Origin of the sequence: Rhizobium sp. Leaf453 (assembly GCF_001425605.1) — a bacterium.
In the GTDB taxonomy this organism is placed as follows: Bacteria; Pseudomonadota; Alphaproteobacteria; order Rhizobiales; family Rhizobiaceae; genus Pararhizobium.
On record NZ_LMRG01000006.1, the window covers coordinates 280442 to 325224 of the forward strand.

General features: G+C 58.5%; 40 protein-coding genes and 2 pseudogenes (1 of these 42 cut by a window edge). 27 read left to right on the forward strand and 15 right to left on the reverse strand.

What is annotated here, in order from left to right:
• From ASG68_RS10120 to ASG68_RS10170, 11 genes are all read left to right on the forward strand, one after another.
• Positions 1 to 909 carry the 3' portion of an ABC transporter permease gene (locus ASG68_RS10120; protein ID WP_062580999.1) on the forward strand. 141 nt of this gene lie to the left of the window's left edge, so only the last 909 of its 1050 coding nucleotides appear in the window; the start codon falls outside the window, past its left edge; its stop codon occupies positions 907 to 909.
• Positions 906 to 1850, forward strand: a complete 945-nt coding sequence (locus ASG68_RS10125) for an ABC transporter permease (protein WP_062609629.1) — start codon at positions 906 to 908, stop codon at positions 1848 to 1850. Before ASG68_RS10120 ends, ASG68_RS10125 begins: the two co-directional genes overlap by 4 nt.
• Before the next feature lie 16 nt (positions 1851 to 1866).
• Positions 1867 to 3159 carry an amidohydrolase family protein gene (locus tag ASG68_RS10130; RefSeq protein WP_062609631.1) on the forward strand — a complete coding sequence of 431 codons (1293 nt, stop codon included), beginning with the start codon at positions 1867 to 1869 and terminating at the stop codon, positions 3157 to 3159.
• A 337-nt stretch (positions 3160 to 3496) separates the two neighbouring features.
• Positions 3497 to 4786 carry a calcium-binding protein gene (locus tag ASG68_RS10135; protein WP_062609633.1) on the forward strand — a complete coding sequence of 430 codons (1290 nt, stop codon included), beginning with the start codon at positions 3497 to 3499 and terminating at the stop codon, positions 4784 to 4786.
• Positions 4787 to 4998: 212 nt separating this feature from the next.
• Positions 4999 to 5208, forward strand: a complete 210-nt coding sequence (locus ASG68_RS33020) for a hypothetical protein (protein ID WP_062609635.1) — start codon at positions 4999 to 5001, stop codon at positions 5206 to 5208.
• Positions 5209 to 5632: 424 nt separating this feature from the next.
• A complete protein-coding gene (locus ASG68_RS10145) occupies positions 5633 to 9499 on the forward strand; it encodes a hypothetical protein (RefSeq protein ID WP_062609637.1) in 3867 nt (1288 codons plus the stop codon).
• A gap of 135 nt (positions 9500 to 9634) precedes the next feature.
• Entirely contained in the window at positions 9635 to 10336 is a 702-nt protein-coding gene (locus tag ASG68_RS10150; RefSeq protein ID WP_156384854.1) for a hypothetical protein, read from the forward strand.
• A 167-nt stretch (positions 10337 to 10503) separates the two neighbouring features.
• A complete protein-coding gene (locus ASG68_RS10155) occupies positions 10504 to 11325 on the forward strand; it encodes a DUF3800 domain-containing protein (protein WP_062609641.1) in 822 nt (273 codons plus the stop codon).
• 730 nt (positions 11326 to 12055) lie between these two features.
• On the forward strand, positions 12056 to 12583 hold the full coding sequence (locus ASG68_RS10160) for a hypothetical protein (protein ID WP_062609642.1): 528 nt from the start codon (positions 12056 to 12058) through the stop codon (positions 12581 to 12583).
• A gap of 837 nt (positions 12584 to 13420) precedes the next feature.
• Positions 13421 to 13576, forward strand: coding sequence for a hypothetical protein (locus tag ASG68_RS32335; protein WP_244484177.1), 156 nt, complete (start codon positions 13421 to 13423; stop codon positions 13574 to 13576).
• A 24-nt stretch (positions 13577 to 13600) separates the two neighbouring features.
• Complete coding sequence (locus ASG68_RS10170) at positions 13601 to 15565, forward strand: AI-2E family transporter (RefSeq protein WP_062609690.1); 1965 nt, start codon at positions 13601 to 13603, stop codon at positions 15563 to 15565.
• 69 nt (positions 15566 to 15634) lie between these two features.
• On the opposite strand, the gene ASG68_RS10175 is transcribed toward ASG68_RS10170, so the two are convergent.
• From ASG68_RS10175 to ASG68_RS10185, 3 genes are all read right to left on the reverse strand, one after another.
• The gene (locus ASG68_RS10175; RefSeq protein WP_062609644.1) at positions 15635 to 16780 is read right to left on the reverse strand and encodes a PAS domain-containing sensor histidine kinase; all 1146 of its coding nucleotides are present in this window, start codon (positions 16778 to 16780) and stop codon (positions 15635 to 15637) included.
• 7 nt (positions 16781 to 16787) lie between these two features.
• Complete coding sequence (locus ASG68_RS10180) at positions 16788 to 17576, reverse strand: alpha/beta fold hydrolase (RefSeq protein WP_062609646.1); 789 nt, start codon at positions 17574 to 17576, stop codon at positions 16788 to 16790.
• 90 nt (positions 17577 to 17666) lie between these two features.
• The gene (locus tag ASG68_RS10185; protein ID WP_062609692.1) at positions 17667 to 18059 is read right to left on the reverse strand and encodes a response regulator; all 393 of its coding nucleotides are present in this window, start codon (positions 18057 to 18059) and stop codon (positions 17667 to 17669) included.
• A gap of 644 nt (positions 18060 to 18703) precedes the next feature.
• Between ASG68_RS10185 and ASG68_RS10190 the strand changes: the two genes are divergently transcribed.
• Complete coding sequence (locus ASG68_RS10190; RefSeq protein ID WP_062609647.1) at positions 18704 to 19801, forward strand: alpha/beta hydrolase family esterase; 1098 nt, start codon at positions 18704 to 18706, stop codon at positions 19799 to 19801.
• Between the two features lie 285 nt (positions 19802 to 20086).
• Here ASG68_RS10190 and ASG68_RS10195 read toward each other — a convergent pair whose 3' ends face one another.
• Genes ASG68_RS10195 through ASG68_RS10205 form a run of 3 tightly spaced genes read right to left on the reverse strand, consistent with a single transcriptional unit; the run spans position 20087 to position 23564 of the window.
• Positions 20087 to 20389 (reverse strand): hypothetical protein, encoded by a 303-nt coding sequence (locus tag ASG68_RS10195; RefSeq protein WP_062602110.1) that lies wholly within the window; start codon positions 20387 to 20389, stop codon positions 20087 to 20089.
• Positions 20386 to 22902 (reverse strand): cbb3-type cytochrome c oxidase subunit I, encoded by a 2517-nt coding sequence (locus ASG68_RS10200; protein ID WP_062609649.1) that lies wholly within the window; start codon positions 22900 to 22902, stop codon positions 20386 to 20388. Before ASG68_RS10200 ends, ASG68_RS10195 begins: the two co-directional genes overlap by 4 nt.
• The gene (locus ASG68_RS10205; protein ID WP_244484178.1) at positions 22899 to 23564 is read right to left on the reverse strand and encodes a cytochrome c oxidase subunit II; all 666 of its coding nucleotides are present in this window, start codon (positions 23562 to 23564) and stop codon (positions 22899 to 22901) included. Before ASG68_RS10205 ends, ASG68_RS10200 begins: the two co-directional genes overlap by 4 nt.
• Before the next feature lie 27 nt (positions 23565 to 23591).
• Here ASG68_RS10205 and ASG68_RS10210 point away from each other — a divergent pair, with 27 nt between their 5' ends.
• Positions 23592 to 24113 (forward strand): DUF2231 domain-containing protein, encoded by a 522-nt coding sequence (locus tag ASG68_RS10210; protein WP_062602107.1) that lies wholly within the window; start codon positions 23592 to 23594, stop codon positions 24111 to 24113.
• Here ASG68_RS10210 and ASG68_RS10215 read toward each other — a convergent pair.
• From ASG68_RS10215 to ASG68_RS10240, 6 genes are all read right to left on the reverse strand, one after another.
• Complete coding sequence (locus tag ASG68_RS10215; RefSeq protein WP_062609651.1) at positions 24083 to 24592, reverse strand: CopD family protein; 510 nt, start codon at positions 24590 to 24592, stop codon at positions 24083 to 24085. The two genes, ASG68_RS10210 and ASG68_RS10215, sit on opposite strands and share 31 nt — an antisense overlap.
• Positions 24589 to 25287: a cytochrome c oxidase assembly protein gene (locus tag ASG68_RS10220; RefSeq protein WP_244484180.1), complete on the reverse strand. Its 699-nt coding sequence runs from the start codon at positions 25285 to 25287 to the stop codon at positions 24589 to 24591. The genes ASG68_RS10215 and ASG68_RS10220 overlap by 4 nt, the downstream gene beginning before the upstream one ends.
• A 484-nt stretch (positions 25288 to 25771) precedes the next feature.
• Positions 25772 to 26293: a GNAT family N-acetyltransferase gene (locus ASG68_RS10225; RefSeq protein WP_062609654.1), complete on the reverse strand. Its 522-nt coding sequence runs from the start codon at positions 26291 to 26293 to the stop codon at positions 25772 to 25774.
• Positions 26294 to 26350: 57 nt separating this feature from the next.
• Entirely contained in the window at positions 26351 to 27763 is a 1413-nt protein-coding gene (locus ASG68_RS10230; RefSeq protein ID WP_413814001.1) for a hypothetical protein, read from the reverse strand.
• A 45-nt stretch (positions 27764 to 27808) separates the two neighbouring features.
• Positions 27809 to 28846 (reverse strand): class I SAM-dependent methyltransferase, encoded by a 1038-nt coding sequence (locus ASG68_RS10235; protein ID WP_062609656.1) that lies wholly within the window; start codon positions 28844 to 28846, stop codon positions 27809 to 27811.
• Between the two features lie 196 nt (positions 28847 to 29042).
• Positions 29043 to 29765, reverse strand: coding sequence for a helix-turn-helix transcriptional regulator (locus tag ASG68_RS10240; RefSeq protein WP_062609661.1), 723 nt, complete (start codon positions 29763 to 29765; stop codon positions 29043 to 29045).
• A 599-nt stretch (positions 29766 to 30364) separates the two neighbouring features.
• Between ASG68_RS10240 and ASG68_RS10245 the strand changes: the two genes are divergently transcribed.
• Entirely contained in the window at positions 30365 to 30757 is a 393-nt protein-coding gene (locus ASG68_RS10245; RefSeq protein ID WP_274534212.1) for a MarR family winged helix-turn-helix transcriptional regulator, read from the forward strand.
• Between the two features lie 57 nt (positions 30758 to 30814).
• Here ASG68_RS10245 and ASG68_RS10250 read toward each other — a convergent pair whose 3' ends face one another.
• Positions 30815 to 32383: an FAD-dependent monooxygenase gene (locus ASG68_RS10250; RefSeq protein ID WP_062609663.1), complete on the reverse strand. Its 1569-nt coding sequence runs from the start codon at positions 32381 to 32383 to the stop codon at positions 30815 to 30817.
• Positions 32384 to 33020: 637 nt separating this feature from the next.
• Between ASG68_RS10250 and ASG68_RS10255 the strand changes: the two genes are divergently transcribed.
• The 7 genes and pseudogenes from ASG68_RS10255 to ASG68_RS10285 all read left to right on the forward strand — a co-directional run.
• The gene (locus tag ASG68_RS10255; protein WP_062609665.1) at positions 33021 to 34844 is read left to right on the forward strand and encodes a methyl-accepting chemotaxis protein; all 1824 of its coding nucleotides are present in this window, start codon (positions 33021 to 33023) and stop codon (positions 34842 to 34844) included.
• A 277-nt stretch (positions 34845 to 35121) separates the two neighbouring features.
• A complete protein-coding gene (locus ASG68_RS10260) occupies positions 35122 to 35460 on the forward strand; it encodes a hypothetical protein (RefSeq protein ID WP_156384855.1) in 339 nt (112 codons plus the stop codon).
• Positions 35461 to 35529: 69 nt separating this feature from the next.
• The gene (locus tag ASG68_RS10265; protein ID WP_062609669.1) at positions 35530 to 36483 is read left to right on the forward strand and encodes an HD-GYP domain-containing protein; all 954 of its coding nucleotides are present in this window, start codon (positions 35530 to 35532) and stop codon (positions 36481 to 36483) included.
• Between the two features lie 212 nt (positions 36484 to 36695).
• Complete coding sequence (locus ASG68_RS10270) at positions 36696 to 36896, forward strand: LuxR C-terminal-related transcriptional regulator (RefSeq protein ID WP_062609671.1); 201 nt, start codon at positions 36696 to 36698, stop codon at positions 36894 to 36896.
• Positions 36897 to 37200: 304 nt separating this feature from the next.
• Positions 37201 to 37377: a hypothetical protein gene (locus ASG68_RS31880; protein ID WP_062609672.1), complete on the forward strand. Its 177-nt coding sequence runs from the start codon at positions 37201 to 37203 to the stop codon at positions 37375 to 37377.
• Positions 37378 to 37568: 191 nt separating this feature from the next.
• Complete coding sequence (locus ASG68_RS10280) at positions 37569 to 38597, forward strand: DUF3991 and toprim domain-containing protein (protein WP_062609674.1); 1029 nt, start codon at positions 37569 to 37571, stop codon at positions 38595 to 38597.
• Positions 38598 to 38663: 66 nt separating this feature from the next.
• Positions 38664 to 39161 (forward strand): annotated as a pseudogene (locus ASG68_RS10285) (DUF1419 domain-containing protein); the annotation flags it as partial.
• On the opposite strand, the gene ASG68_RS31325 reads toward ASG68_RS10285, so the two are convergent.
• On the reverse strand, positions 39148 to 39315 hold the full coding sequence (locus tag ASG68_RS31325; RefSeq protein WP_156373648.1) for a hypothetical protein: 168 nt from the start codon (positions 39313 to 39315) through the stop codon (positions 39148 to 39150). The pseudogene ASG68_RS10285 and the gene ASG68_RS31325 overlap by 14 nt on opposite strands.
• A 77-nt stretch (positions 39316 to 39392) precedes the next feature.
• On the opposite strand from ASG68_RS31325, the gene ASG68_RS10290 reads away from it, so the two are divergent.
• From ASG68_RS10290 to ASG68_RS10315, 5 genes and pseudogenes are all read left to right on the forward strand, one after another.
• Positions 39393 to 39869 carry a hypothetical protein gene (locus tag ASG68_RS10290; RefSeq protein ID WP_062602085.1) on the forward strand — a complete coding sequence of 159 codons (477 nt, stop codon included), beginning with the start codon at positions 39393 to 39395 and terminating at the stop codon, positions 39867 to 39869.
• Positions 39866 to 40673 (forward strand): annotated as a pseudogene (locus ASG68_RS10295) (DUF7007 domain-containing protein). The gene ASG68_RS10290 and the pseudogene ASG68_RS10295 overlap by 4 nt, the downstream one beginning before the upstream one ends.
• Positions 40673 to 41017, forward strand: coding sequence for a hypothetical protein (locus ASG68_RS10300; protein ID WP_062582635.1), 345 nt, complete (start codon positions 40673 to 40675; stop codon positions 41015 to 41017). The pseudogene ASG68_RS10295 and the gene ASG68_RS10300 overlap by 1 nt, the downstream one beginning before the upstream one ends.
• Positions 41018 to 41808: 791 nt before the next feature.
• Positions 41809 to 42396, forward strand: coding sequence for a hypothetical protein (locus tag ASG68_RS10310; RefSeq protein ID WP_062609676.1), 588 nt, complete (start codon positions 41809 to 41811; stop codon positions 42394 to 42396).
• 254 nt (positions 42397 to 42650) lie between these two features.
• On the forward strand, positions 42651 to 43580 hold the full coding sequence (locus ASG68_RS10315; protein WP_062609678.1) for an ArdC family protein: 930 nt from the start codon (positions 42651 to 42653) through the stop codon (positions 43578 to 43580).
• Between the two features lie 12 nt (positions 43581 to 43592).
• On the opposite strand, the gene ASG68_RS10320 is transcribed toward ASG68_RS10315, so the two are convergent.
• The gene (locus ASG68_RS10320; RefSeq protein ID WP_062609679.1) at positions 43593 to 43820 is read right to left on the reverse strand and encodes a hypothetical protein; all 228 of its coding nucleotides are present in this window, start codon (positions 43818 to 43820) and stop codon (positions 43593 to 43595) included.
• 622 nt (positions 43821 to 44442) lie between these two features.
• Here ASG68_RS10320 and ASG68_RS10325 point away from each other — a divergent pair.
• Positions 44443 to 44751 (forward strand): DUF736 domain-containing protein, encoded by a 309-nt coding sequence (locus ASG68_RS10325; RefSeq protein WP_062609681.1) that lies wholly within the window; start codon positions 44443 to 44445, stop codon positions 44749 to 44751.
• Positions 44752 to 44783: the final 32 nt, after the last annotated feature.

A 44783-nucleotide genomic window follows, 5' to 3' on the forward strand; every position in this document is an offset into this window, starting at 1 on the left:
CTCTTGGGCGCTTTCGGCTCTCGTCTGTCGGCAACCGAGACTCTTACCCGCGCAACCCCCTTGATCCTTACCGGACTTGCGGCCGCCGTCGCCTTCCGCGCCCGACTTTGGAACATTGGTGGAGAGGGGCAGCTTTATCTCGGCGCTATCTCCGCCGCATGGGCCGGTTCGCATCTCTTCGGCACATGGCCTTCCATTGTGCAGATCCCGTTGCTGCTTGCCTTCGGTGCCGTCGCCGGCATGATCCTGCTTCTTGTGCCACTGTGGCTGAGATTACGCTTCTCCGTGGACGAGGTCGTGACGACCCTTCTCCTCAACTTCGTCGCCGTGCTCTTCGTATCGATGTTGATCGACACCGTTCTGAAGGACCCGATGGCCTTCGGTTGGCCCCAGTCGCAATCGATATCCGAAGCCGCGATGCTACCGAAGCTTCTCGCTCGATCGAGGCTCCATTTTGGCCTGGTTATCGCAATTCTGCTGGCACTCGTTCTCGCCTTCGTCCAGTCACGAACGGTATTCGGCATGCAGTCGCGCGCAGCCGGCCTAAACCCGCAGGGAGCCGCCTTTGCCGGAGTGCCGCTGTGCAAAACCCTGGTTAAGGTCGCCTGCATCTCCGGAGGACTTGCCGGTCTTGCCGGTGCGATAGAAGTCATGGGTGTCCAAGGCTACGTCACGACCGATCTCTCGCCAGGCTACGGCTACTCAGGCATCGTCGTTGCCATGCTGGCCAATCTTAACCCACTCGGGGTGGTGCTAGCAGGGCTCTTTACCGCCACCATGTTTGTCGGCGCCGATGGCATGAGCAGAAGCCTTGGAATTCCGAGCTATATCGCCGATGTCATCGTGGCCCTTTCTCTTCTGTCCATGCTGGTCGCCGTATTCTTCACTCAATACAGGATCCGTCGATGAGCGCCGTTTTCGATATCATCGCATCTGCCGGGCTTTGGGCCGCGGTGCTTAGGATAGCAACGCCGCTGATCTTCGGCACACTCGGCGCCCTGTTGTGTGAACGGGCAGGCGTGCTGAACCTCGGCATCGAAGGCATCATGACCTTCGGCGCGATGATCGGCTGGCTTGCAGTCTATAACGGGGCGGACCTTTGGGCGGGTTTGCTACTCGCAGCCTTGGCCGGCGGCGTCTTTGGACTGCTGCATGCCGGGCTGACCGTCACACTCGGACTGTCGCAACATGTCGCCGGTCTTGGCTTAACATTGTTTGCAGGGAGCTTCAGCTATTTTGTCTTCCGTCTGGCCGTGCCGGTCGCAGGAACACCGCCGACCATCACGCCATTCCAGCCGATTGCAATCCCAGGCCTGAGCGACCTTCCCTTTGTCGGCCCCGCCTTCTTCACGCAAACGCCGCCGACCTATCTGGCAATTCTGCTTGCGCTGGTGCTTGCCTACATCGTTTTCCGGACGCCGCTTGGCCTTGCAATCCGCATGACCGGCGAAAACCCGCATGCGGCCGAGGCGCAAGGCATCAATCCGATGGCTGTTCGATATGGCGCTGTCATCATTGGCAGCGCCTTGATGGGAATGGCTGGCGCCTTCCTCACCCTATCGGCATTCAACAGCTTCTTCCCGACCATGGTGCAGGGCCGCGGCTGGATTTGTATCGCACTTGTTGTGTTCGCCTCCTGGCGACCGGAGCGTGCGCTTTTCGGGGCGTTGCTCTTCGCCTTTTTCGACGGATTCCAGCTACGCCTCCAGACTGTGCTCGGTGGGGCTGTCCCTTACCAGCTGTTCTTGATGATCCCCTACATCCTTTCGATCGCGGCGCTCGCGGTCATGGCGCGACGTGCTCGCGTGCCACAGGCATTGATGCAACCTTATCGGCGCGGCGAGCGCTGAGCGGAGGAAACCAAACATGTTCGACCTGATTATCCGAAATGCCAATCTGCCTGATGGGCGCCAAGGCATAGACATTGGACTTTCCGGCGGCAAGATCGCTGCGATTGAGAAAGGCCTTGCGGCATCGGCAGGAGAGGAGATCGATGCAACCGGAAGGCTGGTCAGCCCACCCTTCTGCGATCCGCATTTCCATATGGACGCAACGCTTTCGCTCGGCCTACCGCGTATGAATGTCTCCGGCACCCTGCTGGAGGGCATCGCGCTATGGGGCGAATTGCGTCCGATGCTTACCAAGGAAGCTCTCGTGGATCGCGCGTTGCGCTACTGCGATCTCGCCGTCAGTCAGGGCCTCTTGTTCATCCGCAGCCATATCGATACCTCCGATCCGAGGCTTGTTACGGCGGAGGCGCTAATCGAGGTTCGCGAGCGGGTGGCCCCCTATATCACGCTCCAGCTCGTTGCCTTCCCGCAGGATGGATATTACCGCACCGCCGAAGGCGAGAAATCCCTGGAACGCGCGCTCGACATGGGCCTCGACATCGTCGGCGGTATCCCGCACTTCGAGCGGACGATGGATGACGGACGCCGCTCGCTGGAGGCGCTCTGCCGCATCGCTGCCGAACGGGGGCTTCCTGTCGACATCCATTGCGACGAGACTGATGATCCAATGTCTCGCCATATTGAGACACTGGCTGCCGAGACGGTGCGCCACGGTCTTCAAGGAAGGGTAGCGGGATCACATCTGACGTCCATGCACTCAATGGACAACTATTATGTCTCGAAGCTCATTCCACTGATGGCCGAGGCCAAAATCAATGTGATCCCCAATCCGCTGATCAACATAATGCTGCAGGGGCGCCACGATACCTATCCGAAGCGTCGTGGCATGACCCGCGTGCGCGAGTTGATGGATGCCAGGCTCAACGTCTCGTTCGGTCAAGACTGCACGATGGATCCGTGGTATTCGATGGGCTCGGCCGATATGCTGGAAGTCGGGCACATGGCAATCCATGTGGCGCAGATGGGCGGCATCGAGGACAAGAAGAAGATTTTTGAAGCGCTGACAGTGAACTCGGCGAAAACCATGGGGCTCGAGGGCTACGGCCTCGAGGTCGGATGCAATGCCGATCTGATCGTGCTCCAGGCTGCCGATGTGGTCGAGGCTCTCCGGCTCAAGCCTACCCGGCTTCTGGTCCTGAAGGGTGGCAAAGTGATCTCCCGAAGTGCACCGCGTATCGGCGAACTCTTTCTCGAGGGTAGGCCAAAGAACATCGATCCCGGCTTGGACTATGTGCCGGCAGCGCGCTGACTGTTCGGTCAGATATAGGATGACTCCGGTGTTGCCTTAGCCGATACGGAGAGAACTGCAGCATCCTTCGACCATGTTGGTGACATGGAACAATTGCGATACCACTTAGGAATGTGACTAGTCATAATGGGCACATTACTCCTCACACTTAACAAGTAGGAGATCGTGTCCGGGGATTTAGGGGGCCACTACACGCAGCCGCGCGGCGTGGTCAAAATCGTGAATACGCAAATTTGATGTTGAGGTAACAAGCCCTCCGGTTGCATTTACCTTGGCGGACATTTACACGACAAATGCAACGCAAGATGGTGGCCGCTGGCCGCCGACCGGAGGACTTATGCCGACAATCAAGGGTACTGCGAAAGACAACAAGTTGATCGGAGACAGCGATGTCTTCGGCGTCACGAACTACATCTACGGTTACGGCGGCAACGACACCCTTGAAGGCGGCTTTTCTGCATCGAATTACATTTGGGGTGGGATCGGAAACGACACCATCGAGGGCGGCTCCGGGCTAAATCGTCTCTACGGCGAGGATGGCGACGATAAGATCAGCGTGTTCTGGGCTGCTCCGGACAGCCAACTATTCGGCGGCGCTGGTAGCGACACGTTGGTCTCTGGAAGTTGGACTGATGGGTTTCATATGATGGGCAGCGCTGGCATCTACATGGATGGCGGCACCGGTGCTGATTTGATGATTGGCGGCAAGGGTGGTGACGTTTTCATCATCGATAATGCGAAAGATCAAACCGTCGAAACCTTCGTGCCGCAGTTCGACAATCAAGTTGATCCAGTCGATACGGTTCGAGCCAGCGTTTCTTACACATTGGCGACCGATGCGCTCGTTGAAGTCCTTGAAACGGTGAACGCCACGAAGGTCAAAGCGATCAACCTTGTCGGGAACGCTATCGCCCAGACCATCAAAGGAAATGCCGGGAATAACATCCTCGATGGCAAGGGCGGCAATGATGTCTTAATCGGCGGTGCCGGTGCGGATGCTCTTATCGGCGGCACCGGAAGTGATACGGCGAGCTATGCTGCCGCGACATCTGGCGTAACCGTAAGCCTAGCGAAGGCCTCTATCAACACCGGGGAAGCCTCGGGGGATACTTTCGACTCCGTCGAAAACATCACCGGCTCCCGGTTTGCCGACAAGATTTATGGGGACAAGGCTGCCAATAAGCTCGTTGGCGGCGCGGGAGATGATTTTCTCTCTGGCAGTGCCGGGAAAGATGCGCTGAAGGGTGACGCGGGGAACGACAAGCTCAACGGCGGTCTGGATAGCGACACTTTGACGGGAGGCAGTGGCTCAGACACGTTTGTCTTCACAACGGCGCTTGGAGCCGCAAACGTGGATCGGATCACGGACTTCAACGTCACGAACGACACCATCCAGTTGGACAACGCGATATTCACGACGTTTACGAAACTCGGGGCAATCAGCGCCACGCAGTTCGTCGCCAACAAGACGGGGCTAGCGACAGACAAGTTGGACCGGATCATCTATGAAACGGACACTGGCAACATTCTTTACGATGCGGATGGCACCGGCGCGGGAAAGGCCATTCACTTCGCTACTGTTGCCGCGGGGCTCTCATTTTCGGTAGCGGACTTCATTATCGCGTAGTTGTTTGCAATCGCCTCCTCGCGAAGGCGAATTTGCTCGAGTGCAACCACATCTCTTGAAATGGTGGGATCCGCCTTCTGAAGTTGCAGGGCGCGATACTCAACCGCTAGATCGAAGAAATCCTTCCGATGGATGCGCCCCAGCAAATCCAGTGCTGCCTTCCAGTCTCTCGAAATCAATGCCATGCGAGCCTGTAGCTGCCATGCGTCGTATTGCCTTCCGGCTGCTATTGCCATTTCTACGGTCTGCGGCAATGCCGTTGCATCACCGTTCTCAACAAGAATTGCGCAGCGGCCATCGTCGAAGAAAACATGCTGCCGGGCGGGAGTCGCTTCTTCCCCAAGCCCTGTGACGACCTGACCATTACCGAAGCGATGGCGGGGCTGCTTTCGGGCGGCCAGCCGAAGACCAGCACGATCTGATGCAGAAACAATTGCGATCCATATTTCGCCCGCCCGACGGACGTGATCTGCTTACTTTAACGGATGCCCGCTTCCGGTTGGGTGTAACCATAAGGTGCACCCGCCTTTATGAGGGCGCGAAGCGGGCATGATTTCCGCTCTCGCCTGCTGACAAGTACGGGGCCGGTAGTGGACAGGCAACTCCTGGCGGCGGAGCTTCCGGAGCGGACATTCAAGGTTGACGCGGGCATCGACGTGATCTGCCCCACTGGACACTCCCGCCGTCACGTTCGCGAACGGCAGGTTGTGGACGGGGAGCCGAAAACTCATGTTCTGCTCAAGACGGCATTTGCCTCGTTAGTCAGTCAGTCCTAAAAGGCTATGGAGGATTCGTTCCATTAAGCAGAATTCGTAGTCTTCCTGGAGTTCCTTTCTGGACGGATAGATGGTCTTCGAAGTATCCCCCGACTTCATCAAGACGCTCGACAGCGTTATGCTGGTGAGGCTGATGAAACGCCTCATGCTGGCGGAGTGCCGGCTGACGGATATTCCGCTTCGCGCCGCATCGGTGCCGTTGCAGGTCACTGTTCCGGACGGCGGCGAGGATGGCCGCGTTGAATGGACGGGCGGCGTCGGCTCGACTGCCTATTTCCCCCACCGGCTAACGTTGTTCCAGTCGAAGGCGCAAGATCTGACCGAGGGGCGAATCCGCGGCGAGATTTTGAAGAAAGCTAAGGGTGGCAAGACCACAACCAACGACGCAGTTCTGCAAGTTCTCTCAGGCGGCGGTGCCTATGTCGTCTTCTGTTCCCATCCGATGATCCAGAAGAAAAGGGATAAGCTGGTTGCGGCGATCCGAAAAGCCATCACGGACGGCGGAGACGATCCGAATAAAGCGGCTGCCATCGAGATTTACGACGCTAACCGGATAGCAGATTGGGTTTTCACCCACCCCGCGGTGGCATTGTGGCTGGCCTCCTATCAGCGTGGCCGTTCGGTGGGCGGATTTCAATCGCATGAGGGCTGGGGCAAATCGGCGGGCATTCACGATGTGCCATGGGTGCCGTCCGATACACCGCGCTATGTCCCGGTAAACCGGAACATCGAAGAGGCTGAGCGCAAGGACGGTCGGATCAACGCCTGGAGTTTCAATCAGTGCGTTCAAGCTTGTCTTGGTGGATTGGAGGACAAGGACCGCATCATCCGGGTTGTTGGCCCGTCAGGCTTCGGAAAATCCCGTCTTGTCTATCAGATGCTTACGGATGGAGCGGCAGTTGATACTCAGGTGGCAACTCGCTCCGTCATCTATGCCGATTATTCCCTCGTTGAGGAAGAAGTCCTCAGGCTGGCGCTTGAAATCGCCGATTCAGGATCGAACGTCATACTGGTCGTCGACGATTGTCCCGATGACGTTCACCGCAAGCTCGCGGATTCCGCAGGCCGAGCGGGTTCGCAACTCAGACTGATCACGATCAACGTCGAGACGAAATTCACAAACGCGAAGGGGACAATCACGCTTCGCCTGGAGCGCGCTGACGACGCCAATATTGAAGCGATCGCAAAGAGCGCCGCTCCGGCGCTTCGAGATGCGGATTCCCGGTTTATTGCCGAACTGGCGAACGGCTTTCCACAAATGGCGGTTCTGGGTGCGCAGCAGGGCGATGGGCGCGACATTATCAACTCGGCCGAGCAGGTTCTCGACCGGGTAATCTGGGGCGGCAGGACGCCAAATGACGAAGCGCAAAAGGCGCTGGAGACATTGAGCCTGTTTGAATGGGTCGGTTTCAAAGGCCAGGCTTCCGCTGAAGCAGCGTTCGTGGCGGAGAAGCTTGCCAGCATGCCGCCCGCGCAATTCACCGATCTCATACTGGGCTTTCATGCGCGCGGGATCATCGACGTCCGCGGCAGCTTCTTCCAGGTGCTTCCCGTGCCGCTCGCGGCGCGGCTCGGCGAGAGCCGGTTGGGCCGCCTGTCGCCTGAAGCGCTTATCTCATTCTTTTCAGATGCACCCGAAGAACTGAAATCGAGCCTGTTGCGCCGCATGCGGTGGCTTGACAATTCGCCGACAGCAAAGGCCTTTGCGCGAGCGCTGCTGGCTCCTGAGTGTCTCGGAAACCTTGCTGCCCTCAACACCGAGTTTGGCGCCAAGTGCTTTGATCGGCTCATTCACGTCGATCCCGATCGGGCGGCGGAGACGATTCACCGTGTGCTGTCGCCGCTGACCAATGACGAACTCAAGGCGATCCGCGTTGGGCGCAGCTACCTCATTTGGGCATTGGAGAAACTGGCCTTCCGCGCGCAAAGCTTTACCCGCGCCGCCACGTTGCTGCGGCGTCTGGCGGCGAGTGAAACGGATGACGGCTATAACAACGGCGCTAGCGGCCACTTCAAGCAGTTGTATCAACTATACCTTTCCGGCACGGAAGCTGATCCCGCCACCCGCCTGCTGGTTCTTGAGGAGGGAATGCGCTCGCCGGATGCGGCGGAGCACCGGCTTTGCGTCGGCGCGCTCGAAAGCATGCTGACGACATCCCACTTTTCCAGAAGTGGGAGTTCCGATGAGATCGGCAGTTCGCAGCGCCTGGAGGATTGGCTTCCGAAGACCTATAGCGAGCTGTGGGATTTTCATCGCGCCGGCCTTTCCCGGCTCACTGACTTTGTGGTGTCGGACGGACCATATTCCGGCCAGGCCAAGAAAGGGATTGCGCGTCATCTGCGTGGGCTGCTCAGTTCAATTCCATTCGAAGACGCGCGCGCGGCCGTCATGAGAATCGTTGCGCACGCAGGAGTCTGGGCGGATGCCATCGAGGCGGTCACAAGCTGGCTGTATTTTGACGCGCGGAAGAACGAATCGGATCAAGTCTCGAAGGTGCGCACGCTGTTCGATGAACTGGTGCCGGACGATCCGGTCGAGCGGGTTGTGGTTTACACACATGGCTGGCCTGCCGATCTGCATGATCCCGACTCCCGGTACGACCGCTCGCCGGGGGTGAAGCACGATTTCGAGTATTCGGCCCGCGAAGCTGCGAAGCTAGCTCCGGTTATCGCCCAGGACAGCAAAATGCTCGACCGGACGCTCGACGCGCTGTGCAGTGGCGATGGCAAGAATGTCTTTGGTTTTGCGCGCGAACTGGCCAGGTCGAGCAGCGATCCGGTGGCCGCGTTCAAGCGGGCAGTCGAATATCTGGACAACAAGCCGGCGCAAGCAAACCGGCAATTATTCGGCGGACTGATTGCCGGCACCGACGACCGGGACAGCGAAGCGGCGCGCGAATGCGTGCGCCTGGCCCTCCAGACGCCTAAGCTCAGTGATTACGCGATCTCCATGATTGGTTCCGGCAAGCTCCAGCCAGCAGATCTAGCCATGGTGATTTCCCTTCTGGAAAGTGGGGACGTTGAGCCGTGGCAATCCGTGACACTGTCCTATGGTCAACGTCTCAACCATCTCTCGGCTGACGATCTTCAGCCGCTGCTTGATGCTCTTACGCGTATGGGCGCGCCCGGCCTCTGGGCCGCGATCGAGATCGTGTTCATGTATCTGTACGATGGGCGGTCGCCCACACGCACACTCATTCGAACGGTGAAATCGATTCTTCTTTCTCGCGACCTGTTCGGTGGCGTTAATCGGGGGACGATGGACGGGCACTATTTCCATGAATCCGTATCGTGGCTCGCTAAACATAACGCCGCCGATGACAAGTTCGCATGCGCGATGACCAAACAACTTGTGCGCCTTGCAAGGTTCGCGGACAGCGACATCTTCTTCGCACTCGACGATCCGGCACGCGCGATCCTTCAAAATCTGATCAAAAGCCATCCGCGGGAAGTCTGGGGCGAACTGAGCAGGGAATTTGACGGTACGGACCCGATGCGTCGTCATCGGCTGGGCCGGCTCCTGCAACAAGATCGGGAAGACTGGCTCGGCGCCGGCATGCTATTTGAACTCCCACGTGAGCTTTACATCGACTGGATTCGCGCCGAACCTTCGGCGCGAGCAGCGCTAGCAGTGTCGTGGCTTCCGGTTGCCATAGAGCAGCGCGACGGATCGCTGGCATGGCATCCGGCAATGGCTGCCTTCGTTGAGGAATTCGGTGACCAGCCGAACGTTCTCCGCGCTCTGTCAGATCGCCTTCGTCCCAGCACATGGTCAGGGTCACTCGCGGGATACCTGGAGCCTCTTGTACCGCTTGTGTCCGGCTGGCTCGCGCATTCCTCGCCTGCCGTACGCGCGTGGGCCGCTGCTGCGCTCGATGGTCTGCGCCGCCGGATCGATTACGAGCGAGAGGACGACGAAGATCCGTACCGCCCATAAATCAGTGGGAAGAGTGAGTGACATAATGCAATGCGACCTGGCATCAGGAGATCAGCATAGCGTCTGAATGCAGGCTTTTCACCTTCGGGCGGGATGGCCGCTCACGGCAGACGGGCAAACGCGTGATAACCCGCAATGTCTGCTTCCAACCGGAAATCATTTCCGTTACTGGGCCGGTTGCGGACTGTTTTGCTACAACCAAAAGACAGTGCCAAAGCCGAGGCGATGGTGTGCGCCAGTGAAGCGGTTGTAGGATACGAGAGAGCGATGTCAGCAGACGAAATGAATAGGTTGATCCGACGAGGACTGGGCGCCATCGTCGCTATGGATGTGATCGACGGCAAGTTGGACGAGGAATTCGAGGTGTCTCGAGCAATTGAAATCACCGAGCGGGCCAAGTGGAGCAAGGGTCGCGTTGCGCCTCCGGCTGATCTAACGGCGCAGTGGGATCTGGATCCGGCACGTTTCTATCTAGCCTACGATGGCAACGACCCTGATTGGCATCCGGGAGTCCAGTTCGCATTGATCGAAGCCGACGTGGCCGATGTCCATGGAAAGCTGACGTACCACTCTAGCCGTGACAAGGATCCATGGCACAGACAGTATAGGCGTGGGAGTGAGGGAACCGCTTTTCGCTGGTTTAAGGGGCTGCCTGTGACTCCTCCGCTGATCAACCGCGTTGGCGATCAGATCGGTATCCAGGGCGGCAATCACAGGTACCACCTCGCGCACTACTACGAGACCGACAGGATGCCCTTCTTGGTGCTGAACGAAGATCTGGCTGCTGTGTTTGACCTTCTGCCGACCGCCGTCGTCAGGACTGAACCAGCCGCCTGACTGCCGCCAGCATCTAGCGACATTCCTTACCGACCGCCGCAAGCTTGACCAGGTACTGAGCGACATAAAGGTGGATGATGAAATGGTAGTGAGCAAAATTCATGTATTCGCGGGCATCAGTAGTCGAGTAGAACGTTTCCGATCGACTGCTGCCACGAGAGATTGCCTTGCCTGTCACCTTGAACCTCTACCTCGATGATTCCGGAACTAGACATCCCACCCACAAGGTCGGGAAGAAAGCGGCGCACGGGTACGACTGGTTCGCACTCGGTGGCATCCTGGTTCGAAGTGACGAAGAGGACAACGCCCGAGACCTTCACGCAAAGTTCTGTGAGAAATGGGAAATCACGGCGCCCTTGCACTCGTCGGAAATCAGATCGCAGAACGAGAACTTCGATTTCCTGCGGGGCTGGGAGACGGACAAGCTGGGAGCATTCTACGAGGAACTTTACATTTTGATGCGAGAGGCGCCCGTGGTCGGTATCGCGTGCACTGTCGACCGTCCCGGATACTGTGGACGATACCTCGAGCAGTACAAGCAGAATCCTTGGATGCTCTGCAAAACCGCATTCACTGTCGTCGTCGAACGCGCCGCGAAATACGCTATCGCCGAGGGCATGAAGCTGCGCGTGCATCCTGAGCGCTGCAACAAGGCTGAAGATGCGAACCTGGAGGGCTACTACAAGGCTCTAAAGGCGGAGGGAATGCCGTTCGCTAAGGACAATTCCGATAAGTACGGCCCCTTGACCTCCAAGCAGTTGGCCCAGACGCTCTACGAGTTCAAGACCAAGCAGAAGACTTCGCCGATGGCGCAACTGGCGGATCTGTATCTATGGCCGATCTGCATGGGCGGCTATCATGCCAGCAATCGTCCTTACCAGCGCCTGACCGACGACGGAAAGCTGATTGACTGCCGTATCAAGGAAGACGAGCGGCCGATGCTCGGATCCAAATATAGCTGCTTTGAGAATGTCGAACGGAAGGCCTAAAACTCAAAAAGCCTCCGACGTTTCCATCGAGGCTTTTGGGCGACCGCAAAGGCGATCTCGTGGGCCAGGCCCGACCAAATAACTATCGTACCCCATGATTTGTTGCAAGGAATTTTTCGTTAAACCGAATTAATCTGACGGCCGTACGAACGCAACATTCGTCGAAATCATGTACGAACTGGCATCGCTAGTTCTCTCGTAACCTATCACCAAGCCGCTGTTGTTGTCGACATCCCACCGCGCGATGACGTCCACCGGCACCGTCCGCGCGGCTGCCGCCTTCGTCGATGAGACGCTCGATCCCCACCGCCTTGCCCACAGCAGGCTGCGATGTTGATGGTTAGCGGGCATTCGCTCTCGTGTCTTATATTAGTATTCTGACGAGAAGTATAAGATATGATCACAAGCCAACTACGGATGACGCGCCAGCTAACATATAGCTGCATTCTTAGGCCGATTTCATGTCAGCTTCTAGGTACTTTCGGATACGGCGAGAACGGCAGAAATGAAGGCGCGAAGCGGAAATAATCTCCGCGTCGGGGCCGAAAGCAGTCCGACAGCTATAGGAGCCGGCTGGCGAAGAGCGGACATTTCGACGCGGATCGACACTCACGATCGGAGGAAGTCGTCGTGACCCTTACGTCTACGACATTCCCGAAGAACTGCGTGTCATGACACTTCCTGATTTCGACGCGCCCGTCTAGGAAGAGACCAGCAACGGGGGAGCGTCATGGAAGATTGGACAACGAAGGAAATTGTCGGCACCATCATTGCCACCGGCTTGGTGTCGGCAATCTTCACGACGGCAATGGGGTGGATCGGCAGTGCATTTTCGTCGTGGCTCAAGACAAGGCAGGAGCGTTCCTATCTAGCAAGCCGTGTCGCCGCCGCACTCGAGAACTACGCGGCACAATGCTCGTCGCTCTGGGGCGACGTGAGCAGTGAATACGATCGGTACCAAGAAGTCTCGTCATTGGCTCTGCCGCGTCCGCCACAGTTTCCCGCAGACGCGGACTGGCGGTGCATGGAGGTCGGATTGGCCTACAAGGTGCTCACGTTCCTGAATGACATCGATGCCGAGGACAGGTATGCGAACCACGCCCGGCACTTTGAAAACAACCCGTTTCAGGTGGCATCTGGAGCCCGCGACAGCGGCGAACGGGCACTGGCACTCGCCGCCGAAGTCCGGAGGTCCATCGGCCTGAAGATTGATCAGGACCATGAGGCGGCGCTGGCCAAACTTTTCCCGAAGAAGTGAGCGCCGCAGCTCATCTGCCAACAACTGACCCAAAGCGGGTGCCGGCCCGAGCCACGTCTGGGAGCCCCAAAAATTGCCCGATTACAGTCTGCTTTCGGGGAGGTCGCCAAAGGAGCTGAACGGCTGACTTGAGGGCGCGAAGCGGACATGATTTCCGCTCTCACCTGCTGACAAGTACGGGGCCGTAAGCGGACCGTCCCTTCTTGAAAGCAGGGAATAATATAGCTGACATAGAGTATCGGCGCCCTCCATGACCGCCTCCGTCCCTCATTCCCGTCGCTCACCGTGGCAGGCTGGCCGCGATCACGCCGCTGTCGATGAGGAGATCGCTGCTGGTGATAAGGTGGCCGTCCGGTCCCAACAGGATTCCCGCGGCGTTCGCGATCTTAGACGAAGAGCAGGCGACCGACCTCGCCCTGACATCGATCGCGACAAAAGTCGTGAACCAAACCGCCGAAAAGGCAGCGTAAAGAATCCGTCCGGCCCGCTTCGGCTGGCCGGATTTCTATCCTTTCGCTTACTGCGCGACCGGATCGAGGTCCAGTCCAGGTCGGCAAAGCGGTCATCACCTCTCTAAACCTTAACGGGCTTAGACCCAATGGTTGATTTCCAGGACATCAGAATAGTCGAACTCGACGATGCCGCATCGGACCTGCCGAAAGCGGTCCGTTGATGGACATGGTTCTGAAGCTTTCCGACAATGTTCCCGTCGACTGGGAGAAGTTCACGGAGACGTGGGGCCAAGGCGCGCTTGCGATGAGGCGACAAGCAGTTGTCCAAGGAGATACGCTGACCTCCACGTGCATGGTATATGAGCTTCAGGATCAGATTGACGAGTTGAACGACGTTATATCCGCGACCAACGATACCTATCGGCTACTCGTCACTGAGGCGACGGCACGGCAGGATGCCGAACTCAGAGACTTGAAGGCCAATCTACGGTATGACGAACTGTCGGTAAACGCATGGCGTGGCTCGTTGAGGAATGCATAGCTCTTCCTTGGTTAGGGGTTCTTGGTGAATGAAGCAGACCTTTCGACGGCCTCCAAAGGGTTGGCCGCCCCTTATCAAACAACGGATGGTGATTTTCGCAGCAAGATCACGGGTCGAACGATCCTGATCCTCATAGGGGTCGCGGTCGTTCTCCGCGTCGGACAGGAGATATTCGTCCCGCTCGCGCTATCCCTGCTCCTGGCATTCACGCTTGCGCCCATCGTCTCGTTTCTTCGCAAGCGTTCGGTTCCAAAAATCGCCGCGGTCCTTCTCGCAGTCGTGTCGGCTTTCTGCGCCATCGCCTTGTTTAGCATCGTCGTGGCGACGCAGGTGGCCAACCTCGCCGAAAACATCCCCACTTATCAACGAAACATAGTAGCGAAAGTCCACGCGCTGGCCCAAGCGGGCTCAGGCAACGGCGTCCTCGATCACCTGAGCAGAGCCGTGGAGCGCGTCGGGGCCGAGATACAGACACGGGCAGTCGAAAGCCAGAATCCGAGTGACACCGCGCCTAGTGTCAGGGAGCCGCTGCCTGTGGAGATCGTAACCCGTTCGGATCCACTTCAAACGCTCGGCAATCTGCTTCTGCCGCTTATCAGTCCGTTTGCAACGGCCGGCCTCGTCGTGGTTCTGGTAATCTTCATGCTTCTCGAACGAGAAGAGCTGCGAGATCGATTCATCCGGTTGGTCGGCTTGGGAGACCTTCACCGCACTACAGCCGCTCTGCAGGACGCCGGGAAGCGGGTTGGAAAATACCTGCTGATGCAATTGGTGGTGAATACGCTCTATGCCGTGCCGATCTCCATCGGCCTCTGGGCACTCGGCATTCCGAACGCCATCCTCTGGGGCTTGCTGACGCTGGTTCTGCGATTTGTGCCGTATATCGGCGCAGTGATCGGAATGATCCTTCCACTGTTCCTCGCGCTCGCCATCGCCCCTAGCTGGTCGCTGGTGATTTGGGTCGGCGTGCTCTACCTGGTGACCGAACTGGTCAGCAACAACGTGGTGGAGCCGTGGCTTTATGGCGCGCACACCGGGCTGTCTCCGCTGGCGATCATCATCTCGGCGATCTTCTGGTCGTGGCTTTGGGGACCGCTGGGATTGATGCTCTCGACGCCCCTGACCGTCTGCCTCGTGGTTCTCGGACGACATGTCCCTCAGTTTGGCTTCCTCGACGTCTTGCTTGGCAACGAGCCGGTCCTTGAACCCCATGAGAAGCTTTATCAGCGCCTTCTGTCCGGCGATCCCAATGAGGCATCTGACAATGCCGAAGAATACCTGGAGGAGGAATATCTCGTCGATTACTATGACAAGGTAGGCATGCCTGCGTTGCTGCTGGGGGAATCCGACCGTCAACGCGGCGTTATGACGGAGGCGCAAATCGCACTGGTCGCCGCGAGTTCTTTGACGCTGGTGGAGAACCTGTCGGATATTGCGGTCGAAGAAGAAAACGAGGAGGAGGAGCCCGCTGAAAACCCTTCCAAGTCGCCGACCGTCCCAGAAACGGACCTTCCAGACGGAGAAGGTCGATCCGTGCTTTGCATAGGCGGTCGGGGTGGATTGGACGATGCCGCAGCAGCGATGCTTTCACAGGTCTTGGAGGTGCAAGGTGCTGTGGCGAGGACGGCGTCCCATTCCGACCTGGTCGCCAGAGGCGCCTTGGCACTTCCTCTTGAGGGCGTCGACACTGTTATCGTAACGTTCCTGAATGGAAACTCCAAATCGCGCGCCCGCCAGATCGTCCGTCGTCTCAAACGCTTGAAGCCGTCCCTTCGCGTCGGTATCCTCATCCCCACCGCGAATGGACAGGACTTTCCCCGTATCGAGCCACTGGAAATCGACGCCGATTTCATATCCTCTTCGATCACGCAGGCCGCCGAGTTTGGCCTGACACCCTCCGCCCCGGTCAGCGTCAAGGTTGTGGCGCGAAAGATCGCCCGGAAACGGTCTCAGCCGAAAGTGCAATCCGAAGTATCGGCATCTGACTAGCGGATACCGGCATGTCGAAGTTTCGGTGATTTCGATATGCCGAATGCCTCGAACGCATCTGCAGTTACATCAGTCATGCGTCGGGTTTGCAAAAATGGTGTCCGTTGGCATTCTGAATTCGAATGTAGTTTTTTCCTCCGATGAAGATGCTGAGAGCTTCCCGCCATGGGCTTTTGCTATTTCAGATGAAATATGGAGTCCGAGCCCCAGTCCTTGCTCACGTTTGAACGTTGCGTCACCCCGAAAGAATGGCTGAAACAGGCGCGGCATCGTTTCCGGGGGGATCGGTTCGCCGCCATTCGAGACGGATATGACCAAATCGCCTTTTTCCTGCAAGGCTATCAGTTCGACGGCCTTGTCCTCCGCGCCGTGGGTCAAGGCGTTGCCGAGCAGATTGGACACGAGCTGCCCGATCCTGCCCCCATCCACGAAGAGTGGGGCAGGAAGGTCGATGTCGACGTCAATCATCCGACCACTGGCGCTCTTCAATTCCTCAACCACCTGTTCCAGGACCGCAGGCAGGTCAGACTCGTTCCTTCGCTCCACCAAAAGACCACCGCCGAGACGCCCGCGCGTGAAATCGAGCACATCGTTGATCAGCTTACCCATCCGGGCGACGCTACCCTCGATCAGCCCCACAACCTGCTGGCCTCGAGGACTGAGCACCTCCCTGGAGAGTATGCGCATGCCGCTGCCGATCGAAGCCAAGGGGTTGCGAAGATCGTGGCCCAGGATGGCGATGAACTCGTCCCTCAGTAGCCCGACTTCAGTCAATGACGCATTCAGGCTCTCTACCTGTCGGCGCGCGACGTCGCCTGCCTCGTTGGCATCGGAAAGCTCGCGTTCATACCTGCGACGGCTCGTCGCTTCAAATACGGCAATCCTGGTTTCAAGAGCGAGGCCGTCCACGTCCATCTTCTGTGTCGCGTTTGCGAGAACGGCGAGACGTGTTCCGTCAGCCCGCACGAGGTCAAGCGCGACTTCATGGAAATATCCCTGCATGCGCAACAGAGGTGCGAAGTGCGTCTCGTAAAAAACCCGACCGGCTACCGGTAACAGATCAAGAAGTCTTTTGCCAATGAACTCGTCCTCGCCGCGGTCGAGCCACGCTCGCAGGGTCACATTGACCCTTGAGATACGCCCTCTGCCATCCAGAACAAGGTAGCCGCACGGGGCATTGTCGAAAAGGTCGCGAAAATCGATATCGTTGTCCATGGCCGGCCTAGACGAAATCCCGGATGGCTGCGATGACTTCTGCGGGTGCCGATAGGTTCGGACAGTGTCCGGTCGCATCCAACATGACCAGTTTGCTGTCGGCAACTCGGACCCGGACGTATTCACCAACTGCTTCAGATGCGATGATGTCATCCCTGCATTGAAGGATGAGCGTCCGAGCCGTCACACGCGAAAGATCGTCTCGGTTGTCGGACGTGAATGTCACTCGAGCAAAAGCCTTTGCGATAGCTGGATCCGTTCGACAGAAATTGTCTGTGAGTTCTGAACCGAGTTCAGGTCGATCAGGATTGCCCATGATCGCGGGAGCCATAGCCATTGACCAACCCATGTGGTTGTCCGCCATCGACGCCAGCAGCTCCTCGATGTCGGTTCGACTGAAACCACCTTGGTAGCCCTCGTCGTCTATATATCTGGGAGAGGGCCCCACCAGGACTAGGGTGCCGAACATTTCCGGCGCTTTCAGCGAAGCCAAAACTCCGATCATCGCACTGACAGAATGGCCGACGAACGTCGCTTCCCGCAGTCCAAGCGCTATTCCGATTTCCACCAGATCGTCGGCATACCCGTGCAGGGTAGCGTATTTTTCCGGATCGTATGAGCGAAGATCGGACTTGCCCGCGCCGACATGGTCGAACAATACCGTGCGGAAATCCTTCAGGAAGTCCGGCGCAACAAGCCGCCACATGTTCTGATCGCAGCCAAACCCATGGGAAAAGACAATCGTCCTCTCACCCTCGCCTCCCGTGACCACGTTATTGCGCTTTATGACTGACATATGCACCCCAATTCTTCGGCTCAACCTAGCACGCTCGATCTGGAAAACCAGGTTACGACATGTCGAAGGCGGTAGGCTTGGCCCAATAATTCAACCGTGTTGGCTACCCTTCTCTTTAAGGACATCATGAATAAGTTCCGCCGTGAACGGTTTTGCGATGAAAGTGGCGTTTGGGGGGATATCGCCAGGCCCTGGCCTTGCGGCACCCGACGCAATGATGACGCAGATATGAGGCCACCGCTCCGCCACCTTTCGGGCCAGTTCGAAGCCATCCAAGCTTCCTGGGGTTTGAACATCGGTGAACAACAGTTGAAGGGAAGAGTGCTTGTCGAGGAAAGCCCATGCCTCATCGGCGGTGGAGGCTTCGACAATGGCATATCCCTCGTCGGCAAACATGTCGGCCGTGTCCATGAGGATCAGCGGTTCGTCATCGACAACGAGCGCAATAGGTTGTTTAAGTTTACGAAATTCAAGTGTTTCCATCGTCAACAAGTCGCTGACGTGGAGATCGTTCCAAAGTATTCTGTATGCCATCGAATTAGCAGCAAGTTCGCAAGGTCCGTTTCGTGAAACCGATACAGGGCTCTCGCACAACTTGGGTTTGCGCAGCGCAACGACGCAACGCGATATAATCACACACTTCAACGACCCCTGCGCGCTCCCGCCTCACAGGAGGGAAGTCATCAATGAGTTCACCTGGTGTTCAGTTAAACACCGGCGGCCGGCGGATGTCCCCGCGAAAAGCATTGTGTTTTTCGTCTGTGTAGTCGCGCCGCTCAAGCCTCCTAACGCGGAGGAATACCGGCAGCTCAACCTGCAATCGCCGCCAGCAGAAGAGCTTCAAAAAACTCTCCGTTTGTGCAGCGACTTCCGGGGGGGGGGAGGACGCCACCATGCTATGGCCCCTTAAGGATAACATCTTTTGTACGGTGAAACTGAAAAACAGGTACTTCGGTTATCTGCTTGCCCGGTTCGACAGAACGTAGTGGCCTAGTAGTGGGCGCAATCATGGACCGAGGTCAGTGAGCATCTGCTGAACCAAGATAAAATTGTGCAGTGCAGCAACCAATTGCGATACAGTGCGTTGAGGACTTGCGTGCTCCCGCCTCGGAGCTGGAGAACAGTATATGCGATCGCTTTCCGACACCCTTGCAAGGCTCGCCAAAATGCGGGGAGCCAATCCCCCGACTTCGCCGGTCGATGATCGATTGACTGATCTTGGTCAGTTCGGATCGAACCGCGGCGAACTGGAAGCCAAGATATACATCCCCAAAGGGCTCATGCCGCGGTCGGCGCTGGTCGTCGTGCTTCACGGCTGCACCCAGTCTGCTGCCGTGTACGACCAGGCGTCAGGCTGGTCGCATCTTGCCGAGGACTACGGCTTTGCGGTTCTCTTCCCCCAGCAAACCCGCGCCAATAATGCGAACACTTGCTTCAACTGGTTCGTTCCCGGCGACATCAGGAAAGATCAGGGCGAAGCGTTTTCGATACGTCAAATGATCGAGACGACCATCGCTCGATACGACATTGATCGGAGCCGCATTTTCATCACCGGCTTGTCCGCAGGCGGCGCAATGACAAATGTCATGCTGGCCACCAATCCAGAGCTGTTCGCGGGCGGAGCGATCATCGCAGGCCTCCCATACGGGACTGCAACGACCGTTCCGGAAGCATTCGACCGGATGCGTGGCCAGGGCCTGCCTAGCGTCGATAAGCTGCAATCGTTGCTCAGGAGCGCATCCAATCATAAAGGGCCATGGCCGACAATTGCGGTATGGCACGGGACAAGCGACGCCACAGTGCTCCCGGCGAATGCCAAAGCGATCATCGATCAGTGGCGCGGCGTGCATGGCTTAGCCATCCAACCCGATATCGGCGAAATGATCGACGGGCAATCGCGCAAGACCTGGACTGCGGCAGATGGTCGAGAGGTGATGGAGTTCTTCAACATCAAAAACGTGGGACACGGCACTCCGCTTGACACCTCGACGGGTTATGGTCGAGCGGCGCCGTATATGCTGGACGTCGGGATTTCTTCCACGCTCCACATCGCGCGCTCGTGGGGTTTGATCGCCTCATTCGAAAAACGTGTGAAAGCGGATATGGACGTTACCGTCGCAGAGCCTTCGGTCGGATTTCGTCCAGAACTCACTCATGGTCAGCCTGCGAGCGGCATCCAGAAGACCATAGAAGACGCTCTCCGCGCGGCTGGCCTGATGAAGTAGCAATCTACGACAGTCTGCCAGCCCTCCCGCCCGGTCAGCACACGAAGGACGGCTTTAGGCACGGTTTTACGGGAATGGCTGCCTGACAACTTTCAGACACTCAACCAGTTGGTTTAAACGACCGGATTGCGGGCGCATTTCTGTCGTGATCACGATCGACCAATCGCTGGGCCTATGGTTCTGCTCCCATCTCCCATCTCCCATCTCCCATATATTAAGTCGAAGGCACGAAGGATAAGAAAAAGGCTAACCTATGTCTCATTCGAAATTGGCCAAAACCAGCGATCAAAGGCAGACCGAGGTAGCGAGTACCGGCATTAAGGTCCAAACCGCAGCGCCAAGGGCGGTCGCGGCAAGCACTGTGGCGGTCGTCTGCACAAAACGGGCCTTTGACGGTGCGTAGAGGACTGCCAATAGCGCGATAAGCTGAAGGACAATCGCAACCGCATAGGCGGCAAGCAAAACCTGGCGGGCGTCGAGGTCAGCGGGCCAATGGCGCGAACAAGACAGCCCTTGCAGTGCGTAGACAGCGCTAAAACCGGCAAGCCAAACTGTAATCGGCAGCGACAGCCGGAGGATATCGATCATGCAAATGCTCCCGGCAGCCACGCCGCCGCCAGCGCTACAAGCCCGGTTGCGACGGTGAAATCCGCCCAGAGCTTCACAATCCCTGCCTCGCCAATGCGAGCGGGCGAGGCATACCCCGCAGCCACCCTCGCAGCCAGATAGCACAGCATGATTGCCGACAGGATTGTGTGAAGCCCGACATGCCCCGCCAGCAACCACAGAGTGGCGTCATAGGCATGGCGGGCAGGTCCGGGACGATCCAGCATCACGCTTGCCGCAGCGATGGCCAAAGCCAAAGAGCCGACAATTCCAAGGGTGATCGCGGGCCACGCAGTGCCGCCCTTAGCAATCGCACGCACCGCAAGGCGCGGCCCAGCGGTCAGCGCCAACGCACCCGTCAGTGCAACGATGACGGCCCAAAGCTGCGGCTGAAGATATGAGTGTGGCGGCCAGTTGGGAGCAACGGTCCACAGGAATGCATAGCCGAACAGCAGTGATCCGAAATGCACGCCGTCCGCAAGCAATAGGAACACCGATCCCCACCACCCCGGCGGGTCGCGACATTCGGATGCCAGCGGCAGCATCGCGCCATGTCCCGCGTCAACGTGCCCCTCGTCTACACGCCCGCCCAGACCCCATGCCCAGACTAGGGCAAGGGCAACCACTGCCACAAGAGCGAGACCCGCGACGATATAGGCGTCGAACAAGGGGGCCAGAAAGGATGTGCTGGTGACCACGGCCAGCAGGAAAGGCAGTACCGAATTGCCTGGCAGCACCACCACTTGCAATGGCTCACCGCGCGCAGTTGACACGATCAGCGTCTCGCGCCGGATCCGGGATGCGTCGCCAAGATAGCCCTCGCCCCGCGCGATGTGCAACGCAAGGTCCGGGTCGTCGTGCAGCGGGTAACGGCCTTGCACGATGGGGATTGACGCAAAGCCGTAAGCAGGCGAGGGGATTGCCCCCGCCCATTCCAGCGTTCCCGCCCCCCACGGGTTGCGCCGACCCCGCACAGCGACAAAGGCATTCACCGCCACATCGAGGATGGTCAGCGCAAAGCCAATGGCCATTACGAAGGACGCGATGGAGGCGACGAGATTCAATGCCGTCCATCCCTGATCCGCGTCATACGTCCAGGTGCGTCTACGTTGACCCAGCAACCCCGCCATGTGAACCGAAAGAAACGTGATGTGGAACGACGGTACCACTAACCAGAAAGCCACCTCGCCCAGTTTGAAAAACCGTGTCCGCCCGGTGAGAAGAGGCATGAAGTAATAGATCGCCGCGATCATCGGAAAGACATAGCCCCCAATCAGCACGTAATGCAGATGCGCCACCACGAAATGTGTGTCGTGGACCTGCCAGTTGAACGGCACCACAGCCAGCATCACTCCTGTCAGCCCGCCTATCACGAAAGTTGCAAAGAACCCCATGATCCACAGCATCGGCAATCCCATGCGGGCGCGGCCTTTCCACAAAGTTCCAATCCACGAGAAAATCATGACCGAAGTCGGTACTGCGACGAGTGTGGACGCCGCTGAAAAAAATGCGAGCCCCATATGCGGAATACCAGTCGTGAACATGTGGTGGACCCACAGCCCAAAGCTGAGCACGGCTAGCGACACAGCCGCCGCCACAACCCAGCCGTACCCCAGCAAATTGGTGCGCGCCATGACTGGCAGGATGGTGGCGATCATGCCCGCGGCGGGCAGGAAGATGATGTACACCTCAGGGTGACCGAACAGCCAGAACAGGTGCTGCCACAGCAGGGGGTCGCCGCCGTTTTCCACCTGAAAGAATGGCCAGTTCAGCGCGCGCTCCACCTCAAGCAGTAGCGAGCCAAGGATCATTGGCGGAAACGCCGTCAGGATCATGACCGACACGACCAGAATATACCACGCGAAGATCGGCATTCGCGACAAACTCATCCCGGCCGCGCGGTAGCGCAGCACAGTCACGATCACCTCGATCGCCGTCGCGATAGCCGAGACCTCGATCGAGGTGATACCCAGCAACCAGACGTCGGCGCCAATTCCCGGCGAAAACGCCGCTGAGGACAACGGCGGATACATGAACCAGCCACCATCGGGGGCAAGGCCCATCAGCATGGCGATAATTACCGCACTGCCGCCGAAGATATAAACCCAAAGTCCGTAGGCCCCGAGACGCGGGAAGGCCATGTCGCGCGTACCCAGCATGCCGGGCAGCAGCAGCATCGACATCGCCTCGAAAAACGGAATCGCGAACAGGAACATCATCACGGTGCCGTGCATCGTGAAGATCTGATTGTAGACCTGCGGCTCCATGAACGCCGAGTCCGGTGTCGCCAGCTGTGCGCGGATTAACATGGCAAGGATGCCGCCAATGACAAAGAACGAAGTGGCGACGATCAGGAACAAGCTACCAATGTCATTGTTGTTGCTGCTGGTAAACCAGCCACGAATTCGCTGATCGGATGCCCATATGCGCGCAAGGGCAAGGTGTAGGCGTAGCGCCTTTCCACGCGGCTGCGAGGCGGGTGAGGGAAGGGTCATTGTGTGCCTTCTGCCAGGAATGTGGCCCAGGACGCCGCATCATGCGCCTCAACGGTAAACACATGCTCGCGGTAACCCCGCCCGCTGAACTCCGCACTTTGACCGCCATATGTGCCTGGAAGAGCGGCCTCGATACGCAGCACGTTCACATGCCCGGGTATCGCATCAAGCTTGCCTGCCAGTCGTGGCACCCAGAACGAATGGATCACATCAGTGCTGGTAATCTCGACATTCACGGGGCGACCCGCCGGAATGTGCAGCACGCCATCGGTGGCAATTGCTCGGTCCTCGCCATAGCGGAACGTCCACGCCCATTGCCGCGCCTGTGCCTGAACGGTGACTAGATCAGGCGCCTCGCGTGGCAGCAATCGCTCACCGATGAAGAGACCATATGCTGTCAACGCGGCCAGCGTCACCAGTGGAAAGCCGACCCCAAGACCCCATATCCAGACACGTGTTCCGCTCTCGTTCCTGCCGCAAACTGAGGGATTGGGAGGGCGATATAGGGCGGCAAATATCAACGCCATGACGAAAAAGAAGATTGCCAACGCGCAAGTCAGCATCACCCACCACAAATCTGCTATTGTAAACGCTGCCGGTCCCGCAGGATGCAGCATTGAAAATCGTTCTTGGCAACCGGTTGCGATCGCAAGCGTTGTCACAATTGCAAAACCAGGAAGGAGTCTCGGGTGACACAAAAGATGACGCAGGGACCAGAGGACATTGCCCCGTTCGAAGATCCGATCTCCAACGATCCAGCCTTTCAACAAACCGAAAGCCGCGTCGCGATCTGGGGTCATCCGTTGCATGCCATGACCGTGGCCTTCCCCGTTGCGCTGACATTTTGTGCCTTTGGGGCCGACTTGCTCTACTGGTGGTCCGGGCAGGAACGTTGGGCTTGGGCGGCGCTTTGGGCCACGGGGACCGCGTTTCTTTTCGGCCTGCTGGCTGGGGCCAGCGGTACAATGGAATTGCTGATGGTTCCCGGCATCCGGATCCGCGCTGCAGCCTGGACGCACTTCGTCATCGCCGTCATGCTGCTGTCCTTGCTGGGGCTCAACTGGGGCTGGCGGTTGACCGGATACGAGTCCGCCGTACTGCCTTGGGGCATCCTCATGTCCGGCTTTGCGGTCATTGTCGTGGCGGCTACGGGGTGGCATGGCGGCAAACTCGTTTTCGACTACGGCTTGGGGGTATCAAAGGGCAATTGACGATTCAAAGGTTGCAAAAGCCATGACGGCATCGGAAGTTCGCCCAGTTCGGGCTTGGCCAGAACGAGAAACAGGACGCCGATCACCAGACTGAAAATGAGTAACGTCGGCACCAGAGGCTCGGGTGGCTCGTGCTCCCCCTCCGTTTCGGCCACGGCGATGATCGTATGCCCCACCCATGCGTGCGTCGCGACGAGAGCTGTGACGAGGACGAGTTTCCCAAAAATCCAAACCGTGAAAACCTCACGAATGAAGATCAGGGTTGATCCGGTGGAAATAGCCAGAACCGCCACTGGCGTGATAACCCAGACATATCCGAAATGCGTGGCGCGGCGGATTTGCGCGAATTCGGCCTGCATGATCGCGCGGTCATGACGGGCCAACATGCGGGGCAAGGCGATCAACCCGGCAACCCAGACCGCGACGAAACTCACGTGTAGCGCTTTGAGATGTGGGACCAGCCCTTCAATCCAGATCACTGGAGTTCTCCCATCTCGCGCCACGCCCGTCGTGCCAGCATTCCGCCCCAGACAGCAAACGGAAGGCCTGCTGGCATCCACATCACCAGTCCGCCAAGCTGCTGGTCAGAGAGCGCCGACAGCCCCCAAAGCAGCGGTGCCGTCGCGTGGGTGGCGTAGACCGCATTCGGCGCAAGGGTCAGGATCGCGCCCAACAGCCCCATCGCAAGATAGGCCAGAAACACCCATCCCGCGCCCGAACCGCCGGGTTGCGAAAACACTGCACGCCAGAAGAGAACTGCAGACCCGAACAGGGTCGCCTGCATGGCCCAGAATACCACCATATTACCAAGAGCGGCGTCATAAGCTACAGGCGCATGCCACAGCCACAGCGCGACCGTTGCTTGAAGAAACGGCAGACCTACGCCCGTTGTGACGCGTGCGGGGCGCGAAAGTGCAAAAAGCGGCGCCGCCACCGCCACGAGAAGAACATGATGCACCACCCGCGCTGAGAACAGCGCCGAGGACAGAGCGCAAAGAGGCGACAGGAATGCAAATGCCAACACGATTACGGCCGCAGCGCCAGGGCGGTTGCGCCCTGCGCAAAGTGCTAGCGCGCCCAAGATTACGAGTGCCCAAGGCTCAAAATTCCAGCGTGACAAAAGATCCGCTGGCATCGGCGCGGGACCACAATAGCTGCCCTGCCAATAGTTCACGTCAAAGCCGGAAAAGCGCGTGTTGCCACACCCATATTTTTACTCCTGTGCGGGGAGGGCGGTCATACTCCCCTAAATTTCACTTCCTAAGCAGATTCATCAACGAGGCCGCGAAAGCGCCCTTGCTCGTGACGCCCTCACCAAAAGCGTGCCACAGAACCGTGGTAAGGTCCAACCTTTAGTCTTCTCTCAGGAATGGCTCGTTGAAGGTTCCAAAAAGCCTGCGTCGAAATTCATCAATGGACTGTTCGCCAATCGTCTGCGAGAAGGGTTCACGTCACTGAACGCCCTATGGCTGACTTGACGGTGCGAAGCGGTCTTTCAATAATCAAACTTCTTTGTCTGCTTTCGGGCCCGATCGCATCGCGAAAGTGTCAGTTCGCGTTCATCACCCTGTGAAATCAACACGGGGGTGCGCCAGCCGCAAACCGCATACTGTCGCTCACGCCGTCGCCCTGTTGCCGCGGTTAAACTAACGTGTTCGCTATTCTTGCATTTTATCCAGGGGGAGCATCATGAGCACTTCGTCGCTGCTCACCCCATTGTCACGGAAACCACGAGGTATTCGACCAACCCGGCCGAAACCGTTTCGTTGATAGAAGCGTATCGCGACGGAGTTTTCGACACTCACTCCAAGCTCCAGCTGGACCATTCCAAGCCCTCGTGCGTGGTTTGCAACGGCACCCAGAAGGTCTGCGGCGATCCCCGTTCTCCGTTCGGCCTTGCGCACGTAGACACTCGTGAGTGTTGCGCGATGCATCATTTTCCTGGCCTGTTGAAACCTGAGCCGCATCATGCCGCAAGGTTGCCCGTTGAGGAATGCCACGAAAACTGGCTGTTCGAGCTGCTTGCACCAATCCTGCTCTGAGAGACTGACCCAGTCTTCGTGCAAACTCGCGAATGAACCAGGCTCGAGTGAAAGTGCTTCCAGGCGAATATCGCGGAACACGCCGACGTCATCGACTGACAGGCGCCTGATGACAGTATCGCTGATGGTCTCGGACATCCGCGTCACCTCCCGTGGGTTATGCAAGGTTCCAGGTTTGTTCGCGACGAACGCCGATCAGGCGAATTTCCATTCTGGCGAGCCCGCGTGCACGGTTCCGTCTGCAATCTGCTGGGCGAGCTTTTCCCAGAGCGGATCGCCGACAAAGTTTTCAAGGTCGCCGCACGCCTGCTGAAGCGATTGGCTGCCGTAGATATTGAGCAGATGGGGCAGGGGGCTGCTTTCCAGTTCCCGAAACGGTGACGGCGCAACTGGCTTCAAAACACGATGCCCCCAAACCCCGGGGCAAACATCAGCGCCGAGGGTTTCCAATAAATCTTGAGCGCCGATTTGCCTGAGCGCGCTTGAAAAAACATGGCGCATAAGCGGGTAGTAGACTGTCTGCCGGCAACCCCCGAGAACGCGGATACCCGGCAGAATTGAAGCCACCAGGAATGTAGTGAACAGGTTCGGGATAATCTCTCGCCGGCGCAGTGCTGCAGCGAGGGCCGCTGGTTCGAACCGCAGCTCTCGCGCTTTGCCGGCGCGAGCCGTGAGCATTAGGTTCCCCAATTGCAATGGGAAAAGCTTTCCATTCGCGAGACCCCAGAAAAAGTCCGTGGTGCTGCGGATCCATCCGGCCCAGGGACCAGCGTTGAGCCCGTCGATCGCCTCGATGATGGCGGCTGCTAGCATGCCGTTTCCGAACAACTGCCGCGACAGCCACGACCCAGGGCTATCGAGATGATCGGCGACGAGGTCGGCCATGTCGGTGTCGTCCAGCTGAAGGAGCCGAGGCTGCGCGGGGAAGGCCCACTTCCAGAGCGCCTGATTTCCAGTCTTGATTGCATCTGCCGCGGACGCGAACTCTCCTTGCGGCAACAGCGCATTCAAGCGGACAGCGGACGGGTTTGCCGGGGCGTCCCTGGTGGTTCCCGTCAATTTGAAACTGTAATGGGCATTTAATCCGCAGATGCTGTAGGAATCCATCAGCCGTCTTGGCAGTCCGAAGACGTTGACCGGTTCGCCGTCCAGCGACAGCCATCCCGGACCCTTCTTCGGTTTTTCAATGAACTTTACCGTCGAGGCGCTGTACCAGATATGCCATTGCAGCCGGTTCGCGTTTAATCCCAGCAGGCTGAAAAGGTGTGTGTAGAACGCATCCGGCTCGACGAGTAGATGGCAATGGGGACCGGTTTGAATAACAGGGGCCGCCACCAATTGTTGGGAACATTGCTTAGCCTCCTGCGAAGTGGCTCCCATACGCAGCGCAGCGCGTTCGATACAGTTCTGAAGAAGGGCCATGGCCTCGTCTCGAGCACAACAGCCCGTTCGATGACCGCCGATGCGATAGACCGCCGAGGCGTAGGCGTCGAGTGGCTTGGCCCAGTGTTGGTCCACCTGCGGAAAGAGATGCGACAACGTCTCCTTCAAGCTCGCCACGGTCACATCGGTTCGCTGGGAGTGAGCTGCGGGTGGACTGGTATCCATGTATCCGCTTTCTTGTGTTCGTGGTGGCACCAAGCTCATGGACGGTCATCTTAAAGCTGGGCGCGAAGGCCGCCACTCCCATCGCTCACCTGTCGGTGTTTCTTGGGCAAAACGAAGCGGGAGTTGTTCGTAGCAATACTCGGCTGGAATTGCTGGCTTCAGCATCGACCCCGTGAAGGCATTGAGCGCAGTCGTCGAATTGGATGAGAGAATGGTATAAAAGTTGCCACTGTTCCAGGTCACAATAGAGTGACGGAAAAAGAGGGCCAGCGCAGCAATGGTGCTTTTTAGATCAACCTGAAGCTGCCGCATCGTGTCGAGAACATCGCGTTGCTTGGCGACGATCTCGGCCTCGGAAAAGTAGCGCGTTTTGAATTGTGCGTCTTTCTGGTGCTCGCGCAGCAAATAGGTTTCGCTATCCGGGTGTGCAATCTTTTGCACTTGAATGAGCAAACCATCTTTCCGGATCCGCGGTGCGATGAATCCAAGCTGAGTTGCCCGATCTGGCCCGTACATTTGGAAGGTCGTGTCCTCAAGCAGGATATCAAAGCCGTCCCGGAAAACGTGCAGGCCTTGATCGGACGCGTAGCGTTGCGCATCCAGTTCGAAGAACGGACCGTGGAAAAAATGTGCGTGTTCGCTCGCCTGTTTTGCGAAGAAACAGGCGCGGTTGCCGTCGGTAGGGCTGCAGCACAGGGTCTCTAGCCGGCCATCGCCAAGTCTCGCAAGAGCCCTCGCGAGTGTTCCTGCACCGGCGCCAAGCGAATAGAATGTTGCGGTACGGCCGCTATGTCCCCACACATGCAGGCAATGCGCAAGTATGGCGGCGCCGAGGCGGCATTCCTCTTCAAGCCGATAAGGGATGCTCGCGAAATAGTGCTTGTCGAAATGTCCCCACAGCCGACGGTGCGTGTCCCAGAACGTCATGCATTGCAGATCATATTCCAGAAGACGCATATCAGGCACTGGGATGTCTCGATCTGGCATTGCGCCGAGGCCGCTTGCGGTTCGCTCGAAGAACGGAGCAAAAGCATTGAGCCGCGGTGCATTGCGCCAGGCATTGACGGTCTGCATATCCACCATTGTGCAATCCTTTCCTGGCTGAGGAAACAGCCGCTCCTACACGCATCACCCCAACGGATGTGATGCTTGCATCGACAGCGAGATGCCGCGCGGCGGATCTTCCTGGTGACCAGAGTTCCTCGAAGGCGAAATCGTCGCAATCTGGCGATTTCGGGAGATTGACGGGCACAGCGGGCGAGGCGCGGTTGGCTGCTGGTCAGATACAGATTTTCTCCAAGAAGCTTGCCCTGGCGATCGTTTGATAGAGAGTCTTCGCTCCAAGTTTAAGTCTCGCTGAGCGCAGATAGAGGCGCACCGCGCTCTCGGAGATGCCCAGATCGGACGCGACACGCTTGATAAGACTGCCTCGCGCGAGAAGTTCAAGGCATTGCTTTTCCCGCCTCGAAAGTATCCTGATCGCGCTCCCAGAGCGGGCATTGGAAAGGAAGATTGCCTTCTTATGCAGACAGTGGGCGACGATATGCAGATCGTAAATAGAGGAATTGCGTATCCGGGACCAAGCTGTTCCGTTCGCATTAGAGGTCACCGACAATATGCTGCGCTCGCCGTTTGGCCCTCTGACTGGCAAACTCAAACCGTGCCGGCCTACTCCAAACGATCTTGCTTTTCGAAAGAAGACCTGCGCTTCGGCAGACCTTCGCTTGAGTTCAGACCAATCAACCGCGAGAAACCCTGTCCGGCTGAGTTCGGTGACGGGGTCGACGGCAAAATAGTTTTTGCTCAGGTAAATGTCGGTCCATTCAGCGGGATATGTGGTGCAGTAAAACGGGAAGGAGCGGGGACTGATCCCGTCGTTCACGACGAGGAATGTCATATGGTCTAGCAGATATTGGCTGCGTATTTTGTCGAGAGCGACGGCGAAGTGTTCGCTGCTTCCTATGCTGCGAAGAGCTTTCAGTGACATAGATAGTTCGGGCATGTCTTGTCCGCTCCTGCCCAGCGTGTTCTCTCATCGATGTTTCGTTCGAAGCCCGATGCGAGCTGTCATTGCGGCGGTTGGTTGACGAGACAGAGAGGCAAGCCGCGTTGTCCTTGGCTGCAGTCGTGCAGATATCGACCGTGCTCGCCAGTTTAGCCCATTATCGAGCTATCAACTTGGGTAGACAAGTTGGTGGATTCCACAAGGAATTCGCTCATGCTGGCTGAACGCTCTAGCACATCCAGCGATGCGACTGTGCGTCGAGCATTCGAAACCGGGGGCCGGGCTTGACGGAGACGTGGGTCCACTTTCCACCGTCGCCATCGCCTTGTCATGGATTTGCGCCGATCCCCGACCAGCAAGGTGTCGGCGATCCAGAGGACGCGCAGCTCGTTTTTCGTTTCGAAACGAATGACTGAGATTGGTAGGGATTACTGTCCAATACATTGTTATCAGTCGGGTTCTCCCTTGCTTCTGGCTCGATTTGCGCTACCGACGCATGGAGCGCAAGAGTCAGGGAGATAAACCAAATGGAGTCCGGGCGGTCGAGATCGATAGGTCACCAGATTAACTGGACAGCGCGGCTTTTCGCCAGAGAAATGGATCGGCGGCTGAGGTCGATCGGACTGTCTTCAAGTCAGCTTCCGGTCTTGCTTGCCCTCGCCGATGCTGACATTCTTTCCCAGAAGGCTCTGGTCGCGCGTTCCGCCGTTGAGCAGCCTGCGATGGCACGGATGCTCGATCGGATGGAAAAGGAAGGCCTAGTGCGCAAGAAGCCTGACCCTTTTGACGGTCGGGGGTTCCTTTACAGCCTGACCGACAAGTCTCGCCTAAAACTCCCCCTGGTCTTTAACGAAATGGCGGCCGGCAACGAAAAGGCGCTTCGTGGAATAAGCGAGGCCGAGGTCGAGGTGGTATTGAAGGCGATGGTTCGTATGAACCTTAACCTCGCAGATCCGGATGTGACACCGCCCGTGCCCGAAATGGGCTAGTCGCCTTCCAGAGACGGTAGAGCCGCCTGGTGGCACCTCTACCGTTCAACGGCGGCCCTATATGAGTTTGGCTACCTTGCTCAGTACGGCGCTCAAATTTTCCGAGACTGCGGAGGGCGAGAGCCGCGTGCGCCAACAAACGAGCCCATCAGGACGAATGAGTGCCGCGCCCTCGAGACCAACGCCGAATGCATCCGCAAAAGAGATGGTATCGTTGATCAAGATGTCCTTTCCAATCCGAATGATCTCAAATGTGAAACGCGTTTCACCGCGGGCCTCCTGCGCCGCATTTTCCCAGCGCGCATCCTCTGTGACGAAGACAAAACTGCGGGTAAACAAGTCAATCGTTGACTGGCGGCGATGGGCATCGATCCAGAGATGAGGTGCGCGCGTCCCGGGCTGTCCCGCCCATTCATCGGGATGCGCCGCTGCAGGAAGGTTACCGCTGCTGTCTAAAATAATGTCCGACCGATGAAGCTGTCCCAGTTCCATCGCTTTGTCGTCGTAGACTGTTTCGTTCGACAGGGCGTTCCCAACGTAGCGTGCATAGTCCGGCCGTGCGAACGTCTGTTGATGGCGGAGCCATCCCACTGGCTGCCGTTCCGCAGAATAAGTATCGAGAAGCGTTGGCTTCGATGTGCCATCGAGGACGAGACCGAGCTTCCACGCGAGATTCCAGGCGTCGTCTATTCCCGTATTGGCACCATAGCCACCGCGGGTCGGCGGAAGCTGATGCGCGGCGTCCCCGGCCAGGAAAACGCGGCCCTTCGAATAGACGTCAGCAATCCGTCCCGCCATTTCCCAGGCGCCCGATGTGATGATCTCAAAGGGCAGGTCGGCACCGAGCGCTCGGCGGATATCCGATGCATATTCTCCGGAGCGCTTTACCTCGCCGCCATAGAACATCAATACCCACCGACTGTCACCATATGTGGTGAGGAACGCCTTGAAGCCCTCCTGTTCGATCTCGAACTGCTGGAAACCCCGCTCGAGAAACTTGTCGGCCGCCGGGCATTGGAATAGAACGGACCGTATGTTCATGATGTGGCCGACGCCATGCATCTCGATTCCCAGCGCTTCCCGAACCACGCTTCCAGCGCCGTCTGCCGCAATCATGTACTTGGCCGACAGAGATGAGATGCGGTGACTCTCCCGGTCTCGAGTCGTCGCGACGACACCCTCGCCCGTCTCCTCGAAAGACAGAAGCTCCATGCCGAGAAGAAGCTCAGCGCCCAATTCACTGGCGCGCTCCCGCAAGATCGGCTCCAGCTTGTCCTGGGCGAAACCTGCCATGCCGGCGGGAGATAATGCTCTTTCTTGTCGGACGGCATTTGGCCCGCTGGAGGGCGTCCATCGGGCTTCATTCTTGACCTCGCCGACAAGACTGGTGACAGTTGCCCGCCGCAGACGGAAGCTTGGGTCTGCGGTGGGAATCCGGTCCGCTATGCCAATCGCTCGGTAGAATTCGAGGGTGTGCTCGGTGAAGCCTTGCGCTCGGGGGTGAAGGGCGCTGCCGCGATGCTTTTCAATGACGATCGTCTTGACACCGCGCCAGGCAAGAAATGCCGCCGCGGAGAGACCGACAAGACTGCCTCCGATAATGATAACCTGGGTATCGTGGTGCATTTTTGTCTTCCTTTTGGAGTGGCCTTGGCCACGTTGCAAAGGACGGCTGCAATGCTTCGATGGAAGTCGATTTTGGACATGCCAACGGAGCGGACGCAGTACGTCCGGTTTCCGTCGTGGTCCGCGGCCCGAAGGCTGGATTTGGGCCACTGGCAATCTGCCAGCGACTGACCGGGGCTCACCAATAATCCGGTCTACCATTTTCGACTGCCTTCACCTAAGGCGTCCTGCAGACATCGTCAAGTGTCGCGACCATCCGAGAGTAAATCGCATCAGATTGAAACATGACGATGCCTACAGCGTCCCATCGAGCAGCCACACGTCCGAGGTTGGATGATTTGCTTGTTCATCCAACAGTGCTGTTGGACGCGAGCGGTACGGGCTTGCGTAACTCAACTCTGGTCCAGGCGGGGTGGTTAGTATTGCTGGCGTAAGAGCGGCTCCCATCGAGGGAAGGCAATCAATCGATGAGCGGGCTTACAATTCTCCGGGCTTCTCGACAAAAATTAAGAGAATCTCAAGTATATTACATATCATATAAATCATGACCGAGATGTTTGTCGGTGCCCCTCGCTGACACTGCTGACATGACGTCGCGGCTGTTTGCCTTCTTGCACGGCTATCCAGGAGGCCACAAATGTCCCGCCCTAAGATCAAAACGGCAATCACGGCGATATTGGCACTTGTTGCCAGCGTCTTCGTCATGTTCGCCTCTTTTGCGATAATCAGCATGAACACTGTGAACAACAACGTCGCGGAACTCGCGACCGGCTGGCTACCGGGAATCGCAATCTCAAATGAGATGAACATCGCTTTGTCTGCAATGCGTCGCGATTACCTCAACCACATTATGGCACTTGACGAAGCCAGCAGGAGAGACGCCGAATTTGCGATTGACAGCAGCTCGAAACGTTTTCTCGCGCAACTGGCCAAGAACGAGGAGCTATCCCATAACGACACCGAGCGCGCGGTATCACGCGACATCCGTACAAAGTTCAACGGTTTGCAGCAGCTTGCGGCGCCGATGCTGGCTTTGTCCCATTCCGGCAGGTTCAATGACGCAAAGATCTACCAACAAACGAAAGTGCGGCCCGCTGCATCTGAGCTGAGCGAAACGATTGATGAAATCGTCAGGATCAAATTCGCGGGAGCAACGAAGTCCTATGAAACAAGCAAGCACGTGTTTCAAAGGACGATGACCCTCACCCTCATTGCAGTCGCAACGGGCCTGACGATCATCGCAGGAGGGGTGTATTTCGGTCGACGGGGTATCGCGACACCAATAGAGGCCATCACGGCCTCCATGAAGGCGCTTGCAACCGGCAAAACAGAAACACTAATCCCCTGTGAGGGAAGGGCGGACGAAATTGGTGACATGGCCGAGGCCGTGGCGGTTTTCAAGAAGAATGCGATTGAGACCATGAGGCTAGAAGCGCAGGCTTCGGGTGAGCGCGCTCTAGCCGAGAAAGAGCGCAACCTGAATGTCGAGAACCAGCGTATCAAAGCGGAGCAAATGCGACTTGCAACAGACAGCCTGGCTCTGGGTTTGTCTCATCTCGCCAAGGGCAATCTATCCTTTCAGCTAACCAGCGTCTTCGCTCCTGATTTCGAAGCCCTGCGTCACAACTTCAACGCATCCGTACTCCAATTGGCCAAGACCCTTCAGTCGGTTGCGGCGGCCGCATCATCGATTGACAGCGGATCTCGAGAAATCAGCCGTAGCTCAGACGATCTTTCAGGAAGAACTGAGCAGCAAGCAGCCTCGCTGGAGGAGACAGCGGCAGCTCTAGATCAGATAACGACGAATGTCTCGAACTCGTCAAAGCGAGCTGAGGAGGCGCGGCATATCGCCGGCCAGGCAAATTCCAGTGCAATGCAGTCGAGCTTGGTTGTGGCGAACGCAATCAACGCTATGGAGCGCATCGAACAGTCTTCGAGGCAAATTTCAAATATCATCTCGGTAATCGACGAAATCGCTTTTCAAACGAACCTGCTCGCCCTCAATGCGGGCGTGGAAGCTGCGCGTGCCGGCGAGGCGGGGAAAGGGTTTGCAGTGGTCGCCCAGGAAGTGCGCGAATTGGCGCAACGCTCGGCTGTAGCTGCCAAGGAGATCAAGGACCTGATCCGCAATTCTTCCATCGAAGTTGAAGGCGGCGTCAAATTCGTTCGTGACACCGGCGATGCGCTAAACGCCATTGGAGACTATGTTGGCGTAATCAACAAACATATGGAGTCAATCGCTTTATCAGCGCGTGAGCAATCGATCGGATTGGTTGAGGTCAACACTGCTGTCAATCAAATGGACCAGGTTACGCAGCGGAACGCTGCGATGGTGGAGGAGATGAATGCAGCGAGTGCTACACTCGCGCAGGAATCCAATCGCCTGAAGACGCTTACATCCCAGTTCGTTTTTACCCAGTCCGAGCCGAGACAGGCGTCGTCCGACCTGCTTGCGGCCTAGTCAGAGTTAAGGCCGACGATAGCTGATCGCTTCATCGACCAGGTCTTGGTACCTGAAACCGGGCTCGAAATTAAGGTCAACTCGAATAACTGCTGCAGGCGTTGGACCCCACGATCCTTAGCATTGGAGATGCGGACGTGCGTCCGCGTTCCTTAAGCGGCCCTAGAGTCTTGCGACTCCAGCCCTGAAACGGTCACGAGACAAGCAAATAGACTCCAAAGAACTTTTACCGATTAGATTACATGTAATTGTAATCGCAACAAGATGGGAGTATGACGTGAATACGATAGTCGTGTCCACAAGTGCGCAGCAAGGATCTACATCACCGGCAACAGCCGACCGCTTGACAGAACTCCGAAAGGATCTTGCCAGGAAGAAGGACGAACAATCGAACACCGAGGACGGCGACAAAAAGACCATCCTTCAAAAGGCAATCGCTGACCTAGAGATGAAAATCGCGAAGGCGACCGCTGAGCTTGCCCGAGGTTCAGCGACCCTCCAAAATTCGAATGACGGCGCGCCGGTCCAATTACAGCTTTCAGGTGAGAGCGAAAGAATCGGGACGGTCAACTTCGATGCGAAAACAGAGTTTGGCGGGAGGGTTATATATGTGTGAAGGCGACGCAAATCGAACTCACTTCCAGATCTGTGGTCTTTTTGCTTATGTCATATGGGAGCTGGTGAAATGATCAAGCGCATCGAAAAAAGTCAACTTCGCGCTGGCATGTTCGTTGAAGCGGTCGAAGGTTTCCAACGTGACGCCCCATTTAGCGACCGTCGTTTCAAGCTGACACACCAGGCCGATGTTGAGGCTGTAAAATGCAGCAATCTGACCGGAGTGTATATAAATCCCACGAGGGGTACGGATATCAGCGATGCGGACAAGGCACGCTCCAGTTCCATTCGTGTCAAAGGTCCCCGTAAGGACGGTCGCCAGGCACCACCAACACCGCAGAAAATTGCCGCCAATGCCATCTTCGAGACAACGGCTGCGTTGGCAGCCATATTCCGTGATGCTCGATCGGGAAGGGCGCTTGCACGGGAAATGGTCATCCCGATTGTCGAGCAAGTCATCCATTCCATTGACGTTGATCCGTCGGTTCTGATCGCGATCACGCGATTAAAATCCCGGGACAAGACGACCTTGCTGCATTCGATAGCAGTATGTGCCCTAATGGTGAGGTTTGCACAGAGTTTGGACGGTGACAAGCAGACCGTCCTTACATTGGGGATGAGCGGGTTGCTTCATGACATCGGGAAAATCGGCATTCCGTTGAGGGTGCTCAACAAAGCCGGCCGGCTTTCAGAAGCAGAGATGACAATCATGAAGCGGCATCCATCAATTGGGTACGAAATGCTGTCGCGTAAGGCAGGCATGCCCGACGCCGTGCTGGATGTATGCTTGCATCATCACGAGCGCGTCGATGGAAAAGGGTATCCGGGAGGAAAGGTAGCTCACGAAATTAGCGGCGCCGCGCGCATGAGTGCAATTTGCGATGTTTACGATGCTTTGACCTCGGCAAGACCGTATCGCGACCCGTGGGCGCCGGAACGGGCAGTTGCTTGGATGAAGGGTACGGATGGGATGTTTGACTGCTCCCTTTTATCGAAGTTCTTCGAGAATGTGGCAGGCATGTGAGTACTTTCTCAGTCTGGCGCATCAGCTTACGGTCGTGCTGCTGCTGCGCGCGAGTTGCAGTAATAGTCAGTAACAGGCATCGAGAAGTTCCATAAACTACGTTATGCGATGCGGCAGCCACTGTTCGTGGGGGCATCGCCGCCTCGGTTTCAAACGAGACTTCGGCACCACAGCCGCCGCCGACCACGGCCCAACCGATCGCGATTTTTGTCATGAAGGAACGGATGCTTGCGCCCCGTGAAAAAACCTGCCTTCGATGGATTGCTCGAGGCAGGACCGTTGCTGAAATCGCTTCGCTTGAGGGCAAAAGCGTCGACTATATCGAGAACTGTTTGCAAAGCGCGTTGGTAGCGCTGAAGGCAAAATCGATGGCGGAGGCACTTCAGAAAGCCGACCTCGGTCAGTCCGATTGACCTGATAGATTTCTGCCGTCGCTCTTTGGAAAACGGGAGCGGTGTTGCTGCCCAGAGCGGCAGGAAGGAACTGGCACACGTGCGAAGGCCGTGCGTAGAACCTGCGTCAGCCGCCGGAGCATGCCAATCCCGCTCGCTTGTGATGGCGTCCTGACCCAGCGCCGGATCTTCCACGATCAACCCGGAAACGGTCCGCTAGCAAGCTGCGGCCGCTTCGGCTTCGCCTCCCGGTGATCGCGCCCGTCGTCGGGCCTTTTGAGGAGCCATCGAGCGGGATTGGCCCGCTCCGAATGGAGCCTCTCACATGCCGCACGATCTTTCCCTCGCTCAGTCCCACGCCTTCCAGCTCTCCCGCGACCTGATGGTCCCGGTCACCGTCTTCGAGGTCGACGGCGAGTACGGCGTCCTGCCCTCTGACGAGATTGACGCCGATGACGATCTTGAGATCATCTATGAATTTCTCCCTTGGGCGGCTCATTGAGCCGCCCCCGTTCGGTCCTTGGGCCGTTCCGGCGTGCCGCTTGCGAGCGGCAGGCTGCAAGGGAGGCTGCGCCGCGGCCAAGTATTGCATGATCCGACAATTGTCAGCCGCGCCCTTGCCGCCTTTGCTCTTCGCGGCTGGTGGAAGTGCGCCCGCGAAGCGACGGGCAGGCAAGGCAAAGAGGAAGAGACATGAACAGGATGGAAATAGAGGCGCTGCGCGACCAGGTGAGCTGTGCTGCCGTTCTCGACCAGGCAGGCTTCGCAATCGATGTGAAGGAGAGTACGCGGCGGGCGATGAAGTTTCGCCGTGGCGCTGAAATTATCATCGTCACCCACGAGGGGCGCGGATGGTTCGACCCGCTCAGCGATGCAAAAGGCGATGTGTTCGGACTTGTCGAGCATCTCGATCACGTTGGATTTCTCGAAGGCGCCGGGAGGGTCGCCGACCTCGTCGGTCTCGCGATCACGGAACCGGAATGGCAGGCGCCCAGCCTTCATCAAAACCACGACCTTTCTCTACTCGAGCGTTGGAAGGCACGCCGGCGTCCGTGGTCCGGCTCGTCGACATGGGCATACCTTTGCGGCGAGCGTTTCCTGCCAGCCATTTTGCTCCGCGCGACAATCCGGCAAGACCGCCTTCGGGAGGGTCCCTATGGCAGCATGTGGGCAGCGCATACGGACAATGCCGGAATTGTCACCGGCTGGGAGGCACGAGGGCCTGAGTATCGGGGCTTTGCCTCCGGAGGAACGAAGGTTCTCTTCCGTCTGGGACCGGACACAGCGTTGCGCCTGGCCGTCACGGAAGCGGCGATCGACGCCATGAGCCTCGCCGCCATCGAGGGCCCGCGGGACGGAACGCTCTATCTCAGCACCGGTGGCGGATGGTCGCCGTCAACGGAGGCGGCGCTGCGGGAGATGGCCTTTCGGCCCGATGCTCTCCTCATCGCTGCGACAGACGCCAATCCGCAAGGGGAGATGTTTGCCGAGCGGTTGCGGGCGCTCGCCGATACCGTCGGCTGCGATTGGTCGCGGCTCCGCCCGCCCGCGGAGGACTGGAACGAGACCCTGAAAATCAGGGAGAAAGAAAAGAGGGAAAGGTGGGAAGGTGGCGTGCCGCATTCGCACCGCCCGCGTCGAGAGAAGCTTCGCCCGGCGGAGCCGGCCCTTGACCCGGCCGGCCGCGATGCCGGCGGCCCGGGAGGTGTCATGAAGGACTGAAGAGGATGGCACGGTCGATAGGACAGCGCTGCGCTTCGGTCCGGAAACATCTCGAAGGAGCCGTAGATGAATCCCTCTCCCGCAATCCGTAAGGTCTTCCAGGGCGTTGCCCCACGCCAGCAAATGTTCCGGATGTTTGACCGGCACGCTCAACGTCCGGACCGTTGGGACGGTGACGCCTCGCCCCTCAATGCCGGCGAATGGTTCGAGATCGCTGAAGTCGAGCACGACTATATGTTCGAGATCCTTCCGCCGCTCTGGATGCGCGGTGCGATGTTTGCCATGCGCGAGTTTCTGACTGGATCCGTGACATCGGTGTTCTTCGCCTTGCGGATCGATGGCGTCATCCGACATTTCCATGGCTATTGCGATCTTTCCGACGAGCAAGCGGTCGAACGCATGCGCGTGGCAATCATCGAGCGAGAGAGCCGGCCGGTTCGGGCCATGACGCGACAGGAAAGCCTGGAGCATATCTGGAGCATCACGGCGGACGACAATCGTGGATATGCCGGCGATCGCTGGGACGAAGCCGCGCGCGGCAAGCGCACGATCATGCTCTACGGCGACGGATAGCTTTGAAGAAGAGCTTGCGGGCGGCAGGGTCGCCGGCGATGCGGCCGATCTCGACGTCGCCGATCCGCAGGCCGCTGACGACGCGGCCGACGAGGACGAAGCCGCCTACGGGATTGCGGCCGAATAGCCACCCTTCCCTTCTCATCCGATCGACAACTGCCGCCGGCCATCACCGGCGGCGGTCTCGTTTCCATCAACAGCAGAACTTTAAGGAGATATCTGATGTCTGCGTCCCTGATCTATGACCTCGCTCCGATCGGCTCCATCGTCGCCTGGTGCGATGGCACACCGCGCCCGCCCGAGCGTTTCAACAAGAAGCTGGCGGCCTGGCAAACCCGCAACAGCAGCGGCCGCCTGATCTGCAAGGAAGGTCCGCACCAATCCGGCAATTACGCCTCGCCGGGACATTTCACGCTGCACGAGGCGAATTTCGACGGCAAGAATACCGTCGTCATCCGCATTCACCGAACGTTTGGTCTCGATTCCAACCTGACCTTCAAGGTTCTCGAACGTCCCGCGCTTGGTTCTATCCGCGTTTTCGATCGCGCCGGTGTGAACGCGGAACTCGTCCATCTCACCGACAATCGTGAGGCGGCCGCGGCCTGGCTGAAAGAGCATGGATACCCGAACGTCGTGCTCGAAGAGGTGACCGCCGACGAGGTTGCCGCCTCTCATGTCGAAGGGAGGGCCGCCACATGAGCACGCCCGATCTTCAATCCGACAGGGTTTCGACCGCCGATGAATCGGCGATGGAATTCGGCGTCAGCGCTGATGGCTTTCCGGTCGCGCGGATAGCCGATACCCTCCTGGCAATGGTGCCGGCACGCGATGGCGCCAGCTTCCTCGCGAGCGCCTGGCGCCTCACTCGCCCGCTGCCAGAGTTGACGCGGGAGGATTTCCACGGTCATGAAGAGCGCCTTAGAGATGAGGCAGCGAGCACACCATGGGGTCCGTCACAGCTCGCGACCATCTATGCCGAGGGGATCGTCTCACATATGACGGCCGGCCATGGCGGGTTTCATCTGTCGGCCGAGCGGAACATTCGCGTCCTGCCGATGCTGCGAGAGTCTTCGCCCTGGTACGAGTAAGATGCGGAATGGGCGATCGTCGCCCTCACCTTCCCGGACCTATTCACGGCCTATGAGCGCAAATGTGCGGACGAGACGATCCGCAACAGCTGGCCGTCCGTCTGGGAGGCGATCCATGGCCGGGAACTCGCGCCCGGCCAATCCTGGACAAAGGACCGGGATGCCTTCGAGCGCAAGCATGCCGGCGACTTGATCGTAATCTCCGCGATCTTTTCCAACCACCATGCCGACATGACGGAGGTCATCGCCACACGCGGTGGTCTGCGCGATGGGCGGGCGGATCAGATCCGCTTTCTCGTGCCCCGCGCCGAATACGCCGCGCGTGACCGTTTTCGGTTTAGTCATCGATCCTGACCGTCATGATGCCTATGACGGCCCTTCCAGTTTTGCGGGTTGGCAAGGGAGGGTTGCGTGATGGCTGCAACGCCAATCCACCATACGCAACTGTCGCGAATGGAAGAGGCGCGGCGGCAGACGCAGCGCCAGTTGGAACTGATCGATCGCCAGGTCTTGCGCCGGATCACATTCATCCTGCCGCAGCTCGCGCGCCGGCAAACCGGATATCGACGCGGGAAGCCGCCGGAAACCGGTTCGTCCCTCGAACGCTATCGCAACAATCTCGCCACCCTGATGGCGGAGTGTCAGCCGGAAGTTGGTGCGCTGACACGAAAGCTGGCCCGGCAGGATGCTGCGATAGCTGCGTTTCAAAAACAGTTCGAACCGGTTGGCGACGCGGCTCAGCCACGAGCGGAGGTCTAGCGCCATGGGAACGATCGCAGACCTCGAACGGAGATCCGGCATTGCGCCATCGCCCGCGGAACGCACCGCGTTCTGGCAGCAGTTCCATCACCTCGACGGACAGGCGTGCCTCGATGCTGGCGTGGCGGAGCTCAGACGAATGATCGCCGCGAAAGAGGGTCTGGCTGAAGTCATCCCGAATAGGCGCGGCCGTGTTCCGAAGCGCGAACGGCTTCCCCCGTTGACCGCTGAACAGAAAACCGGGCTCCAGGCCTATGCCGTCAGACACGGGCGACGCTGGAAAAGTATCCTGGACAACGTCTGGATGGGTGGCGCGCTCTATGACGATGGCGGGACACTGCGCGGTCTTCGAAACACGCACGGTCCGAGTTGGCTGCAATCATATCGGCTCCCAAGCCGAAACCTTCGGCCGAGACCCTCATCGCGCCAATTGAGCATGAGGCGAGTTCGGGAAATGACGACGTGTAGCGTCTCAGGCAGCCATCTTCCTTTCAGCACCCGGTTGGACCAGACCCGTGCCGCTTTCCCCTTCGGTTTTGCTGCGGTCTGAACCAGCGGCCGGTCGTTTCAAGGCCGCGTTCCGCGCCGCGGGCGGCCGGAAGTCGCCGTCCTTCACGGAGCAGGCTCGCGGGCGTCGCAGGGCAGGATGCCCCGCTAGCCCGCAAACCGGCTCCGCTCTGCCTGTCGTCTCCGGACCTTGAAACGCCCGTCTTCCGCCGGTTCGCGGCGACCGCACCGAAGGGCAAGCCGGCACGGGGCCGGAGCCGCTTCGAGGTTGAAAGGAAGAAATCATGGCCAAGCCCGCTACTCCCCCTCGTCAGTCTGCCCGCGTCGTCGCCCTGCTCAAGGGCGCAACCCTCGAAATGGTTCGGCTCACCTGCCCCGACAGTGCCCAGGCACTGAAAATTGCCGAGAGCTTCGGAACCGCGATCGTCGACGGCGACGGAATCCGCGATCTCCATGAGCGCCTCATCTCCGAGACGGCCGATGCCCTTAGCGATGGCCTCGGCGAAAAGGCCATGCAGATCCATCTGCAGCGGATCGTCGGCGCCTTTGTCGGTTCCGCGCACGGCGCGGGCCAGTTCTACAGCCGCGCCGTCACCGAGGCGCGCGATGCCACGGCCAAGGCTGCCAACGACGCCCGCGACGAGGATTTCGACGGCCCTGTCGGCTACGACAGTGCTGCCCAGCGCAGGCGCGAGTTTGCCGCCGACATGGGCGTGCAGGCTCATGCGCTTCGCATGGCGGCGGAGGGCGCCGTTGCAGCCTACAAGCAAATCGTCGGCGAGACTTGGAAGCCCTTCGATCGGCCCGTCGAGAACCCAGGTCACTCTCTCGATCGCAATGCGGCCGAAGCACAGATGTCGGCCTTCGAGTAAGTGCTTCTCCGGCGGAGCTTCGGCTCCGCCATTTTCATGGCGGGAGGCACGTGTGCCGGGGCGGTGACGCCGAGATCGGCCAAACGCGGCCCTGTCCGGCTTTTGGTCCTAGCGGAGCGAGGCGTTCCGGCAACGGCTTCGCCGTCCTCCACGTCCGTTCCGGCCTGCCGGTGCCCTCACCCCTTTCCGCCCCGCCCTATGGACCGCCGTGACGGGGTCGCGATCGGCGCGACCTCCTTGAAATGGAGGTTTGAATGAGCAGGAAGGAAGAAGGCCAACGCGCCGACATCTACACGCGGATCACTGACAAGATCATCGAGGATCTGGAGAAAGGGATTCGCCCATGGATGAAGCCGTGGAATGCGGCGAACACGAACGGTCGTATCACCCGACCGCTACGCCACAACGGTCAGCCCTATTCGGGCATGAATGTACTCCTCCTGTGGTCCGAGGGGATGGCGAGAGGTTTTTCCTCTCCGACGTGGATGACTTTCAAGCAGGCGCTCGAGCTCGGCGCCGCGGTTCGCAAGGGCGAAACCGGTTCGACCGTCGTGTTCGCCAGCCGCTACACGAAGTCGGAGACCGACCGCAACGGCAACGATGTCGACCGGGAGATACCCTTCCTGAAGGCGTATTCCGTCTTCAACGTTGACCAGATCGACGGTCTGCCGGATCACTACTGCCATCGTCCAACACCGGTCCTTGATCCGGTTGAGCGGAACGAGATTGCCGACCGCTTCTTCCGCAACACCGGCGCAGTCATCCGGCATGGAGGATCGCAGGCATATTACTCGCCGGTGACGGACCACATCCAGATGCCGCCTTTCGAGACCTTCCGCGACGCGGCTTCCTACGTGGCGACGAAGAGTCATGAGGTGACCCACTGGACGGCAAATCCGCGACGGGTCGGCCGCGATCTCAGCCGATATTCGAAAGATAAGAGCGAGCGCGCCCGCGAGGAACTGATTGCCGAGCTCGGCAGTTGCTTTCTCTGCGCCGACCTCGGGATCGCCCCGGAGCTGGAGCCAAGACCGGATCACGCCTCGTACCTTCAGTCCTGGCTCACCGTCCTTTCAAATGATAAGCGGGCAATCTTCCAGGCGGCCGCGCATGCGCAGCGCGCGGTCAGCTATCTTCACGGCCTGCAGGGGTCCGAGGAGGGTAGTAGCAGGGCGGCGGCATAAGGCTGCTTTGATTCAGGGACGGTCGTCGACGCCGACGGCCGTCTTTTTGATTGGTTCTCGTTCGGTCTGCGGATGCTGGTTCAGTGTGAGGTCCAACTTGCCCCAGATCGATGCCTTCGTGGCATCGGACTTGGGTTTGCGGGACGGCTTCCTCTCGACGATAAACGGCTTTGTCTGCTGACGCATCAAGCCACGCGTGCTGGTCTTCGGAGTGAACAACGAAATCGTCGACAGGATCACCTACGAGGTCTTTCGCCGTGCAGACAATTCTCTCGATATGGCCGTGAGCTCCGAGCTTTCCGACAATAGCTACGGATTTCCTGCCTCTATTTCTGCATAGCGCCGATGCAGTCGGCCGGCGTCCTTGTACGTTTACCGATATGGATTGCCGCCGCACCGCTTTCGACCATTGCCGTTGGCCCTCGACGGGAACCATTGCCACGTCCCTTAGCCTGACGTTAGTGGCGCTCCATTTGCGGGCTCGATGAGGCATGTCTGACCGGAAAGCGGCTTCGCCTCGATCGTCCTCCCGCAACGGCCATCCGAAACTTCTTCCCCTGCCGGCTCCGCCGCCATTCCTCGCGCAGCAACAAAGTTCCTCCCNCAACGGCGCTCCATTTGCGGGCTCGATGAGGCATGTCTGACCGGAGAGCGGCTTCGCCTCGATCGTCCTCCCGCAACGGCCATCCGAAACTTCTTCCCCTGCCGGCTCCGCCGCCATTCCTCGCGCAGCAACAAAGTTCCTCCCGGCCGCCCTCCATTTCATTTCGGCCCATTGGGTGCGGTCCGATCGTCCCCGGTCCTTGCGACAGCCATCGAGGCCGCAATGGTGCGGCCCGAAACAGCAAAAGGAACTTGGACAATGGCTACCATCGGAACCTTCACCTCCACCGAAAACGGCTTCTCCGGCTCGATCCACACGCTCGCCCTCAACGTCAAGGCCCGTATCGCCCGCATCGAAAATCCCTCCGACAAGGGGCCGCACTTCCGCATCTACGCCGGCAACGTCGAGCTCGGTGCCGCCTGGCAGAAGACCTCCGAACAGGGTCGCGACTACCTCTCGGTCAAGCTGGACGATCCGAGCTTCCCCGCTCCGATCTACGCCACGCTGGCCGAAGTCGAAGGCGAAGACGGCCTGCAGTTGATCTGGTCGCGCCCCAACCGCGACTGAGGTCCTCGAGGCTCCGCCCATCCGGCGGGGCC

What these genes read in the sequence shown, in the direction of transcription:
- ASG68_RS10195 (WP_062602110.1), bottom strand. Translation starts at nt 20,389, where the DNA reads ATGATCGATATCCTCCGGCTGTCGCTGCCGATTACAGTTTGGCTTGCC.
- ASG68_RS10230 (WP_413814001.1), bottom strand. Translation starts at nt 27,763, where the DNA reads ATGGATACCAGTCCACCCGCAGCTCACTCCCAGCGAACCGATGTGACC.
- ASG68_RS10135 (WP_062609633.1), top strand. Translation starts at nt 3,497, where the DNA reads ATGCCGACAATCAAGGGTACTGCGAAAGACAACAAGTTGATCGGAGAC.
- ASG68_RS10280 (WP_062609674.1), top strand. Translation starts at nt 37,569, where the DNA reads ATGAACAGGATGGAAATAGAGGCGCTGCGCGACCAGGTGAGCTGTGCT.
- ASG68_RS10235 (WP_062609656.1), bottom strand. Translation starts at nt 28,846, where the DNA reads ATGGTGGATATGCAGACCGTCAATGCCTGGCGCAATGCACCGCGGCTC.
- ASG68_RS10255 (WP_062609665.1), top strand. Translation starts at nt 33,021, where the DNA reads ATGTCCCGCCCTAAGATCAAAACGGCAATCACGGCGATATTGGCACTT.
- ASG68_RS10160 (WP_062609642.1), top strand. Translation starts at nt 12,056, where the DNA reads ATGGAAGATTGGACAACGAAGGAAATTGTCGGCACCATCATTGCCACC.
- ASG68_RS10270 (WP_062609671.1), top strand. Translation starts at nt 36,696, where the DNA reads ATGAAGGAACGGATGCTTGCGCCCCGTGAAAAAACCTGCCTTCGATGG.
- ASG68_RS10240 (WP_062609661.1), bottom strand. Translation starts at nt 29,765, where the DNA reads ATGCCCGAACTATCTATGTCACTGAAAGCTCTTCGCAGCATAGGAAGC.
- ASG68_RS10325 (WP_062609681.1), top strand. Translation starts at nt 44,443, where the DNA reads ATGGCTACCATCGGAACCTTCACCTCCACCGAAAACGGCTTCTCCGGC.
- ASG68_RS31880 (WP_062609672.1), top strand. Translation starts at nt 37,201, where the DNA reads ATGCCGCACGATCTTTCCCTCGCTCAGTCCCACGCCTTCCAGCTCTCC.
- ASG68_RS10265 (WP_062609669.1), top strand. Translation starts at nt 35,530, where the DNA reads ATGATCAAGCGCATCGAAAAAAGTCAACTTCGCGCTGGCATGTTCGTT.
- ASG68_RS10125 (WP_062609629.1), top strand. Translation starts at nt 906, where the DNA reads ATGAGCGCCGTTTTCGATATCATCGCATCTGCCGGGCTTTGGGCCGCG.
- ASG68_RS10315 (WP_062609678.1), top strand. Translation starts at nt 42,651, where the DNA reads ATGAGCAGGAAGGAAGAAGGCCAACGCGCCGACATCTACACGCGGATC.
- ASG68_RS10200 (WP_062609649.1), bottom strand. Translation starts at nt 22,902, where the DNA reads ATGACCCTTCCCTCACCCGCCTCGCAGCCGCGTGGAAAGGCGCTACGC.
- ASG68_RS10250 (WP_062609663.1), bottom strand. Translation starts at nt 32,383, where the DNA reads ATGCACCACGATACCCAGGTTATCATTATCGGAGGCAGTCTTGTCGGT.
- ASG68_RS10310 (WP_062609676.1), top strand. Translation starts at nt 41,809, where the DNA reads ATGGCCAAGCCCGCTACTCCCCCTCGTCAGTCTGCCCGCGTCGTCGCC.
- ASG68_RS10245 (WP_274534212.1), top strand. Translation starts at nt 30,365, where the DNA reads ATGGATCGGCGGCTGAGGTCGATCGGACTGTCTTCAAGTCAGCTTCCG.
- ASG68_RS31325 (WP_156373648.1), bottom strand. Translation starts at nt 39,315, where the DNA reads ATGAGAAGGGAAGGGTGGCTATTCGGCCGCAATCCCGTAGGCGGCTTC.
- ASG68_RS10290 (WP_062602085.1), top strand. Translation starts at nt 39,393, where the DNA reads ATGTCTGCGTCCCTGATCTATGACCTCGCTCCGATCGGCTCCATCGTC.
- ASG68_RS10130 (WP_062609631.1), top strand. Translation starts at nt 1,867, where the DNA reads ATGTTCGACCTGATTATCCGAAATGCCAATCTGCCTGATGGGCGCCAA.
- ASG68_RS10300 (WP_062582635.1), top strand. Translation starts at nt 40,673, where the DNA reads ATGGCTGCAACGCCAATCCACCATACGCAACTGTCGCGAATGGAAGAG.
- ASG68_RS10150 (WP_156384854.1), top strand. Translation starts at nt 9,635, where the DNA reads ATGTCTGCTTCCAACCGGAAATCATTTCCGTTACTGGGCCGGTTGCGG.
- ASG68_RS10225 (WP_062609654.1), bottom strand. Translation starts at nt 26,293, where the DNA reads ATGTCCGAGACCATCAGCGATACTGTCATCAGGCGCCTGTCAGTCGAT.
- ASG68_RS10185 (WP_062609692.1), bottom strand. Translation starts at nt 18,059, where the DNA reads ATGGAAACACTTGAATTTCGTAAACTTAAACAACCTATTGCGCTCGTT.
- ASG68_RS10145 (WP_062609637.1), top strand. Translation starts at nt 5,633, where the DNA reads ATGGTCTTCGAAGTATCCCCCGACTTCATCAAGACGCTCGACAGCGTT.
- ASG68_RS10180 (WP_062609646.1), bottom strand. Translation starts at nt 17,576, where the DNA reads ATGTCAGTCATAAAGCGCAATAACGTGGTCACGGGAGGCGAGGGTGAG.
- ASG68_RS10175 (WP_062609644.1), bottom strand. Translation starts at nt 16,780, where the DNA reads ATGGACAACGATATCGATTTTCGCGACCTTTTCGACAATGCCCCGTGC.
- ASG68_RS10190 (WP_062609647.1), top strand. Translation starts at nt 18,704, where the DNA reads ATGCGATCGCTTTCCGACACCCTTGCAAGGCTCGCCAAAATGCGGGGA.